A 57,671-nucleotide genomic window follows, 5' to 3' on the forward strand; every position below is an offset into this window, starting at 1 on the left:
GATGTGTCGGCGGTGCGCTCACCGGATGATCGCCGTTCCCAACACCTGATCCGCCAGATGGTGGTGCAGAGCGCCCGGGAAATCGAACAGGCGTTTTTCATGAGCAGCGCCCAGGGCTACTGGGTGTTGCGGGCTCATCACAACGCCGGCTATGTCGACAGCCAGCCCGATTTCCTGTTCGCCTGGGACGACGACGGTTGCCTGCAGGCCCTCAACCCCGCCGCCCGCCAGTATCTGCTGCAACACTACGGCCAACTGCCGCAGAACATCAGCCAGGTCTTCGATCAGCAGCAATTGCACCGCGCCCGTGACGAAAGCCTTTACCCACTCGATCATGCCCTGCATGGCCGCCTGAGTGCGCCCCGCCATCGGGCGGTTCCGCGACCCAGGGTGGCGATGGCTCCTTCCGAGCTGGATCCGCGCCTGGCCGACAGCCTGCGCCTGGCGGTGCGCGTCAAGGATCGCAACCTGCCGGTGTTGATCCAGGGTGAAACCGGTTCCGGCAAGGAGGTCTTCGCCCGTCAGTTGCACCAGGCCAGCCAGCGCCGAGAGCGCCCCTTCGTGGCATTGAACTGCGCGGCGATCCCTGAAAGCCTGATCGAAAGCGAACTGTTCGGGTATGTCGCCGGGGCGTTCACCGGCGCCTCGGCCAAGGGCATGCAGGGCCTGCTGGAACAGGCCGATGGCGGCACGCTGTTCCTTGACGAAATCGGTGACATGCCCCTGGCCTTGCAGACCCGCATGCTGCGGGTGCTGGCCGAAGGTGAAGTGGCGCCCCTGGGGGCCTCGCGGCGCAGGGCCGTGGACATCCAGGTGATCTGCGCCACCCACCGCGACCTGGAAACCCTGGTGGCTGCCGGCGAGTTTCGCGAAGACTTGTATTTCCGCCTGGGAGGCGCCCGCTTCCAGCTTCCGCCGTTACGCGAACGCACCGACCGGCTGGCGCTGATCAATCGCATTCTCGAAGAAGAATCGATGCGCTGCTCAGGCTTGCTGCAGCAGTTGAGCGGCCCGGTCCTGGAATGCCTGCTCGGCTATCACTGGCCGGGCAACATCCGCCAGTTGCGCCATGTGCTGCGCTACGCCTGCGCGGTATGCGAGGCCAGCGTGATTTTGCTCAGCCACCTGCCCGAGTCGTTGCAGGGCCCGGGCGCTAGGGTCGATACGCCGGAACCGGTGGCCTGTGCGCAGCGCCAGGCCTTGCTCGACGCGCTGGTGCGTCATCGCTGGAAGCCCACCGCCGCGGCCCGTGCCCTGGGCATTTCCCGGGCCACCCTCTATCGACGGGTGCACCAGCATGGCATCGAGATGCCCGGCAGAAGCCCGGCATGAATTCATTCGCGACACCGCCTAGCGTTGCGCCAGTTCATGGCGCACGCATTGCTCGTAATAGGTCTGCTTGACCGCGGCCGGCTTGAGGCGCGAAGCGCTGTTGTAGGTCTGCTCGGTAATGCCCAGGGCCGTCATGCGCATCCACGGCCGGGGAAACTTGCGCACCTGCAGTTTTTTCCGGGCGCCGTAAAGGGTGATCCCGGACAGCTTCGAGGCCTGGGCCCCGGCCGCGATATCCGAACCCCAGCGGCACACCGACAGCTGGTTTTTCGTCAACGCCCTGGCCTGGGCTTCGAGCGAGACGATCGCCAGGAGAAATGTCGCCACGACCCACATATAAATGCGCATAGATTTGTCGCCCAACGTTCTGAAATAGAAGAAGTTTGACGACCTTGCCATGAGCAAGGGGCCAGTATTCGGCCGAAGCGGTTCATGATGACTGCACGCCTGCGGGGCTGCCAAACCAGCCGTTTCTGCTGCCTGGCGCCTGAGCGCGACACATCACCCAAACAACTGTAGATTAGATCTATAACTTATTGAAAATAATGGAAATTTATTAAAAAAGACGACCCTCTCAGAGGCCGTCTTTTTTCTATAAATAACTTTATGTTTTAAAAACAAGATATTGAAATATAACGACTTTACATAGAAAGGCCTCAAGCCTGACGCCCCATGGCAAGGGAGCACGCTCCCTCGCCACGGCTCACTGGCCTGCCTTCGCCTCTTGCAACAGTTGCTGGATCACCTGCTCCTGCTCACCATAACGCCCTTCGCCAAAATGGCTGTAACGCACCTGGCCCTTGGCATCGATGAAATAGTGGGCGGGCCAGTACTGGTTGTTGAAGGCGCGCCAGATCGCATACTGGTTGTCGATAGCCACCGGGTACTGGATATCCAGCTTGCGCACCTGCTGGCGCACGTTGTCGATGATTTTCTCGTAACCATATTCCGGTGTGTGGACGCCGATCACCACCAATCCGTCCTTCTCATACTTTTTCGCCCAGCCGTTCACATAAGGCAGCGTGTGCTGACAGTTGATGCAGTCATAGGTCCAGAAATCCACCAGCACTACCTTGCCGCGCAAGGACTCGCTGCTCAGCGCAGGCGAGTTCAGCCACTGCACCGCGCCGTCCAGCGAAGGCATGGCCCCCTGGGATTGAAGGTTCGGCATGGGTGCGGCGTTGGCCTTGCTGACCACGTAGTCGATCGCCTTGGGCACGTTCTCCAAAAGGCCTTTCTCCAGAGTGGCCGCGCCCTGGGAGGACGTATTGGCCAGCAGACGATCATCGACACCCGTGCCAATCGCCACGGCAGCCAGCAACACCACGGCTCCGGTGCCGCGGCGCAACCAGGTCGTCACCGGGAGGGAGAGCTTGAGGCGTCCCACCAGCCCGCGTCCGGCGAGGATCAGCACACCCAGGGACAAGGCGCTGCCCAGGCCGTAAGCCAGCAATAACAGGCTGGTCTGCGCATTGGCGCCTTGCAGCATGGCCCCGGTCAGGATCACGCCGAGTACCGGACCGGCGCACGGCGCCCAGAGCAATCCGGTGGCCACCCCGATGAACACGGACGCCAGCGGCCCGGCCACCTGCCCGGCACCGGCATCGATGCGATTGCCCAGGTTCACCAACGGCCGCGCCAACCAGGTGCCGACCCGGCTGAACATCAGCGACAAGGCGAACAGCACCATCACCCCGAGGGCCACTTGGCGGCCGACGCTGCTGGCGCGCAGTACCCACTCACTGCTGACCACCGCCAGGCTCGACACCAAGGCGAAGGTCAACACCATGCCGCCCAGGGTCAGCAATACCGAACTGCGGGACCGGTCGGCACGGGCGAACAGAAACGGGACGACCGGAAGAATACAGGGGCTGAGGATCGTCAGGATCCCGCCAAGAAAAGCGATCAGAAGCATGGCATCACCTAATAATGGATGAATGGATAAGCAGCCAGGTCGGATCAATCAACCGGACATGATGTGGCTTGCGGGGCTGCGCAACAGCCCTGGAGAGGCCTGAAACAGCGTTGCGCAGCACCATGGCCCGTGGCGATCCAGTGACATGAATCCAGTTGCAACAAACGGTTGGAGAGCATTCCTGATCTTTTTCATCAGTTTTCGTTATTGCAGTTTTCGGAAATTTTGCGGTAGTCCAATGCCTGCTTGTGGCCCGCTGAGTCCAGGTAGGTCATCCGGGCGTTCACCACACCGCAGGTCGGGTTGGCGTCTTCGGTGAGCGACAGCACCTTCTGGATATCCAGGTGGGAGCCGTAGGCGTAGGTTTGCGCCGGAACATTGCTTTCGGCTCGGGCCGACAAGGTGCAGATGTTCAGTGCGGCGAAAAGACAGGCGGCGTAGATGGCTTTGGTGTTCATGGTGCATTCCTCGATTCGTTCAATGGGCTGACTTGTGTCGAGGCTCGTGGTGTCGCCTCGTTGGAAGCCATTGAATGCCACCGAGGTATCGCGCCTGTATCGAGCCAGGCGGCTTTTTGCATCGCTGTGTATCCGTCGCGCGCCAGATACACTGCAATACAAACCGTCGCGAGCCAGGCCGGTCGGTGTCTGTAGACTGACCACCAACGAAACGCCATAAGGGGCTGTACACCATGGATCATGTCGACCATGTGTTGATCGTGGATGACGATCGCGAGATCAGAGAGCTGGTGGGCAACTACCTGAAGAAGAACGGCCTGCGTACCACCGTTGTCGCCGACGGCCGGCAGATGCGCACCTTTCTGGAAACCACCCCGGTGGACCTGATCGTGCTGGATATCATGATGCCGGGCGACGACGGGCTGGTGCTGTGCCGGGAGCTGCGTGCCGGCAAGCACAAGGCCACGCCGGTGCTGATGCTCACCGCGCGCAACGACGAGACCGACCGCATCATCGGCCTGGAAATGGGGGCCGACGATTACCTGGTCAAACCCTTCGCCGCCCGGGAGTTGCTGGCCCGCATCAACGCGGTGCTGCGCCGCACCCGCATGCTGCCCCCCAACCTGGTGGTGACCGAAAGCGGGCGCCTGCTGGCGTTCGGTCGTTGGCGCCTGGACACCACGGCCCGCCATCTGCTCGATACCGACGGCACCATGGTCGCCCTGAGCGGCGCCGAATACCGGTTGTTGCGGGTGTTCCTCGACCATCCGCAGCGAGTGCTCAACCGTGACCAGTTGCTCAACCTGACCCAGGGCCGGGATGCCGACCTGTTCGATCGCTCCATCGACCTGCTGGTCAGCCGGCTGCGCCAGCGCCTGCTGGACGATGCCCGCGAGCCGGCCTACATCAAGACCGTGCGCAGCGAAGGCTATGTGTTTTCGCTGCCGGTCGAGATCCTCGAGGTTTCGGCATGAACCTGTCATTGCGCTGGCCGCGGACCCTCGCGTCGAGGCTGTCGCTGATCTTCCTGATCGGCCTGATCCTGGCCCAGGGCCTGTCTTTCGGTGTCCAGTACTACGAACGCTACCAGAGCGCCAAGACCACCATGCTCGGCAACCTGGAAACCGACGTTTCGACCTCGGTCGCCATCCTCGATCGCCTGCCCGCTTCCGAGCGTCCGGCCTGGCTGCCCCGCCTCACCCGGCGCAACTACAACTACCTGCTCGATGAAGGCCTGCCCGGCCAGCCCATGGTCCCGGAAGACGCGCCGATATCGGTCAGCTCGATCCAGGACGCCATCGGCCAGGCCTATGCGCTGACCTTCACCGACATTCCCGGCCCGCAAAAGCACTACCAGGCCCATCTGCGCCTGGGCGACGGCAGCCCGCTGACCATCGACGTCCGCCCGGCCATGACGCCCCTGTCTCCCTGGCTGCCGGTGGTGTTGCTGGGGCAGCTGGCATTGTTGATCGGCTGCACCTGGCTGGCCGTGCGCATTGCCGTCAGGCCCTTGACCCGCCTGTCCCAGGCCGTGGAAACCCTTGACCCCAACGCCCACGGCGCGCGCCTGGACGAAAAAGGCCCGACCGAAGTGGTCCATGCCGCCAAGGCGTTCAATGCCATGCAGGAGCGCATCGCCGCTTACCTGAAAGAGCGCATGCAACTGCTGGCGGCGATTTCCCACGACTTGCAGACGCCCATCACCCGCATGAAGCTGCGCGCGGAGTTCATGGACGATGGCATCGAAAAGGACAAGCTGTGGAGCGACCTGGGCGAAATGGAACACCTGGTGCGCGAAGGCGTCGCCTACGCCCGCAGCATCCATGGCGCTACAGAAGCCAGTTGCCGCATCAACCTGGATGCGTTCCTCGACAGCCTGGTGTTCGACTACCAGGACACCGGCAAGGACGTTCAATTGTCGGGCAAGAACGCCGCCGTCATCGACACCCGCCCCCACGCCCTGCGCCGGGTGTTGGTCAACCTGGTGGACAACGCACTGAAATTCGGCGGCTCGGCGCAGATCCACGTGCAATTGACCGGCAATGGCCAACTGGCGATCCAGGTCCTGGACCGTGGCCCCGGCATCAGCGAGCACGAACTGACCGAGGTGCTCAAGCCGTTCTACCGCGTGGAAAGCTCGCGCAACCGGGAAACCGGCGGAACGGGCCTGGGATTGGCCATTGCCCAGCAACTGGCGATCGCCATGGGCGGTTCGCTGACCTTGAGCAATCGCGAGGGCGGCGGCTTGTGCGCCGAGCTGCGCTTGAGCCGCGAAACCGCTCCTGCCAGCTGAACGTCCACAAGGCCTGGCATCCGGGTTTGTATGCCAATGTGTCTGCCGTCGCCGGGCACACACGAACTTGCAATCCCCCGCGTTCCCGACACACCCCGCTTACACCCGCTTGAAAGACTCCCCGAGCCCCGGCCACTGAAAGGGTCGGGAACCACACCTCAAGGAGTCTTGCCATGCCTGCCACCACCACGCCATCCACCCTGCGTTTCCAGGGTCGCTTCCCGATCTTTGCCTGCTCTGACTTCAAGGGCGTCCCCACGAGCGACGGGTACGTACTGCCGTTTGGCCTGACCTGCGCCACCACCATCATCCGCCTGGTCGGCACGCCGGGCCGGGCCAACACGCGTGCCCAACCTCTGCAACACGCAGCGTAATCGGGGAGATCGTCATGTATCCAAGCATCCTTAAAGCCCTGCCCACTCGTCTCGATCACGCCGGAGCATGGCTTGCGCCACTGGGCCTGCGCCTGTTCCTGGCTTGGGAGTTCTTCGAATCCGGCCTGGAAAAATGGAACGGTACGAACTGGTTCAGCGAAATCCAGTCCGCCTTCCCATTTCCCTTCGACCAGTTGCCCGCCAGCTGGAACTGGGAGCTGTCGATGTGGGCCGAACTGCTCTGCGCCATCGCCCTGCTGATCGGCCTGGGCACCCGTCTATCGGCGCTGGTACTGATTATCGTCACCGTGGTGGCCACCGCCGCCGTGCATTGGCCCGCAGACTGGTCAAGCCTCAGCGAGCTGGCCCAGGGCTATGCGATCACCAATAAAGGCCATGGCAACTTCAAGCTCCCATTGATCTACCTGGTGGCGTTGATGCCGCTGCTGTTGCAGGGGGCGGGGAAACTGAGCGTGGATGCGCTGCTACAGACTGCCCTGAACCGTCGAAACGACGCCTGAAAACAAACCTTGTGGGAACGAGCTTGCTCGCGATGGCGGCGTATCGGTCACGGTTGATGGCGACCCGCTGGCATCGCGAGCAAGCTCACTTCTTACAGGGTTTGCGTTTCAATCGGCGGCGAGTGTCTTGCGCCCACCACACCTTCCTCTCGCATGCGCTTGAGCAGCGCCAAGGCGCTGTCCATGAATTCGAAGGCATTCGCCCCCGCTTCTTCGGCCAATCCCAGCAATTGCGCCCGTGCCTTCAGTTCCGGAAATTGCTCGATACGCTGCAACAACCGCCAGGCCAAGGGGCTGAGTTCAGAAAAGCGCACGTCGAGCCCAGGGGTACGCCTGACCAACAGCAAGGTTGGCTGGGATGGCGGTGTCGACGGCTGGTAATCCGGCGCCAGGCGATGCACCGGCCATTCATACGCCAACGGCCAGGCCAGGGGCGAAAGCTGCAAGGGCCGGTCGAGGCACAACGTTTCGTCATCGTTGGGCAAGGCTTGGGCCGGCGATTGCAACAGTGCCATTTCGACCCACTCGTAATGCGCCAGGTCAGCCATGAACGGCGGCTCCTCGGACACCGGCCGGGCCGACAGATAGTCCACGAACTCCCTGGCGATCTCTGCGAACCTGGGCGTGACGCAGCGATGCTCGCGCAGGAAGCGGCGTACACAGGCACGCCAGCGGTCCTGCCCCAGCACGCTTACCAGCACCGCAAAGGTGCCACTGAGTAACGAGCGCATGTTCTCGAAGATCAGGTCGCGATAGACCTGGGCCCGCTCCACGTCCATGCCGGACGGGACCGGACACCGCTCCGGATCGCGCAGGTAGCCGGTCAATGCCTGCTGCTGTTGGTGCAGGGTCTGCCGGAGTTCAGCCATGGATCACCGCCTGCCGGTCGGCGGTTTGCCGCTGCAACTGGCGGATGATCTGCAATTCGGCTACCAGCGCGGCGTAGGGTGGGAAGTTGAAATCCCGTTCCAGCAAGGTCGGCTGGATGCCGAAACGCGCATAGGCCCTGGCCAGCAGCGTCCAGACCACCGGCTTGACCGGCGCGCCGTGGCTGTCGATTTTCAGTGTGTCGGATTCGTCGTAATGCCCGGCCACATGCATCGCCACCACCCGCCCGGGATCCAGGCCGTCCAGGAATGCGCAGGGGTCGAAACCGTGATTGACCGAATTGACATAGACGTTGTTGACGTCGAGCAACAGGTAGCAATCCGCCTCGTGCAGCACTGCCTGGGTGAATTCCAGCTCGCTCATGTCCTGGTGGGGGGCGGCGTAGTAAGACACGTTTTCCACCGCCAGGCGTCTCCCCAGGACATCCTGGGCCTGTCTTATGCGGGCCGCGACGTGATGCACCGCCTCCTCGGTGAAGGGCAGCGGCAGCAGGTCATACAGATGCCCGTCATCGCCGCAGTAGCTCAGGTGCTCGCTGTACAGCGGCACATCGAAGCGCTCCAGGAAACCGCGCACCTGGGCGAGAAACGCCAGGTCCAGCGGAGCCGGCCCGCCCAGGGACAGCGACAGGCCATGGCAGGACAGTGGAAAACGCTCGGCCAACCCATGCAAAGCGGCGCCATGGGCGCCGCCGATGCCGATCCAGTTTTCCGGCGCGACCTCCAGGAAGTCGAAATCACCGGCAGGCGCCTCGCGCAGTTCATCGAGCAAGGCCCGGCGCAAGCCCAGGCCGACAGAGGTCTGGGGGAATGAAGCACCAGCGGCAGGACGGTTGAAGCTATGGCAAAACTCTTGGGACATGGCACATCTCCTTGACAAACAAGAGAGGGAGAGCCACGACGGATGGGGGCACGTCGCCACCGACCTGTGGCGAGGAGCGTCAACCCCTCGCCACACAAACACGCCTGCCCCATTCATGTACCAGTCGGGGCTCCCCAAAGGCGGAGGATCAGGACTCGATTGCCGCCCCGCACTTGCCCTCGCCGCATTTGCCTTCGGCGGTCTTGGCCTGGGCCGACAGGTATTGCTTGGCTTCCGGCAGGGATATGCCGCCGTCGTGGTTGGCGTCGATCTTGTCGAACTCGGCCGCACGCTCCGGTGCGGCGGCGATGAACTCGTCCCGCGAGACCTTGCCATCGTGGTTGGTATCGGTCTTGGCGAACTTGTCTTCGCCGCACTTGCCTTCGGCAGGTTTCTTCACCGTATCGGCCGCTGCCAGGGTATAGCCCTGGGCCAGGTCGTTCATGGTCAGAGCAGAAGCCGCCGAGGACAGGCCAAGGCCACCGACCAGGGCCAGGCCGAGTGCCAGGGACGAATTGCGCGAGAAGTTGAGCATGGGGTATTTCCTCCAGGGATTCGATCGCCAGTCACCGGCACCGCGTATGGGTCCCGGCTGGCTGGCGTAGTTAATCGTCGGTGTGTATCCGGCCTGTGTCCCGGACCCGCCCCTTCGTCAAGCAGATGTATCCGCCCTGCCCCGGTACACACTGAGATACACGCCCGGCCCTGGCACCCGCCCCGGAAAAAATCTAAACCTTGCGCGGCCTGTGTCGGTCAAGTCTGTAAGCACGCCAACCGCTGCACGCCGCTCCAAGCGGCTCGCGGCCTGAAACGAGGGACAGACATGAGCATGACCGTCGGTGATTTTCTGGTGGAACGTCTTTACGAATGGGGGGTTCGCCGGATCTACGGCTATCCGGGCGATGGCATCAACGGCGTCTTTGGCGCGTTGAACCGCGCCAACGGGAAAATCCGTTTCATCCAGGCCCGACACGAAGAAATGGCAGCCTTCATGGCCTGTGCCCACGCCAAGTTCACCGGCGAGCTGGGGGTATGCATCGCCACCTCGGGGCCTGGCGCGTCCCACCTGGTGACCGGACTCTACGACGCCCGAATGGATCACATGCCGGTGCTCGCCATTTGCGGCCAGCAGGCCCGCGCCGCCCTGGGCGGGCATTACCAGCAGGAACTGGACCTGGTCAGCCTGTTCAAGGATGTCGCCGGGGCGTTCGTGCAGCAAGCCAGCGCACCCGCCCAGGTCCGCCATCTGGTGGACCGCGCCGTGCGCACGGCCGTGGGCGAGCGCCGGGTCACGGCGTTGATCCTGCCCAACGACCTCCAGGAGATGCCCTACGCGGCGCCAGCCCACAAGCATGGCACCGTGCATTCCGGCGTCGGCTATCGCAAACCCAGGGTCGTGCCCTACGAAGAAGACCTGCGCAAGGCCGCCGATGTGCTGAACGCCGGCAAGAAAGTCGCCATCCTGGTGGGCGCCGGAGCGCTGCAGGCCACCGATGAAGTGATCGCCATCGCCGAGAAACTCGGTGCCGGGGTGGCCAAGGCCCTGCTGGGCAAGGCGGCGGTGCCGGACGACCTGCCCTGGGTCACCGGCTCCATCGGCCTGCTCGGGACCGAGCCCAGCGACAACCTGATGGCCGGTTGCGACACATTGCTGATGATCGGCTCCGGCTTTCCCTACGCCGAGTTCCTGCCGCCCGAGGGCCAGGCCCGGGGCGTGCAGATCGACATTCAGGCGGACATGCTCAGCCTGCGCTACCCCATGGAAGTCAACCTGCACGGCGACAGCGCCGATACCCTGCGGGCCCTGCTGCCACTGATCGAAGAGAAGACCGACCGCAGCTGGCGCGAGAAAATCGAGCACTGGCGCCAGCGCTGGGACCAGACCCTGGAGAAGCGCGCCCTGGTCAGCGCCAAGCCGATCAATCCGCAGCGGGTCACATTCGAACTGTCGCCCCGGCTGCCGGATCGCGCCATTGTCACCTGCGACTCAGGCTCCTGCGCCAACTGGTATGCCCGGGACCTCCATATCCGTCGCGACATGATGTGCTCGTTGTCCGGCGGCCTGGCGTCCATGGGCGCCGCCGTGCCTTATGCCATCGCCGCGAAATTCTGCCATCCGGACCGACCGGTGATCGCCCTGGTGGGAGACGGCGCGATGCAGATGAACAACATGGCGGAACTGATCACCGTGGCCAAGTACTGGCGGACCTGGGGCAATGGCGCCTGGGTCTGTGCGGTGTTCAACAACCGGGACCTGAACCAGGTGACCTGGGAACAGCGGGTCATGGAGGGCGACCCCAAGTTCGAAGCCTCCCAGGACATTCCCGACGTGCCCTACCACCTGTTCGCCGAATCCATTGGCCTCAAAGGCATCCTGGTACTGCATGAGGATGATGTGGCCGGCGCCTGGGAAGCCGCACTGGCGGCGGATCGCCCGGTACTGATCGAATTTCGCACCGACCCCGACGTCCCGCCGCTGCCTCCCCATATCAAGCTGGAACAGGCGAAGAAATTCGCCAGCACCCTGCTCCAGGGCGATCCGAACGAGGCAGGCATCCTGGCGCAGACGGCCAAGCAGGTGCTGAGCGGGCTCCTGCCGGGGCACCGCAAGGACAAGCAATAGCGCCAAGCGCTCGCGCAGCGCGCAATCCGCAGCTGTACATCGGCTGTCGGGCAATTAAGTTAATTGTCCGACAGCCGATACAAAGTCGTGCGGGATATTTCGCGTTTTGCCGATGGCTTGTTTATGACTGAAGATGCTGGTGACCATTCCACCGACCTGTCCCCGGGGCTGCCGACCCGTAGCTTCACCCGACGCACCTTCCCGGCCATCATGCTCCTGCTGTTTGTCATGTCCGCCCTGGCGATCGGCGTGCTGCTCAACATCACTCAGAACCAGGATGAGCGCGCCCGGGAACAGAGCCTTTTCTTCGCCCAGCGGGCCATCGAGGGGATCCGCACCGCAATTGCACGTGACTTGAGTGACTACTCCAAGTGGAGCGACGCCTACCGGCACCTGCATGTGACGGTGGATAAGGAGTGGGCCTACGACCAGGAGAACGTTGGTAGCAGCGTTTATTCGCTTTACGGCTACCAGGCGGTATTCGTCGTGTCCGCGAGCGGGAAAACCGTGTATTCGGTGATCGACGGGAAAATGGACGAGGTCGATGCCGATACCTGGCTGGCCGGTGACCTGCGAGGGCTCGCGAAACTTGCCAGGGCCCCGGAAAACCACGATGAGGTCGTGGTCAAGTTGTTGCATCACAACAATGCGCCGGCATTCGTCGCCGCCTCGGCCATCACCATCGGCACCGACAACAGCGTGCCCGAAATACCAGGGCCGCCCAGCCTGCTGTTATTCGTGAAAGTCCTGGACGCTGCTTCCCTACAGGCCCTGGCCCGGGATTTTGCCTTGCCCGATGCATTCATCACCGCAACCCAGGGGCCGCAGGGCACCGCCCAGCTAGCCCTTGATGACCAGGCCCTTGACGGCCAAGGCCAGGAAGCCCTCGCCTGGCGACCGGCCACTCCCGGACACGACCTGCGCAAGGTCTTGCTGCCGCTGCTGATCGTGGCGTTGCTGATCCTGGGGATCCTGGCGCTCGCCGTGTTGCGGCATGCGCTGATGATGCTCCGTGCCCAGCAGCGCCAGTACGACAGCCTGCTGGCCCACCGCAAGGCCCTGGAGCGCAGCGAAGAACGCTTCCGGGACATTGCCGAAGTGTCGTCCGACTGGCTATGGGAGGTAGACGCCAAAGGGACATTGACCTACCTCTCGGAACGCTTCGAACAGGTGACCGGTTTCAGTCCCGGCGAATGGCTGGGTAAACCCTTGCACAGGCTGCTGCATCCACACGGCGGCAGCATTTCCATCGCCCAATGGTTACTGGGCGGCGCCAGCAGTGGTTCGTCCTCCCCGCTGCTGTGCGAGTACACCGCGCGCAACCAGCGCATGCGTACCTGCAAGCTCTCGGTGCGGGCCATCGAAGCCGGCGCCCTGGGATTTCGCGGCACCGCCACCGATATCACCGATGAGCTGCGGGCACTGGCCCAGATCAAGCATCTGTCGCTGCACGACCCGCTGACCGGGCTCGCCAACCGCAACCGGTTGTTCGACTGCCTCAACGAACACCTGGATCCGGCCAGCGGCGTCCCGCTGGCCGTGTTGAACCTGGACATGGACCGATTCAAGCCGGTCAACGACTCCCTGGGGCATGCCGTGGGCGACAAGGTGCTCAGGGAAGTGGCGCATCTGCTTGTGCAAAACGTGCGCGGCACCGACCTGGTGGCTCGCCTGGGGGGCGATGAATTTGTCATCGTCATGCCTGAGCCGGGCGATTCGCAGGACCTGGAGCAACTGTGCGCGCGCCTGATCGACTGCATGCAGCGCCCCATGCACCTGGACGGCAATACCCTGTACCTGGGGGTGAGCATCGGCGTTGCCTGGGCACAACCCGGTGAAACCCGCGCCGACGAGCTGCTGCGACAGGCCGACATCGCCCTGTATGCGGCCAAGGCTGCCGGCCGCAACACCTGGCGCGTGTACGTGGAAGCGATGGGCAACGTGGCCCGGGACCGCCGCCGCTATGAGCAGCAATTGCGCGATGCCATGCACCACGGCCAGCTGGAGTTGCGCTACCTGCCCCGCTTCGATGTGAATGCCGAGCAGTTGCATGGGTTCGAAGCCCAGATGTTCTGGCACCATCCCGAAAAAGGTGAACTGAGCGGCAGCGACTTCATACCCGTCGCCGAAACGTCAGGCCAGTTGGAAGAGCTGGGGACGTGGATGCTGACCAATCTCTGTGAGGAAGCGGCAAGCTGGCCGACGCCGGTCAACGTGTCGCTGGCGGTTTCGCCCAAATGGTTCAGCAGCGGTTTCCTGCTCAACCAGGTGCAAACGGCCCTGGATGCAAGCGGCCTGGCACCCCATCGCCTGACCCTGGAAGTGGCCGAAGGCATCCTGCTGGTGGACCACAAGACTGTCGCCACGACCTTGCATGCCCTCAAGGATGTCGGTGTGCTGATCAACATCGACAAGTTCGGCACCAACATCGCCTCCCTGCGCGAAGTGCTGAACCAGCCGTTCGATGGCATCCGTTTCGATCGCAACATCCTCGCCCAGCTGGGCCTGGAGCACGACGAGGCCGGAGTCCTGGCGATGATCCGCCTCAGTCGCAGCGTCGGCCTGATGGTCACTGCCGAAGGCATCGAAAATGCCCGGCAATTCAGGCAACTATGCAGTGTGGCCTGCGACCACGTCCAAGGCCCCTATTTCGGCTCCGCCCTGGCTCGCTCGGAAATGGCCTCGTTCTTCACCACACCGCGCTGGCTGTAACCCTCCCACCGCTATCGCGAGCCAGCTCGCTCCCACAATGGGCACTGTGGTGCATGCAAAAGCCCCCCCGGTTCCCTGTGGGAGCGAGCTTGCCCGCAATGACGCCAGCACAGCCCACCTCACTGCAAGCTCAGCCCCCTACAAACTCAACCGCCCCCGCTCTTCCTCGGTCAGACGCTGCCTTGACTGCTCGTCCAGGGGGCCGGCGCCCAGTACCTGCACCGGGCTGGCCGGGTCGTAGGCCCTTGGGGTTTCGCGGCTGGCGCCGTCCCGGGACGGCGCCAGTTGTTCGTTACCGAAGCTCACCACCTGCACGGTGAACACCGATGCCTGGTTCTGCCGCGCCGCATTCTGTTGCTGGCGGGCCACATCTTCAGCCGCCTGGGTGGCCGAGGACGCCGCCGAGCTGGCCGAGGTGATCGCCCCGGTGTTCACCGAGGCCGCCAGCGGCACCCCGGTGGACTTGCCCTGGGTCTGGATGTTGGCCGCGTTCACTACGGTCAGCGCCGCGATGTTGACGTTGCCCGATACCCGGATTCCGGCCTCGCCCGCATCGATGGTGCCCAGCGGCGCGATCAGGTCGATATCCCCCGGCGCCACCTCGGGAATCGGGTTGAGGGTGGCGATACCGGCACCCGTGCTCGGCACTGACGGCGACAAGGACACATTGCCCCAGGTGTCGTACAAGCGCTTGGGCGGCGTATAGACCACGGTGGTTTTCGAACCCCGGCCGGCGTTGATGTCGCCCTGGGCCGACCAACCGAGGATCGAGCCGCCGAAGGTCGTCATGATCCGGCTCTGGCCCAGCAGGATGCTGTTGCGGGCGTACAACTGGATATCCCCCTCACCCTGGGTGATGACCCCGGCGGTGGACGGCGGTGCGTTGCCCTCGATGCCGAATGTCTGCCCGCCACCCGGTGTGAGCATCTGGATACTGCCACCGAAGTCGGTGTGCACGCCTGCCCCGCCGAACAGGGTGATGTCGCCCTTGTAGGTGATCGGATTGCCCGCCACGTCCTTGGTCGGGAACAGCCATTCGATCGCTTCCCGTCCCCGCAGGTAGCTGCCTTGGCGCACACCGCCGGCTTCGTTGTACTCACGGCCTGCGGCCTTGAGCTCGGCGAAGTACACATTGCGGGCAAACACCCGCTGCTGCTCGGCTGGCAGCGCCGCAAAATAGGCGCGGGCCTGCTCGCTGTCGCCGCTGAAGCCGAAGCGCTGCTCCAGCCAATCCACCAATTCAGCTTCATAGGTCTTGGCGACCTTGCCGTCCTGGTTCGCCAGGGGCACGCCGGCCAGGGCCTGGTTTGCCGGGTCCAGGTACGCCTTGAAGAAGCGCTGGTAGTCCGCCCCGTCGAGACCCGTGCCGGCTTGCAGCACCAGGCTCGCCCCAGGGCGCGAATCACCCGGTACCACGGCGCCGAGGCTGGTGATGCTGACCTTGTCTTCCATCAGGATATTGCGCCCGGCGGTGATCTCCAGCAGGCCGGGGCCGGCGACGTTGAAGTTGCTGTAGAGGATGTCGCGCCCGGCCGAGACGATGGAGATGTCGGTGGGGTTGTTGTGGATCAACAGATTGCCGGTACTGGTGTAGTTCCCCAGGAAGAAGTCGCTGTTCAGCGAGCCGCCCAGCGGTATACCACTGCTTACAATGTCTCGTCCGGCCCTCATCCAGACAGCCCCCATGCCTTCATAGGCAATCTGCCCGAATCGGCTATCGTTCTCGGAGGTGTACCTCATCGTTCGTCCGCTCGCGACGGCCAGCAAATCGCCGGTGAGTGCATAGAAGCGAGCAGGATCCGTGTTGCCGGCCCACTCGCTGGAAGCGCTGCTGGTATCGAACGCAAGCAACGGCAGGATATTCGCGCTGGGACGCGCACGATTGGCATCGGCGGAGAGATTGCTGAGCGCCACACTACCATTGACGAGCCCGGCAAAAGCCGGTCGCAACGGTGTGGCCAGGGCCTCGGAGGCAGCACCGGAACGACTGACCGACATGTCGCCACCGTAGATGGAATCGCCGGCCATGAACTGCAGCTCACTGTTGATGCCGGGAGCGAGCAGCAGCGCTGGGCGGTCGTTGCCGTTGTAGCCATTATCATAGAGCGCTGAGGACTTCCCGTAATAAAGGCTGCCGCTGGCTGCCACAGCCCTCAGGATGGACGGATATACCACCGCCAGGTCGGTTGCGATGCTGGATGTCAAAGGTGTCAGGTTGCCTCCCGACGACCACAAATCGACCGCAGTATTGGCCGTCCACAACGTGAACCAGCTCAGGCCTGATCCGTCAGTCGCAGCGTTTTTGAAGGGCGACCCACTCATCATCGGCGCCCGGCCCGGATCGGCGACGTCCATCACGACAAGGTCGCCCGAAGTTGCCAGATCAAAGGTAGCGTCCCCCGGCATGAGGGTCAGTCCACCGGTGGCAAAGCCTCGTGTGGATTTGAAGGAGTCGTAGGCTCGGGTTTCTCCAGGTGACTGTGCCGAGACGGCGTCGCCGTATTGAAGGTCGATTCGACCGATGGCGCCGCTGTCGACCTGCACGTGGCCCCGCAGGTTGATCACCGCACCGTTCAGATGCCCGTTGGCGATCAGGCTCTCGGGGTTCAAAGCCCCCCCCACGCGCAGATTGAGATCGCCACCGCCTGTCAGTTGCAGCCTGCCATCGGCGCCTACACGCCCGGTACTGCCCACGGCAAGGACCAGCCCTTGACTGCGGCTGTTGCTGCGCGGTTCGAGAAGACTCCCCGTCAGTCGATCGAGTATCCCGGCATCGCCTGCCACTTGAACATTCAGGTCGCCGCCGCCAAGCGTACCGAAACCGGTAAAACCGACCATCAGATCGGCCATGCTGGGGTCCTGCGCAGCGGTGTAGCTGCCAAAATTGATCCACCAGGCGGACGGTTGTGCCCCGGCACCCGTGGCAACTGAGCCGTTGCCTTGGCGCCACAGCCAGTTACCAACGTTGACCGTGTCGTAACCGGTATCGAATGAGTTGGGCCGCCCATAACTGCTGCTGGAAACATCCATGGCGTTGCCGGTCATGTCACCACCGACCTTCAGGGTCAGGTTACCGCCAGAGTCAGGGTACCAGGCGCGATAGACACTGTTGACGCCGCCGTCCACGAATTGCTCGTTTTCGCCTGTCTCGTCATTGAGCACCGTACCTCCTGCCCCCAACGCCTTGGGCTGGTTGTACGGATCGCCGGCGTAGGTTGCGCTGGCCGAGCTGCCGGCGGTGTAGACCCCGTAAAGAGAATCCATCCTCAAGTCACCTGCCGACAGCAACTCAAGGTCTGCCGTGCCGGTGCGAATGACGCTCCAGCGCTGACTGCCCGGCTTATACCCCGGAGGACCTCCCACTTCACAGCGAGACGGATCGTCGATGCACAGGTTCGGATCGCCGAACCCTGCGAAGTCCACGGGTTGCCCCACCATGCTGGTGTCACCAAAAAACTCCAGCGATCCTGCTTCGGTCCACACCATATTCGGCACGCCAAACACGCCGTAATGACTGTCGGCCAGATGCAGATCGCCTCTGGCCGACACGGGCTTCACGACCCGACTGTCAGCCGCCTGTGTATCGGCCCCCGCCACGAGGCGCAACGACCAGGATTGCGAACCCTCGGCCAGCATCGGGGCGATGGCCCAGTTGCTCCCCGCCACTTCCGGACGCAACTGCACCGACTCCACACCGGCCGGCAGCTTGATGTCGGTACCTGAAGGGATTTTCGAGCCCACGCTCAGTGCCAGGGCGCCATTGAGACGCTGCACATTGGTCAAACTGTTGCTCGCGTCCGCAATGCCTGGCAATGCAACGCCTTTAGGCCAGATCAGGCTGCCTATGGTTGCGCTGGTGCCCAGCAGGCTGCCAGCCCCCAGGACTGTTCCTGCCTCGAGGGTCTGAGCCGAAGCCAACAAGGTGCCGGCTGCGAACAACAGGTTACCCGAGGCGTCATGCACCGCCGCGGCCAGCACCGTACCGGCCGGCAGCTCCAGTGGTTGATCAAGCGTCGCGGCGACCGGCAGGCGTGTTCCCGCCGCCAGGGTGGCACCCTTGAGTGGCACGTCGAAGTTGAGCACCGAGCCTGCCGGAAACGCCGTGTCGTCCGCCAAGGTCACACCGGTACCGGGCACGACGATATCGCCCGCGGCGAAATCGATGCCCGGCAACAGCACCCAGCCCTTGTCATCGTTGGTGGCGGGCGGCCGGGCGAAACCGTCGGTGATGCTGCCATAGATGTTCAGGTCCCCCCCGGCGCGCAGGGTCAGTGCACCCGACTCACCGGAGCCGTACACGGCGGTTTTACGAGCGCGCGGATTCACACTGGCGTAGCGATAACCGGACAGGTCCAGGTCACCCCGCACCACCAGGTCACCGTCGGCCGTCGCGCTGACGATCTCCACACCGGGCCGCAGGTGGAACGCATCGGCATATCGAGCGTTGTTCAGACCGGCGAGCTTGCGTTGCATCAAATCGCCGTTGGCCAGGGCCGCGTTGATGAAAGCGATACTGTCCTGGTGCTTGCCATCCAGGTACGCCTGGTCGATGACCTGATAAGGCCGACCGCTGGCCGCCGGATCGCTGCCGTAGGCTGCGTCGTTGTACTGCCAGGTACCGTTGACGGCAATCGAACGAGCGCCCTGGATATCCAGGCCATCGCGGGCGTCAATGGCGATGTCGCCCTGGGTCGGAGCCGAGCCGGCACGTCGCGCATTGAGTTCCAGCGTGCCACGGGCACGGCCGTCGTGCTGCCCGGCGGGCGCCGCAGTGCCATGCCGCAGATCGATACGTGCACCCTCGGCCAGGGTCAGCACACCGCCGCGGGAAGTCAGGTCGACGATGGCACGGTTCGGTGAATCGATGATCTTGCCGTAGCTGTCCACCCGCAGACGGGCGCCGTGGGCATCGAGCAACGCGTTGCTGCCCAGGGTCAGGGAACGCCCGGCCGCGAGCCGGATGCTGCCGACCCGCTCGCCACTGGCGTCGACCTTGCCGTTGACCAGCAGGCTGCCATTATCCAGCGACACGCTGATGGCCGAGGCCCTGAGTTCGTTGCCGATCACCAGGTCGCCTTGCTTGAGCTGGAAACCACGGGAACCGAATACCTGTCCTTCGTTCAACCGTTGGTTCAACGCAGCGAACTGCTCACTCAGGCTACCGCCCCCGCCCAGGCGCTGGGCCTGGATTTCCACACCGCCGGCCAGGTACGGCATGGCGATGCCTGCAGCGTCATATTCGCCTGTGCTGCCACCCAGAATCCGCCCCTGCAAATCAACGATCCCGGCGGCCTCGTCCAGGGCCACCGCGCTGAGCCGGCCAGCCTGGTTGTTGCGAGCCGAGAAATCGATGCTGGCCCCATCAGCCTGGCGGATATTGCCGTTCTGGCTTTGCAGGATCACCTCGCCACCAGCGCTGTAGCGTGTCACGTCGTTGAAAGTGACTGCGCGACCAGCCACGTCGATCAGCGACTTATCGGCCAGGGTCAGGTCATCCGTCGCGCTGAGGGTAAGCTTGCCGCCAGGCAGCACCACGGCACTGGCCAAATTGAGGCTCGCGCCTTTGATGGACAACTCGCCCCCAAGCCCGGAGACAGTGCCCGGCCTGGCGGTCGTGCCGGTCACGTTGACCGCCCCGCCCGCCGTGATGCGGTTGACCGAACCGGCTTCACCGGTGAGCAACGGGGTGAGGATATTCAAATTGCCGCCGCTATAGGCGTAGCCTGTTTTGGCGTCATAACTTCCCTGGCTTCGATACACCGCCAGGCTGCCCTTGTGGTTGGCGGTCAGACGCTCGCTGGCGCTGAGGTTGACGTTGGCGAATCCCAGCGCCAGGCGATCCAGGGTAGTGACCGAGCTGGGCTGGGCAAAGTCGCCGTAGCCCAATTCGATGCGCTGGGCCTGGATGTCCAGGCGACCGGCACCGGTACCGGCCCCACCGGCGATCACCGAACCCGGCGCGCCGACAGCACCGTTCCAGATCAGGTTCGCGGTGCGGATGGTCGCCACGTCGTCGACACTGCCGGCGCCATAGATGGCCGGGGTGCTGAGCATCAGGTTGCTCAGGCGTGACTTGCCGGTTGTCAGGTCATAGGTATCCAGGCTGACGGTGCCGTAGAAATTCAGCGCCTGACTGGCCGACAGTTCGAGGGTTTCCAGGGACGGAGCGCCATACTGGGTGTCGCCACGCAACAGGCGATCGAGCACCGTCTGGCTCAGGGTCAGGCCGGCAGGCAATACGTTGCGTCCCGCCGCATCGCTCAATGCCTGGGCGGTGCCGACATTGATGTTACTCAGGGCCAGGGTCAGGTGACGGGTGCCGTAACGCACCTGGTCGTCCAGTTCCAGGCTGCTGCCGGAGGCTGCAACGATGCTGCCTTCGGAGTGAATCCGGGTCACGCCGCTGCACGGTGTCAGGCTGCACCCGCCGATGTTGACCGAGCCCATGGAGCCTGACTGCGGAGCCAACACGTTGAGCAAGCCGTTGGAGGCCGCCAGCATGTTGTAATTCTGGTTCCTCACATTGAGGTTATAGATAAAGCCATCACGGGCATCGTATGCCGCCTTGCCCTGCCCGATAGTGTTGATGGCGGCGCCTTGCTCCACCAACAGGTCGCCGCCGTCGGCCAACAGGAAAACCTCGGGCGCTGCCAGCGTCGCACCTTCACGCAAGGTCACGCTGCGCGATACCCGCTGTGGCGTGATGTAATTGCCACCTTGGCCATATAGTACTGAAAACTGGCCGCCAATCACCTGCCGTGACGCATCCAGCGCATTGAGACTCTCGGCTTCGAGGGTCACACCCTCGAAGCCGGTCGTGGCCCCCCGCCCTTCGGCGACCACCTCCAGTGCGGTACCGTTGCTGGCAACCACCGCGACGGTGCCGCCGAATCCCCCGGCCTGAGGCGCGAACCTGCCGACGCCCTTGAAGGTGAAGGCCTGGTCTCCAGCGCCCGTCGCCAGGTTCAACTTCAAGGTCTTGGCATCGACCGGCAACAGGGCCCTGGGGACGCCCAAGCGCGTGGCGTCGGCCACGGCAAACTGGGCGTAGCTGGTTTCGTTGTATTGCGAGTAGCGACGCAGCACATCGCCCGACGTCAGGATGAGCTGGCTGGACAGACTGTCACGCTGCCCGGTATTGGCCACCGATAACACACCAGCGGTAGTCCAGGAGCCGTTGCGCATCTGCTGCGCGCCCATTGTGACGCCTTGCCCCGCCAAGCCATTGACCTCGACCCGGAACGCCCCCGGCAGCAAGGCATAGGTGGACGGCATCAGGGTATACGTACCCGCCGGCAACCCAGGAACGCCGGCGCCGATGGTGATCTGCTGCCCTACCCTCGGATCCACGGCGCCGCCCTCCGGAGCGACCGGCGCGTACTGGCTCTGGTTGCCTGGCACGATGGCGTAGACCGGGTTGCTGGACAGGCCAGGCAAGGTGAATCCGCCGTTGGCACCCATTTGCACCAGCGGATTGAAACGCGCATCGGTCGAGCCACCGCGGCCGGAAATGAAACCGGCGCCAAGCAAATCACCTCCACCCGAAAGATCCAGTTCCGAGCCCGCCTCGGCCGCCACCGACCTGCCACCGAGAATCACGCCGATTTCGAGATCACCGTTGGCGGAAGGAACCCCTCCTTGCCCCAGCAACACGACTTTCTTGCCGGCGTACTGGTAATTTTGACCATCGACGGTGCCACCATACGGCAGCACCAATCCCTTGCCACTGACCGACGTCAGGCTGCCTGGCAACAACTCCACCCGATCGGATACCCCTTCCGAGCTGTTCGTGCCGATTTCCAGCAACCCCAGAGGTGCCCGGACGACACCACCTTGTTCGATCTTCGCACTGCCCAATTGCAAGCGGCCAAATACCGAATAAGGCACTTGGGGTGCGATCCGGGTCGTACGGCCGATGACCAGGCTGCGCGCCGGATCATAGAGTTTGGTGCCACTTCCGGACTCAGCGCCCCAGCCATATCCCGCCAACACCCGTGCGCCAACCCCGGTCGCCGGATACAGTTGCGCGGCCCGCAGGATCATGTCCGAGGGGGTCAATAACTGAGTGGTGAAGCCCTGAGGCAAATCGTCGCCGGAGAACCCGGCCAGCAACCGCATATCGCCCCGACTGTTCAACTGCACCCGGTCAAAACCGCCGCGCTCCATCTCGACGGAGCTGCCATCGGCCTGCAGCACAGTGCCTTTGCTGCTGAACATCACGTTGCCCTGCACATCCAGCAGGTCGGCATTGACTGCAAAGACCGATTTGTTCGCCAACAGCGATACACCGCCCTCGATCACCGGTCGGCTGTAGTTGTCCTTGTTCGGTTGACGTCCCGCCAGACCCGATAGCAGCACGTGCGAGGCGTTGAGCCGGACTTGGCTATGGGTTGGTGCAGTTGCACCCAACCCGAAGCTGCGGGCATACAGACTCAGGCTCTGCCCCAGAGACAGCGAAACGTCACCGTCGACACTCAACAGCCCATTGCTCAGCAGGGCCAGGCTGTCGAAACCGCCCGACCGGACCTGGTCCACACCCAACCGCCCATGACCATAGACCAATGAATCCGCCACGGTCTGGGCACTGCCACCCGGCAAACTTGCCTGAGCGGACTGCCCCAGCACCAACTCACGCACCTTCAGCACTCGATCATTGACGGCATTCTTCACGTAGTAGGGCGTTTCCAGCGCCACCGACAGTTTGCCACCCGCCGCCCCCGCCCCACCCGAACGGGCGCTGAAGGCGCCATCCAGGTACAACCCGTTGGCCGATGCCAGGGAAATACTGCCGCCATTGCTCGCCACCGTCGTGCGGCCCTGGCCGGGAATATCCAGCACGGCCTGGCTGCCATCCGCCTGCAGGCGCGCGCCCTCGCGCACCACCACGAACAATTCGGACGCCGAGGCCGATCCTTTCGCGACATCGATCTGGCCACCGATGACAATCTGCCCGCCATCGCGTACCAGGCCGTAGGTCTGGCCACGCATATCGCGGGCGGTCACGGCCCGACTGGAGACGTCGATGAGCGCCTGCTCGCCAAGCCAGATGGAACGGCCATGCCCCTGGGCATTGACCGGGTCGCTGACCGTTTCATTGACGCCCAACCCGGTAAGGCTGACCCGCCCACCCCAGGCATTGAGCGTGCCATTGGCGGTCAATTGCCCGATGCTTCGCACATCGATGCCCTGGCCGGGATCGACGCTGATCACGCTGCCTGTGCCAAGGTTCAATACGGTATCGGCCATGTCGGCGGCACTGGCATTCGCGGTACCGGCATTGAGGCTCAGGCTCGCGCCGCGACGCTGGGTCAGCACCCCCTTGATCGCGTCTTCCTGGTACAACTCAGGCGTCCAGCGCTGCAAGGCACCGGCCGGGTCTGCACCGCTGCCGGTGCTCAACGCCTGCTCGTCAAAACGGTACACTGGCATCGTCACATCGACCCGGGTCCCGTCTGCCACGGTCAGGCCCTGGTTGCCGGTGATGTCATAGGCTGAAAAGCCCTTATCGAAGAAATCGCCGTCCAGTTGCAAAGTGCCGGGTTCAAGGGACGAACCGCTGTTGCCGATCAGCACCTTGTTGGCCGCCAGTTTCAAGGTCCCGCCACCGCTCACCCCGGTGCCACGCAACTCACCGTCCAGGTTCAGATCGCCGTTGCCGGACGACGCCCCCGTAGCCGCCATCAGGGTCAAGTCACCGCCCTTGCCGCCCCGGGTCTTGCCATCGGCCATGATCGCAGCGCCGGAACTGACGTCGATCAGGCTGCCCCGGCGCACATCGATATCACCACTGCTACGCACGGACACGCTGCCGCCGTTAATGAACGGCAGGCCTTGGCGGTCGTGGCCGTCGAGCAGCAGATTGCTCCAGCGTCCGGCGGTGTCCAGCTTGACGCCTTCGCCCAATGTGACCGTCGCCCGCTGTCCTGTAACGGGTGAAAGCGTGACGTTTCCCATCTGGAAGTTGTCGGTCCTGACCTGCTTGAGGATGTTACCCAATACAATGCGACCACTGCGGGCCGTCAGGTCGGCGTTCACTTCCACCTGCGGCGCATAAAGCGTGATATCCCCGCCGTCGGCTACCTTGAGTGCGCCGTCGATCTTGATGCCTTCAGCCGCCGCTACCTTGACTGCGCCGAGCTGGAAGCCATTGAGCAGTGCGTTATCCAGCATCAACTTGCCTTGCCGGTCGCTGCCGACCGCCGAGGTCAGGTCCAAGCCTGCGGCAATCTTGTCGGTCACCTTGCCGACGGTGACCTGATCGAAGGTGGGGTTCAAGCCACTGTTGATCACGCCACTGGCCTTGTCATAGATCGGCATGTAGCTGCCCACCCACAACTGGGCCCGACGGGCCACGGCGTTTTGCGATTGCTGGTAGCCGTCGAGGTTGAGGTTCGGCGCCTGGGTCTGGCGCTCGCCCTGGTAGACCTCGCCGACGATCTGGCCTTCCAGCACCGCGTTGCGGGTCGACACCACCAGCTTGCCGGCGTCGCGGCCGACGGTGTAACCGGCCTCGAAGCGCTCGCGGGGGGCGATCAGCGGGTTGTAGTAGTAATCGGTCTGGCCCCAGCGTTGACTGTGGTCTTCGTAGCCCTTGTAGATGCCGGTGTAGAGGATGTCACCCGGCGCCCTGGACAACTCATACAAACGCCCGTCAGCGCCCTTGAGCCAGGACTGGCGCAGGTAGCCGCTCTGTACGTCCAGGGTACCGCCGGACAGGTTCAACTGGGCCGCCTGCTGGGTCACGACATCGTTGCCGGTAAACGTCAGGGTACCGCCCTGGGCCGCCCATTCGCCGACACTGTGCCCTCGGGTGCCCAGGTAGCCGCCGACTTCCAACAGACCACCCGCTGTGTACCAGCGGTCAGTGGCGTAACCGTTGGTGCCCGCCGGCACGTAGACCAGGTCACGCACGTCGACCCAGACATCGTTGTTGGTCAACTTGCCGCCGTCGCGGTTCACCGGTGCGTCGCGCTGCTCGTTGCCCTGTACATTGACCTTGATGGAATTGGACTCCATCGCCACCTTGACGCCGATGGCACCGGACACGTCGATCACCGCACCATCGCGCACCAGGCTGCGCCCGGCGGCGCTGACGGCCACCTGGCCGCCGGTGGCCAGGGTGATGGAGCCGTTCTGGAAGTCGACACTGGCGCCACTGACGATCTCGACCCGGGACTGGTCGCTGCGGTCCACTACGCTGCTGAGGTTGTTGAATTGACCGGTGATCAGGTTGTTCGGCGTGCCATCGAGGCCTGCCGGTCCGGCATTGCGCTGGCTGTCCAGGGCGCTGCCGCCCGCAGCATCGAGCAGCACCGCCGTGGCGCTGCCCTGCCCCAGCGTCACGCTGCCGGTGCTGTCGTTGAAGGCGTTGAGCAAGTGCACGGTGCCGCGGGTGTCCATCGAACTCGTCGCGATGGCCACGCCGTTCTGCTCAACCCGGTGTCCGGTGAGGGTGATATCGCCAGTACTGGCCTGGATCAGTCCGCTGTTGATCACCGTGCCGGCGCTGCTGCCGGGCTTGAGGGACGTCGCCACCTCGTTGCCACGGGTAGTGGAACGCAGGTTGCCGCTGGTGCCCTGGCCCCGGCGGATATAAAAACTGTCGCCCGCCGCCAGGGTGGTCTGGCCCTTGGCGGTGATGATGGAACCGGCGTTTTCCACCTCGGAGCCCAGCAACAAGGCATAACCACCACCGGCCGTGGAGGTAGCGGCGCGGTGGGTTTCGATCAGCGCGCCCTGCTGCACTTCGACCTTGCCCGCCGCGTCGGTGAAGGTCGGTTGGCTGCCGGTGGCATCGACGTACAACCCACGCTTGCTGAATTGCTCATCGCTGATATTGGCCGCCACGGCCGCCAGGTTGCGCACGTTGACCTGGCTGCTGCCGCTGAAAATGATGCCGTTGCGGTTGACCAGCATCACCGTGCCGTCGCCCTTGATCTGGCCCTGGATCTGGCTGGGTCGCGCTTGAGGGTCGTTGACCCGGTTGAGCACGGCCCAGTCCGCATGCTGCTGGAAATCCACCGTGGTGTTGCGCCCGACGTTGAAGGTTTCCCAGTTGAGAATCGCCTTGTCGGCGGTCTGCTCGATCGTCACCGTGGTCTTGCCGCCGGCCTGGGTCTGCTTGGGCCCCTTGGCGTTGAGCCAGCCCTGGGTCAGGCTGTTATCGACCTTGAGGCCGCCCTCGCCCAATCCATCCGGCACAGTCTGCACCTGCCCGAACGCCGCTTGCCGCCCCGCCGCTTGCGCCGCCTGCTGGGCCGCGATGGCGGCCACGGTGTTGTTGAGGTTGGTCAACGAACGCTGCAACTGCGCATTGGCCCGTTGCTGTTGCGCCAAAGGCGGCGGCATGCCTGGCTGCGCCGTAGCGGGCCGCCCCGCGCCACCGGCCTGGGAGGCGCCCTTGGCGGCAAACCAGGCCGAACTGAACGCCGTCGCCGCCTGGGCATTGCCGGCCACCATCAGCAGCGCAATGGCCTGGGCCAGCGGCTTGAGTCGCAACATCGACAATTCGCCATCGCGACGTGGAGCCTTCAGGTTCGTCTGGGGTTTGCAGCGCAGCATCCTACTCATCCTTTCGGGTTCGCTCTAAGGGGTCGCAAGGCATTGCCATCAAGCTGCCAGCGTTGGTTATAGGGGTTAGGCGGTTACAGCCGCTCGGGACCGAACGGTTGTCATGAAAATTTCATGTGGCTGTGTTGGTCGGGGCCTGACGCAAAAGATCAGCAACGGCTTGCGCCGTTGCTGATCGTGTTGCATGGAGCTAGCGCGATTCGTTACAGCGGACGACCGATGCCGTTGCAGACGTTCGCATTGCCGATGCTCAGGGCATTGGTTGCGGTTACGAAGCTGCTGCGAATGGCGGTTTTCCAAGTCGCTGGAAGCGGTACAAAGCGATTGGCGGTGATGGCGGCGTCGTTGCTGCTGGCTGCCGTGGCGTTGTAGTGACGGGTGAAGAAATCACGCACCTGGGTGGTCTGGGTTGCATCGGCGTAGCACTGACTGAAGATCAGGTTGGTGAAGCCCAGGATCGGATAGCCGGAGGATGGGTAAGCCACTACGCTTGGGTCGTTCGGGTTGGTGGTTGCGGCGAACACGGGCACCCAGGCGTTCGGATTGGCGCGGTTGGCAGCGGCAGGAACTGAAACAGCAGCGATGGCAGTCGAAACGTTGGCTGGGGCTGGGGACACACCGGCAACGCGAGCGACCTTGGTGGCGTCATCCAGACCGGCCAGGGAGGTAGCGGCGTAATCCGGGCTCATGTAAGTGATGCGACCTTGGGCAGCGTTCAACGCAGTCATCACAGCCTGGCTGCCGGTGGCAGACACGGCGCCGGTTGGCAGACCGCCGCTGTAGCTGGAAGCGAAGTTGGTGGTGACGGCGAAGGTGCCGGTTTCAGCGCACTTGGCGTTCAGGAAGCGGGTGAACAGCTCGGTGGTGCCGCTGCTCTCGGCACGGTAGACCACGGTGATCGCACCGGTACGACCCGAGCCGGTGATCTGGCTCCAGTCGGTCAGGCGGCCGGAGAACACGCCGCACAGCTGGTTGACGCTCAGGTTGACGTTGGCGGTGCCGGTCTTGTTGAACGGAATGGCGACCGAGGTAGCCACCGAAGGCACCTGGATCAATGGACCCCAGGCGGCGCCGTGGGCAGTGACGTAGTTGCTCAGCTCAGTGGTGCTGAGCTTGGAGTCGCTGCCAGCCCAGTGCACGTTCTTGCTGGTGTTGCCCGCTACGAACTTGGTGTAGTCGTTGTTCAGGAAAGCAGCCTTGCCAGCACCGCTGCCCACGCCGATGTAGGGAGCGAAACCAGCGGTCAGTACGCCGGAAGTCTGGTACAGGGGCTGAGGCAAGGTCGCACCACCGCCGTTGACATCAGCCATGGCGGCCTGGGCGGCGCAGAGGCCGGCGAGGGTCAGGGATACCGCGAGAACGTTGCGCTTAAACATGAAGAATCTCCTTTCATCGTGTTCGTACGTAGGTTGATTGACGCGTGCTTGCCGTCATGGCGCTCGGTCCTGTGCCAGTGGCGATGGGGTGAGGCCATGGGTTAGAAATTCGCAGTTTCCGGTGACAGATAAAGGAAAAAACCTCGGGAGCCGAGGGCTGTTTTTCGAGTTTTTTCCTCGGGTGTTCGGGGGCTCTGCGCCGTGGGTTCTGGCGGTTTTTCCAGGGGGGACGGCAAGGGTTGGCCGTGGAGTGGCGGCGAATGGTTGCCGAACGGCGGAAGATGACAGAACGAGGAACCCGAGTTTGGCGAAAGCGAGGCTCGGGAGGTGTCGACGGCGTCTGTGTCTATTTTGCTCGGTGTGCTTTTCTGGCGAGGGGATTTATCTCCCCGTTGGGGTGCGAAGCGCCCTTCACAACTGCGCCCGGGTGTGTCAGGCGGATTGGCGCGGTGACATGGGGCTGCTGCGCAGCCCTGCGGTGAAAGATCCCCGGAGCAGCGGTGCTTGCCACAAGGTCTGTGTCAACCAGACGAGGACGGTTTATTGAACCAGTTGGTTGATCTCGATAATCGGCAGCAGCACCGCCATGACGATCACCAGCACCACCCCGCCCATGACCACGATCATCAGGGGCTCCAGCAACGCGGTCATGCCCATGGCCCGACGTTCGATGTCCCGGGACAGGGTCTGCGCGGCGCGTTCGAGCATCGGGGGCAGGCAACCGGTCTTTTCGCCGCTGGCGATCAGGTGGATCAGCAACGGCGGAAAGACCTTTTCCACCCGCAGGGCGGCCGCCAGGTTGACCCCTTCGCGGACCTTCGCCGTGGCATCGCTGACACTCAGGCTCAGGCGGTCGTTGGACAGTGTCTGTCGCGCCGCTTCCAGCGCCCGCAGCAGCGGCACCCCGGCGGCGCCGAGAATCGCCAGGGTGGAGGCGAAACGTGCCGTATTGAGCCCCAGCACGAAACGCCCGATCAACGGCAGGCGCAACACACGCGCGTGCCAGTTCAATCGTGCCCGAGGGTTGCGCAGGTATATCCGCCAGCTCCAGAACCCGCCCGCCAGCACACCGAAACACAGCCACCCCCAGGCGCGGATGAAGTCGCTTGCGGTGAGCATGGCCAGGGTCAGGCCGGGCAGGTCCTGGCGCGCCTGGGAAAACGCGCTGACCACCTGGGGCACCACATAGCTGAGGAGGAAGATCACGATGCCGATGGACACCAGCCCCACCACCCCCGGGTAGATGAACGCCGTCAGGATCTTGCCCCGCAGGTTGTTGCGCTCCTCGATGTAGTCGGCCAGCCGCTCCATGACCTGGGCCAGGTCACCGGACTCCTCGCCGGCGGCGATCAGTGCCCGATAGATGTCCGGAAAGTCCTTGGGACGCGCCGCCAGGGCTTCGGCCAGGCGCATGCCGCTGCGTACATCGGCCCGGACTCCACTCAGGGTCTGGGCGATGTGCTTGCGCTCGGCCTGTTCCACCGTGGCACTCAACGCAGCTTCCAAAGGCAGGCTCGCCCCCAGCAGGCTCGCCAGTTGCCGGGTGGCCCAGGCCAGGTCGTTGTCCGAGAGCCGGGCCGCGAATAACCCGCCACCGTGGGCTTGAGGTGTGTTGCGTTCCAACTGCACCTGCAATGCGGTCAATCCACGACTGCGCAGCAGGCTGAAAACAGCACCCTGGCTGTCCGCTTCCAGGTGTCCGGTCTCGATCTTGCCCTGGGCGTCGGCCGCCTCGAAACGATAGCGATTCATCAGGCGTCCCGTGTCACGCGCAGGATTTCTTCAGGAGCGGTCACGCCGCCACGAACCCAACGCTCGCCATCCTCGCGCATGCTGAACATGCCGGCCTGGCGAGCGGCGGCGCGCAAGGCCTGCTCCCCTGCCCCCTGGTGGATCAGCGTGCGGATGTCATCGTCGATGCAGAACAGTTCATGGATCCCGGTGCGCCCGCTGTAGCCGGTCTGGCTGCAGGCGGCGCATCCTACCGGGCGCCAGGTGCCGGGTGCCGCCGGGTCGGGTTGTTTGCACTGCGGGCATAGCCTGCGCACCAGTCGCTGGGCCAGCACCCCGAGCATCGACGAGGCCAGCAGGAACGGTTCGACTCCCATGTCGATCAGACGGTTGATGGCCGACACGGCGTCGTTGGTGTGCAGCGTGGCCAGCACCAGGTGACCGGTCAGGGAGGCCTGCACCGCGATCTGCGCGGTCTCCAGGTCGCGGATCTCGCCGATCATGATGATGTCCGGGTCCTGGCGCAGGATCGCCCGCAGGGCCAGGGCGAAGGTCATGTCGATCTTGGCGTTGACCTGGATCTGGCTGATGCCCGGCAGGTCGTATTCCACCGGGTCTTCCACCGTCAAGATGTTATGAACGCTGGCGTCCAACCGGGCCAGGGCGGCATACAGGCTGGTGGTCTTGCCGCTGCCGGTGGGGCCGGTGACCAGGACGATTCCGTGGGGCTGACGGATCAGGTGATCGAGCTTGCCCAGTACATCCGAGTCCATGCCCAGGGTCTCCAGTTGCAGGCGCCCGGCCTGCTTGTCCAGCAGCCGCATCACCACCCGTTCACCATGGCCCGTGGGCACGGTGGAAACCCGGATATCGATAGGCCTGCCGGCCACCCGCAAGGCAATGCGGCCGTCCTGGGGCAGGCGTTTTTCGGCGATATCGAGCTGGGCCATGATCTTGATTCGCGACACCAGCGCACCGTGCAGGGCCTTGCGCGGCGAAACCACGTCCCGCAGGGTACCGTCGACCCGGTAGCGCACCACCGAATGGCTCTCGTAGGGCTCGATGTGAATATCGCTGGCCTCATCCCGGGCCGCCTGGGTCAGCAAGGCGTTGATCATGCGGATCACCGGCGCGCCGTCCTGGGTATCGAGCAGGTCGGTGATCTCGGGAATGTCCTGCATCAAGCGGTCGAGGTCCACCTCGTTTTCCGCCGCGCCCACCACGGCGGCAGCGCTGCCGGTGTCGGCGTAGGCGCTGTTGAGCAGGCCTTCGATGTCGTCTTCGCGCACCCGCTCCAGCCGCACCTCGCCGAACTGACGACGGACTTCGCTGATGGACCAGCCCGGCGTGGAAGGACACACCATCAGCACGGCCCCCTCTTCGCCCTGGCGCAGCACCAGGCGTTGGGCCTTGGCCCAGGCGTATGGGAGAGTGTTCATGCCGACACCTCGACCCCAAGAAACACACATGCCGCCTGTGGGAGCGAGCTGGCTCGCGGTAGCGGCGGTACGGTTGCAATGAGGTTGAGTGAACTGCCGTCATCGCGAGCAGGCTCGCTCCCACAGACTCTTGGGCTGGCTTCAGCCTTGCGCATGCCGCGAACACTCAGAGGGCTGATGCTCATTGACGAGAATCTCCCTCGACCGGCACCGCCTTGATCGCCGCCCTCGGGGTTTGCAGCCCGACCGGCGCCGCGCCGGGGATCGCCTTGGCCGAGGCCGGCAGTTGCGGCGCCTGCATGTCCGGCATGGCCCAACTGCGCTCCGGTTGCAGCAGGCCCTGGGCGCGGCGCATGAAGTCGTAGCGATTGAGGGTGATGCCGCGCCCCGCCGCCGTGTCACGGATAATGTAGGGCCGCAGGAACACCATCAGGTTGGTCTTGGTGATCTGCCGCCGTTCATTGCGAAACAGCGCACCGATGCCAGGGAGGGTCGACAGCCATGGCACCGCGTCGTTGCTCTGGCTGTAGCCATCCTGAAGCAGCCCGCCCAGGACCATGATCTGCCCGTCGTCCAGCAGGATGCTGGTGTCGATGGCGCGCTTGTTGGTGACAATCCCGGTGGTGCCGGAGGCGCGGTTATCGACGCTGCTGACCTCCTGATAGATATCGAGCTTGACCGTGCCGCCCTCGGAAATCTGCGGCCGCACGTTGAGCTTCAGGCCCACTTCCTCGCGGGTCACGGTCTGGAACGGGTTGTTGCTGGTGCCGCCGCCCCCGGTGACATAGCTGCCACTGACGAAGGGGATGGTCTGGCCGACGAAGATACTCGCGGCTTCGTTGTCCAGGGTCAGCAGGTTCGGCGTCGACAGCACGTTGGTGCCGCCCTTGCTTTTCAAGGCCCTGGCCAGGACTTTCAGGTCGAGGATCTTGCCAATGCCGGGAATGTCCACGGTGCCGTTGACCACCCCCAGGTTCAGGCCCGGGGGCAGTACGTCGATGCTGGTCTTGCCGTTGAGGTTGAGCCCCGTGCCGCCGAGATTGACGCCTCCGATCACGCCGCTGCCACCGAGATCGCCGGTCTGCCATTGCACGCCGAATTCGCTGGCGTCGTCCTCGCCGACCTCCACGATCAGGCTTTCGATCACCACCTGGGCCCGGCGCTGGTCCAGCAGGTCGATGACTTCCCGCAGGTTGCGGTAGAGCGGATCCGGCGCCGAGATCAGCAAGGTGTTGGTGGTGGCATCGGCCTGGATGGTCACACCGCCGGCGCTGAACGCGGTGCTCTGCTCGTTCTGTGTCGAGGCTGAAGCCTGCCCGCTGCTGCCCTGGCCGTATCCGCCGCTGGTGGGGGCGACCGCGCCGCTGTTCCCGCTGCTGCCATCACCGCTGCTGCCCTGGCTGCCCTGGCCGTTGGTGCTGGCGCCCATGCCGCTGAGCACCGAGCGCGAGTTGTCGTGGCCCTCGGTTTCGCTCTCCCCGGTCAGCAGGCCGCGCAGGGCCTGGGCCAGTTTGCCGGCCTGGGCGTTGCGCAGGTACACCACGTGCAGGTTGCTCGGATTGTTCTGGGCATTGTCGAGCTTGTAGATCAGGTTGCGCGCCAGCTCGGTGCGCTCGGGGCTGCCAGCGCGAATGATGATGGCGTTGGAGCGCGGGTCGCCGATCACGTTGATCTTCTGGGTCTGGTCACCGCCCTGGGTTTCCAGCAGGTCGGAGACCATCTGCGCGATGTCCACGGCAATGCCGTTCTGGATGGGCACCACGTCGGTGTCGATGGCGCTGGGGGTGTCGATGCCTTCAATGAGCTGCGCCACCCGCGTCAGGTTCTCGGCGTAGTCGGTGACGACGATGGTGTTGTTGCCGGGGTACGCGTTGATCGGGTTGTTGGGCGAAACGATGGGCCGCAACACCGGGATCAGGTTCACCGCGTTCTCGTATTGCAGGCGAAAGGTGCGGGTCAGCATGCCGTTGCCGGCCGGTTTGTCGGCACTGTAGATCGGCCCGCCCAGCAGCTTGGCATCGGCTTCGGGCACCACTTGGGCCACGCCGCCCACGTCCACCACACTGAAGCCCTGCATGCGCAGCGCCGCCAGCAGCATGTCGTAGGCCTGATGGGCGGGCACTTGGCCCTCGGATACCAGGGTCAGGTTGCCCTTGACCCTGGGGTCCACCAGGAACTGCTGCCCGGTCGAGCGGGACAAGGCTCGCACCACGGCCTGGATATCGGCCTCGACGAAGTTCAGCGTGACAGGTTGATCCCCCAGCGGATTGCGCCCAGGCGTGCTGGCGCGGGCTTCGCGACTGCGGGACGTGAGATCGACCGGATGCCTCGCCGCAGGTTTCTGTTCCCGCGAGGCCTGGGCCCGCTGCCGGTCCAGCAACGCGTCGCCCGTGCGCTGGGTATTGCCCAGCGGCATGCCCAGCTCACTGTCCACCAGCAAGGGTGGCTGCGAGGCTGGCGGCGTGCTGTTGCAGGCGCTCAACGCGAGCAACAGCAACGGCGCGGCCTTGTGCCAATGACGTGGATATCTGGCCCCCTTCATGAAGCTTCCTTAGCGCCTTGCGCCTGATCCATGCGAACGGTTCCGGACAATGTGCCGGCGGTGTCGGTGTCGTCGGAACTGGCCGGGCCCGTGCGTTGCAAGCGGGCCTCGATCACTTCCAGGGAAGATCGTCCGGGATAGCTCAGCAACCAGTCGATCGCGCCATCGGCCGGAGCGTCCTGGAGGGTCAGTTGCCAGGCGTTGTTACCCGGGTCGGCAGCCTGCAGCTGATAATGTTCGCCCAGTCCGCTGGCCTCCAGGGTCTGACGCAATGCCGACTCGACCGGCTGCCCCTGGGCAGGCCCGCCGACATCCCGCAGCAGCACCTCCAGCGCTTCGGTCTGCGAACGCAGCTTGGGGGTTTCGGCCTGCCAATAGGCGATGGTCTTGAGCGGCGGCTGGATCAGGACCAGCCAGACCAGGCAGCTGCCCAACACCAGCGCCGCCAGGGACACGGCGCGCCGCTCTCTCAACGCCAGGCCCTGCCAGGCGCCCTTGAGACGCGAACGCAGGGTCTGCCAGCGAACCTTCAGTCGGGTCAGGGAGGGGTTACTCATCGTCGGCTTCCGAGGTGTCGTCGGGGGTGTCCGCGGCACCCGTACCGTTCGAGGCCGTACGCAACAACCAGCCCTGCTCGATGGCGACGACGTCGATGCCGGCCTGGGCCAGGGGCATTTTCCAATCGTCCGCGGCGGTGGCTTTCTGCGCATCGGCGACGACGGTCAGGCGTAGCTCACCGTTATCGAAGACCAGGGTTTGCACGTTGCCGCCCATGAAGGGCATGGCGCTGCCGGCCTGTCGCACAAGGGCAGCGAAGCGCCGGGCCGGATCGGTGGCCGAGCCCTCGCGACGGGCAGCGATCTGCTGACGCGCCTGTTGCAATGGGTTGAGGACCACCGGCAACTGCGGAAACGCCTGCTTCACCCGCTGGGTCATCTGCGCCTTGAGCCGTTGCCCCTGGGCTGCCTGGCGGGCAGCGTAGAGATTCAGGCCAACGACCCAGACCACCAGGGCCAGCGCGCAGATCGCCGCCGCCCGGCCCCAGCCCCCACGTCCGGTCGTTCGCTGGTTCAGCCCCCCATGCAAGCCCCAGCCCGGCACGGCACCCGCCAGGCGCTGGCTTGCCGGCAAGGTCGCGATGGAAGGCTGCGGCGGCGACTCTCCCACCCAGTGCAAACCCGGCCCGGCGTCCATCAGCCATAGGTCCGCGGTCTCCCCGACCAGCGGCTGTACCTCGGCATGCTGCGGGCCATGGCGCACCAGCAGATGCCCGTCTTCGATACAGGCCACCGGTCCGGCCAAGGCCGGCAAGGCGTAGGCCGCCGGGTAAAGGCCGCGCAACCTCAGGCCGACCTGTTGCAGGAGGCGGCCGAGCAGGTTGAGCGACTCGCGGTCCAGCCAGGCAATCGACACCTGTCCATCGGGGTCCCGAGGGCCGTGGGCGACCTGCATCCGCTCGCAGGCCCCGAGCATCAGGGCCTGGGCCGCGCAGGTCACCGCCGCACTGATTTTCGCCGCCGGTAGCGAAGGCAGTTCCAACCGGGTCAGCAAACTGTCCCGGGGATGAAGGAAGCATTCTACCGACAGGTGTTTGGCGCCCTGCCCCAAGGCCCGGAGGCTGCTGCGCCCGTGTTCGCTCACCCGCCCCTGGCGGTCCAGCCAGGCAAACGCCAATGGCGTGTCGAGGTCCAGGCTCTCCAGCGGCGCCAGCGCTACCCGCAGCCGCTTCATACACCCACCCGTGACCAGATCACCTGGGGCAGCCGATCCGGGCTGCGCTGCAGCAACGCGTCCAGTTCGACCCGACGCTGACCGCTGTGGGCCTGGCCGCGCAAGCGGAACCAGTCGCTGGTGATGCCGACCTTGACGGCGGTGGTTTCCAACTGCGGCATGCGCAGGCGATTGACGAAATCGCCGCGATTGATGAACCAGTGGCCACCGTCGCGCTCGGCCACCAATGCCTGGGCCTGTTGCAGCGACAGTCCGGGTACGTAGGCAGCCAGCACCTGGGCACTGGCGGTATTGCCGTTGAGCCAGGTGTTGGCCGGCAGCACGGTGACATGGGGCGCCAGGGTCTCCAGTATCTTGGTCGTGACCCCCTTGAGGCCGTGCAGATCCTGCAACGTGCGTATCATCGGCCGCGTGGGCGCCAGCGGCGTGCCGTCGGCGTGGGGCGAGGTGTCGCGACCGCTGTCGAAGGTGTGAGCCGTCGTCGTGGCATTCGTGCGCTCGGTGTCCGGCAATCTCGGGTACCCCGCGATGACGCGTTCGACGATGCGCCCGCGTACCGCCGCGGCAACACCCAGTTGCTCGCACAGCCGTTCGAAGGCCCGTAGTTGCTCCGGGTCCACCCGCTCGTTGGCGACGAGGTTGCGCAGGTTGAACTTGCCTTGCTCGTCTTCCAGGTGTCCTTCGAACGGCGTTTCGACCGCGCTCGAACCCGGTATCACGATGGGTTTCGCCCAAGGCTGGCCGAAACGCGTCAAGGGATCACGCTGGCGGGCCTCCCACAGCAGTTGGCGGCTCCATTGCAGGCCGCCTTGCAAGCGTGCCGTTCCCTGGATACGTAGCTGTTCGGCCTCCACGCTACGGGTGAAGAGGGTCTGGCGGGCCAGCATGCCGCCAGCGATGACTGCCACCACCGCGGCGATCAACAACGCGCTGATGACGGCCATGCCACGCTGCTTCGCGCCGTTGGGCGAATCCGTGCGCATCACGTTCCTTACAGCTGCCAGGAACCGATGTCGGCGTTGACCCCGTCGCCGTCGGGCTGGCCGTCGGCACCCAGGGAAAACACATCGACTTCACCATTGGCACCGGGGTTGAGGTAGTTATAGGGACGACCCCACGGATCGTTGGGCAGGCGCTCCAGATAGGAACGCCAGGTGCTGTTCTTGACATCGGCCGGCCGCTCGACCAGGACCTTGAGGCCCTGGTTCATGCTCGGGTAGCTGCCGTGGTCCAGACGATAGAGCTTCAAGGCCTGCATCAGGCCGCCAATGTCCTGTTTGGCCGCCGTCGCCCGCGCCTGGTCAGGCCGGTCGAGCACCTTCGGCACCACCATCGCCGCCAGGATGCCGAGGATGACCACCACGACCATGATTTCTATAAGGGTGAAGCCGCGCTGCCCGCTGGGGCCTTGGGGACGGGCAGTGTAACGGGCGATCTGCATCTCGACGGTCCTTCGCTGGATTCGATTCGAGGCGCAGTGTTGCAAGAAAATATGTCAGTGATATTGAAATTGGTCAGGAGCTTGCGTCTTCAATCGGTCACGAACCCCGGCTAGCCTTGCAGGCTTGCCTTCACCGATCGAGTCCTAGCCATGTGCCGCCCCGCTCCACAAGCCGGCTTCACCCTGATCGAAGTGCTGGTGGCCCTGGCGATCATTGCCGTGGCCATGTCGGCCGCGGTGCGCGTGGCCGCAGTGATGACCCAAGGCAATGGCCTGTTGCGCGACAAATCCATCGCCCTGCTGGCCGCCCGTACCCAACTGGCGCAGTTGCGTCTGCAAGGCCGCTTCACCCCGGGCACCCGGGTATCGGACTGCGACCAGGGGCGACTGCTGCTGCGCTGTGAACAGACCCTGCGCCCGGCGGAGAACGGGCGGATGCTGCGGGTCGAACTGAGCGTGTCCGACCGCAGCCGCGAGGCGCCGCCACTGGCCCGGCTGGAGACGCTGGTCGGTCGGGAAAAATGAGCGCCGGACCTGCGTCCGCTCGCTGTTCAACGACGTATCAGGGAAGGCAGGCTCACCGAATCCGGCAGTCGGGCCAGGGGTAGCCGGGTCTGCTGGTTGCCGCGTTCGATCACCACCGCTTGCGCCTCGATCGACACCAGGCGTATGCCGGGGGCCACTCTCTCGCCCACCAGGAAACCGCGGGGTGGCCCGTCGTTGAGGCTGAGGATCGCCACAGCCGCGCGGGCACCGGCCATGACGCCGCTGACCTTGATGTCCACTGATGCCGGCTGGCTGGAAAACCACTGCAACGCCGGGTTATCGGAACGCTCGGCCATGCGTTGCGGCGTCACGTCCGGTGTGCGGGATTCGGCGGATGTCGTCAATAACGAAGACCAGGTCGCCACCCCGGCCAGCGCCGCCAACAGGCCTAGCGCCTGGACGATCTGCGCCGGCGACACACGCTCTATGAGGGACATGACCTGACTCTCCTTGTATTGATTCCGACATTCAGCGTACGCGTCAATTCTCTCCGTTTTATTTCACATGCTTATCATCTTCGCCGTGCAGGATGACGCTCAACGCAAAGGAGCGCGCCATGGGCCGGGACAGGCTGCGGGGATTCACCCTGATCGAATTGATGGTGGTGCTGGTGATCGTCGGAATCGCCAGCGCCGCCGTGAGCCTGAGTATCCGGCCCGATCCGTTGAAGTTGCTGCGCCAGGACGCCGAACGTCTGGCGCAATTGCTGCAACTGGCCCAGACCGAAGCCCGCGTCGACGGGCGCCCTATCACCTGGCGCGCAGATGCCAAGGGGTTCGGCTTCAGCCGTCGTGCCGACCAGGGGACCGGCCTGGACCGCTTCAAGGACGATCCGCAGCTGCGCCCGCGTCGCTGGCAGAGTTCCTCCCTGCAAGTCGATATCGAACCGGGGCCACGTGTCGTCCTGAGCGCCGAATGGATTTCCGAGCCCCTGCAGATTCGCCTGTCGGATGGCCTCAACAGCCTCACCGTGCAACGCAGTGACGCCGGACGGATACAGGTCCGATGAACAACCGGGAGACAGGTTTCACCTTGCTGGAAGTCATGGTGGCGATCCTGCTGATGGCGGTGGTCAGTCTGATCGCCTGGCGCGGGCTGGACAGCGTGACCCGGGCCGACAGCCACCTGCAGGCCAGCACCGAACAGACTGAAGCGCTGCTACGGGTGCTGAACCAGCTGGAGCGCGACGTGGCCCTGCGCGCCAGTACCGAGTTGAGCGAACCGATGAAGCCCGGCGTCGACGACGAACCCTCCACCGCCCCACCCGCCCTGACCGTGCGCAGCACCGAGGGTCGGGGGTTTCGTCTGGATGTCATCCGTGTCTCCGCGACCCAGGAAGGCCAGCTGCAACGGGTGCGCTGGTGGCTCAAGGGCGACACGCTTTACCGCGCCCAGGGCCCGGCCCGCAGCCACTACCCACTGCCCGCCCCCGGACCGGGGGTGGCCGTGCTCAGCGAAGTCAGCGATGCCGCATTGCGGTATTGGGACGTGGAAAAAGGCTGGCGCAAGCTCAGCGGCAACCGCCGGGACAACCCGACGGGCATCGAAATCAGCCTGACCCGCCGGACCACCCAGGGCCTGGAGAAATACCGGCAGGTGCTGGGGCCTTTGGAATAAGCCCCTTGCCATCGCCTGGACGCTCGATTTCGCGGGCGCGCGCCCATAGAGATAGAGATGGCGCCGAGATCTTCACCCGGATTTCCGTGGCAGCGAGCCTGCTGGCGATAGCGGTAGGTCAGTCAACCTCTTCGCCCACTGAACCACCTTCCCGGGCAGGCTCGCACACGGTCCTCCTCACAGATCAGCTGATGGCGCCATCCACGAGGGCTTGCGCCTCGCTCACCAGTTGCTTGAGGTGTTCATCGCCAATGAAGCTTTCGGCGTAGATCTTGTAGATGTCCTCGGTACCGGACGGACGCGCCGCGAACCAGCCATTTTCGGTCATGACCTTCAGGCCGCCGATGGCCTGGTCGTTGCCCGGGGCATGGCTGAGGATGCTCTGGATCGGCTCACCGGCCAGTTCGGTGGAAGCGACCTGCTCTGGCGAAAGCTTGCTCAACAAGGCCTTCTGCTGCGGGCTGGCCTTGGCGTCGACGCGCACCGAGAACGGTTCGCCCAGCTCATCCGTCAGGGCGCGGCAGGCCTGGCTTGGATCACGACCGGTACGGGCGGTCATTTCCGCCGCCAGCAGCGCCGGGATCAGGCCGTCCTTGTCGGTGCTCCAGACACCGCCGTCCTTGCGCAGGAACGAAGCCCCGGCGCTCTCTTCGCCACCGAACCCCAGGGAACCGTCGAACAGGCCATCGGCGAACCACTTGAAGCCCACCGGCACCTCATAGAGACGACGACCCAGGCGCCGGGCGACGCGGTCGATCAGCCCGCTGCTGACCACCGTCTTGCCTACCGCCGCATCGGCGCGCCATTGCGGGCGGTTCTGGAACAGGTAGTCGATGGCGACGGCCAGGTAGTTGTTTGGAGCCAGCAGTCCACCGGACGGCGTCACGATGCCATGGCGATCATGGTCCGGATCACAGGCGAAGGCCACGTCGAACCGCTCCTTCAGGCCGATCAGCCCCTGCATGGCATGACTGGAAGACGGGTCCATGCGGATCTGCCCATCCCAGTCGACGGTCATGAAGCGGAACGTCGAATCCACCTGGGTGTTCACCACCTCAAGGTCCAGGCGGTAATGCTCGGCAATGGCCGGCCAGTAGCGCACCCCCGCTCCGCCCAGCGGATCGACGCCCAGGCGCAAGCCGGCGGCGCGGATGGCGTCGAAATCGATGACGTTGACCAGGTCGGCCACGTAGGTGTTGAGGAAATCATGGCGGTGAGTGGTTGGGGCTTTCAGCGCCTGCTCGTAGCTGATGCGCTTGACGCCGGCCAACTGGTTGGCCAGCAATTCATTGGCCTTGGCTTCGATCCACTTGGTGATGTGGGTATCGGCCGGACCGCCGTTGGTAGGGTTGTACTTGTAGCCACCGCTTTGCGGCGGGTTGTGGGACGGCGTGATGACGATGCCGTCCGCCAGGCCGCTGGTGCGCCCGCGGTTGTAGCAGAGGATGGCATGGGACACCGCGGGCGTCGGGGTGTATTCGTCGCCTTCGGCGATCATGACGGTCACGCCGTTGGCCGCCAGCACTTCCAGGGCGCTGGCACCCGCCGGGGTAGACAGCGCATGGGTGTCGATACCGACGAACAGCGGCCCGTCGATCCCGTGGGCTTCTCGGTACAGGCAGATCGCCTGACTGATCGCCAGCACGTGCCACTCGTTGAATCCCAGGTCGAATGAGCTGCCACGGTGACCGGAGGTGCCGAAAGCCACACGCTGGGTGGCAACCGAGGCATCGGGCCGGCCGGTGTAGTAGGCCGTCACCAGTCGCGGGATATCGATCAACAACTCTGCCGGCGCCGGCTTGCCCGCAAATGGACTGACTGTCATGCAAAACCTCTGAATGGAGTGGCTTGGGAAATGGAATGCAGTTTACTGACAGTTCGACCGTGGCGCGATGGGTTCGATCCATCGCCCTGCATTACGATTGCTCGAGCCTCAAGGCCTCGGCCAGCGCCCAGAGCGCGACGTCCATCTCATCCGATCCGCCCAGGGCATGGGTCAGGCGCAGATGCTGGGCATACAGGCCCTGGAGGCTGAACAGCTCCCCCGGGGCAATGACGATCCGCTGGGCAAGCAGGCGCTGGAACACCCGCCGCGGATCCACCCGTCGCAACGAGCGCACCCAGATCGTCGCACCTCCCTGGGGCTGCACCCATTGCACGCTGTCCCCCAGCCGCTCGCCCAGCAGCTGCGTCGTAGCGCCCGCGCTGTCGCGCAACAGACGCCGCAGGACCAGCACGTGCTGATCGATCCGACCATTGCTGTACAGCCGGGCGATGGCTTTCTGGCGAATCGGCGACAGACGAAACGCGCGCAGCAGGAAATGCCGTTGCAGCGGCAGGGTCAGCTGACGCGACAGCACATAACCGTACGGCGCTTCAGGGCCCACGGTCTTTTCGAAGGTGGAATAGACGATCAGCCGATCCGGGTCCAGCAGGTCACGAAAAGGCGTGGCACCCGTTTCGAATGCCAGGTCCGTGTAGCTGTCGTTTTCCAGCACCCAGGTGCCATGCATCTCCAGCAAGCGAGCCACGGCGCGACGATTGCCTTCGGACGCGAGCGTGCCCATGGGCATGTTCAGCACAGAGGAGAGCACCACCAGGCGCACCGACTCGTTGGCCAGCAATTGTTCCAGTAGCTCCAGGCTGATTTCGCCATCCCCCAGCAAGGGCAACTCCACCACCCGGACCTCAGCCGCTTGCAACAGGCGAAGGAGGGTCCAGTCGCAGGGCGATTCCACCAGGACCGTCGCGCCCCGCAGTTCCAGGACCGCAATGAGGATTTCCAGCACGCCCCTCGGATCGGCACCGATGTAGACATCATCGGCATTCCAGCAGCGGGCCGGCGAAGAGGTATAGCGGGCCGCCAGGGCGGTACGCAATTCCTGTTCACCCCAGGGTTGCGAAGGCATCTGGGAGGAGCGTGGATACTGGCGCAACAATTCGCGCTCAAGCAGTAGCAGCGGACTGTCCAGGGGCTGCAGCGCGGCAGGCTCGTCGGCGCTGAGTACTCGCATGCCCGGTCGCCGTGCATTGACATACAGCGTCTCGAGCAAATCGTCGCCCCCCTCCAGGGTCGCGACGCAGGGCACCGGCGAGGCGTAATACCCGGACTTGGCGATGGAATAGACCCGCCCTTCCTTCTCCAGCAGCGAATAGGCGTACTGGATGGTGGAGATCGACACGCTCAGGCGGTCGGCCAGTTGCCGCAACGACGGCAGGCGCACCCGGGCATCGGCGCCCAGTTCGTTGATCAACGTCGTCAGGTAGCGATAGACCGCCTGGTAGGCGAAATCCGTTTCCCGCCCTCCTTTCATGACTTCAGGCTCGCCATTGATGCGAGCACCGAACCGGCCGGGCAGTCGTTGAATAAATCCGTCAAGCCGCGCCCCTCAATGCCTGGCCGAGCGTTCGCGCAAGCCATCGGCGTCCAGTCCCGGCGCGTCATCGTCGGTGTCGTCCAGGCCCTGTTGCGGATCGACTCCGGACGCGTTTTCCTGGTCCGGCGCCGCGATGCTCGCCCCATAGAGCCTGCCGAGCATGTCGATGGACAGGCCGCTGACATCCACCATCCACTGCGCCACCTGGTCGGCGATGGGCGCGCCCTGCATGGCCTTGTGCAAGTCCGGCATCGCCACCAGCATGCCGGGATGGCAGCAGCGCAGGAAATGCTCGAGGCCTGCGCCTTTTTCGACAAAGGGCGCGAACAGCATGCACACCAGTTGCGCTTCGTTGAGCCCCAGCGTCTTCTGCGCTTCGAGGGCGGCCAGGGCACGCCGCTCGGCAATGGCCGAGGGCGGACCGAACAGCTCGTTGGCCTGCGCGCAGGCATGCTCCGGCAGTTGCTTGCGGTGCATGATCATGACAGCCCGTTGGACATAGTCGCCATAGCCCGTCTCGTAGCTGCGCCCCTGCAGGTAGCAAGCCTGCAGGCCATGCAGATGAGCCGACAGCAGCGGGCTGAGGTATTCGTTCTCGGGGGAAGACGCGATGAAGTCGTCGGTCCGCACCCGCAGGAATTCGCTGAACAGCGGCCAGTTGGTTTCCTCGGAGCGCTCGACGATCAGGTCGTCGATACCGATATGCCCGACGCGACGGCAGGCCTGGAAACAGCCCTCGGGTTTCCACGCCCCGACCCGGTGCGCCCCATAGAAATGCTGGAAGAGATCGCCGCCAAGACCATCGAGCTGCGCGAACAGACTGTCAAAGGTGCCGGTTGGCTCGGTGACCAGGCCGATCTTGCGGGTCGCCCGTCGAAGGCCCGCCATGAACTGCTTCTGCTGGCGTGGCGTATCGCTGCTCACCAGGGAATCGACCCCCGCCTCCCAGCGCGCCATGTGCTGATAGAACTCCGCCATGGCCAGATAGCCATCGTCGCCGATCTCCAGGGGGCTATCGGGGGAGCGAAGGTGTCCCAGGACCAGCATGTCCATGCGATTGGATTCGTGCCCGGCCACCGACAATGGCTGGCGGTGATTGAACGGCACCACTTCGCGGTTATCGCTCATCAGCAGTTCGACCCGGGGATCATCGTAGACGAACAGCGCGCTATAGCAGCGGTGGATGTTTTCCAGGGTCGACTGGGTGGTCTCGCCCAACCGCGGCGTGGCGACACGCAGGTCGAAGGTGACCGGATGCCGGCCGGCAATGCTCAATTGCGCCGCCCTCAGGGCCGTCAGGACATAGAAACTGTCCCGGCTTCCGTTCTGGACCGTCAGCACCCGGTAATCACCGATCCGCTCGATGCCGCCGGCGGCGACAATCAGGCGTTGTATCAAAAGCTGCAACGCCGTGCGCTCGGCACGGGAATAGAAACTTAACAGTCGCTGCAATATCTGTTGATACACGTGAACCATTGCCTGCTCATGAATTGCACTCATAACCATTTACCTGGAAATTCGAATATCGGCCTCGCACCCACTGATGTGACCGCGCGACATGTTGGGCTGGAGGATCTGTTCTACTACTGCGAAGAGTATTGTTAATACGCTTGAACTTTGCTTGCCGTAATTATTTGACACATACATTGAGCGCCAACCCACTTGCGTCCAGGGTCCGGCTCAAACCCGCACAATCATTGGCTTTCAACAAGCCACGGGCGCGTCCTAGGAGATTTCCGACAACGTCCCACAGATAATGAGTACAAAAAACAAAGAACATGCTGAACTTTAGTGAACAGCCTGCCCCACGCTGTTCTTCTGACAATCGATAGAATAACCCGGACCCAATAACGGCCAAAGCATCTTGAACAGGTATTGAAGGACGAAGACCTTCCGAAAACGTGTATTGCACCACGACTTCTTCCTTGAGCTGAAAACCAGCGTTCAATTATCAGGACTTCATTAATGATTAGAAGATACAGATTAAAGGCAAAAACCAGCTCAGTTGTCCGGGCACAAACGAAGTGGGTTCGAACGAAAGGCAGGCGCAAGCAACCGTGTCAGCACGGATTCACTGGCCTACGATGATGGCGGGGATGACCGGGTCGGGTCGGAGGATGCGCAAGAGCCCGTTGCGACGACTCTTGCGCGGGACGGACGTCAGGCGGGATCGACCACCTGGAGGGCAACACGCTCGCGGCAAGGGCATTCGTCCATGTAGCGGTGCGCCTCGACAAACTCGGCGAACGGGAAGACACGGGTCTTGAGGGGCAACAGGACGCGATCGGCCGTCAATTGATTGATATCGCGCAGAGCCCGTTGCAACGCTACGTGGTCCTGGACGATACCCAGTTCCGGCTTGCCCGTGAAATTGCCAATGCAATGCACGAAGAACTGGATGTTCTTCTGGAACGCCGCACAGGCCGGGAATGGCGTCTGATTGCCACCTTGCAGGCCGTACAACACCAGGCTGCCCCGTGGCGCCAGCACGTCGCCCAGCAAGGACATCTGCGGTCCGCCAAGGCCGTCGAACACCACGTCGACACCGCGATTGTCGGTAAGCTTGTTGATTTGCATGAGCAAGTCCTGCTCTTCCGTGACGATGACCTTCTCGGCCCCCAGGGACAGCAGGTACTCACGCTCATCGGAGGTCTTGGTGGCCGCGATCACCCGCACCCCCAGCGCCTTGCCCAACTGGACAAAGGACGGACCGGCGCAATGGCTGGCATCCGTCACCAGGGCGAACTGCCCGGGCTTGACCCGCGCCAGGTCGACATAGGCGAAATAGGCGATCAGCAGCGGCGTGTAGTGCACGGCGGCTTCGATCGGGCTCAGGACGTCGGGATACCGGGTCAGCGCGGTGCGCGGCAGCACGATGAGCTCGCCGTACACCGGATAGTCGTTCGGGCTTTCGGCGGGGAAGCTGGCGACCTTGTCGCCTACGGCCAGATCGTCGACACCGTCGCCCACGGCGGTGACCACCCCAGCCATTTCATGGCCCAGGCCAGAAGGCAGGCGAGCCTGGGACGACGCCAGGTTCTGGCGCCAAAGGGTGTCATACCAGCTGATACCGATCGCTTCTACGCGGACCTGCACTTCTCCTGGCGCAGGAAGAGCCGTCGTCTGCTCTTCGCATTTGAGCACCTCGGCACCACCAAACTTGTGAAAACGGATCGTGCGGGACATCGCAAACCTCGTCAAAGTAACCTCTAATGCCCTGAACTCTATCCGGGCTTTGTGCCCAAGACCATCAGTGGCTATTAATAGTCGACATGCCTGTCATTGATTCCGCCATCAGAAAACCACCAGCCCTGCAGGCCCGCCCCTAGGCTAAACGCCTTGGGACCAAGCTCAGGCAAGGCGAACACAGCCGGGCAAGCGCAGCGTACCGGGGTACATGAGCCTTGCGAGGCCGTTTTCAACGCAGCATGAACGAGTATCAGGGCTTTCCCTACAGAGCCTAGGAAAATTCAATTAGCCGGTGCAGAGTACCAGCCTTTACCCGTAAGATTCATGCCGGCCATTGTTCCCATATGGCCGCCCACGTCAAGCTTGCCGAATCTGCCAGGACCCCAGATGAATCGTAATGACCTGCGTCGTGTCGACCTGAACCTGTTGATCGTGTTCGAAACACTGATGCATGAACGCAGCGTAACCCGCGCCGCCGAGAAACTGTTCCTCGGCCAGCCGGCCATCAGCGCCGCGCTGTCGCGGCTGCGCAGCCTGTTCGATGACCCGCTGTTCGTGCGCACCGGCCGCAGCATGGAACCTTCGGCACGGGCCATCGAGATCTTCGCCCTGCTCTCCCCGGCCCTGGACTCGATTTCCACGGCAGTCAGCCGGGCGGCGGAATTCGACCCGGCCACCAGCACCTCGGTGTTTCGCATCGGCCTTTCGGACGATGCCGAATTCGCCCTGCTGCCGATGCTGCTCAAGCGCCTGCGCGCCGAGGCGCCGGGCATCGTGCTGGTGGTGCGCCGGGTCAACTACCTCCTGATGCCGAGCCTGCTGACGTCCGGCGAAATCTCCATTGGTGTCAGCTATACCGACGACCTGCCGGCCAACGCCAAGCGCAAGGTACTGCGGCGCAGCTCGCCCAAGGTGCTGCGGGCCGATACCGCGCCCGGGCAATTGACCCTGGACGAATTCTGCGCCCGCCCCCATGCCCTGGTGTCCTTCGCCGGTGACCTGAGCGGCTTCATCGACGAAGAACTGGAAAAGCTCGGCCGCAAGCGCCACGTCGTACTGGCCGTCCCGCAGTTCAACGGCTTGAGTACGCTGCTGTCGGGCACCGACATCATCGCCACCGTGCCCGACTACACCGCCGAGGCCCTGACCTCCGCCGGTGGCGTACGCGCCGAAGACCCGCCCATCCCGGTACGCAGCTTCGAGCTGCACATGGCCTGGCGCGGCTCCCAGGACAACGATCCGGGCGAGCGCTGGTTGCGTTCGCGGATTCAGATGTTTTTCGGCGACCCTGAGAGTCTATAGGCGTCGTCAGGAAGGCTGTTAATCCTGATCATTTCTGCCTTTTGATAGACCATGGAGATCCATCCACCTCCAGTGGATTGCTACATTAGGGGCAATTAGGGCTTGCGCTGATAGGCATGGCTGCACTGGTTGGGATGCTAGGGATGAGCGTTGGCCATTTTTGGCTTGCACTGGTATTGCTTGGCGTTGGCTGCAACTTCGGTTTTCTCGGGGCCTCTGCCTTGGTGCTGACCTGTCACACCTCAGAAGACGGGCCGCGCGTACAAGCGATCAACGACTTCGTTGTATTCGGCACTATGGTTTTCGGTTCATTTCTATCTGGCGGACTGCTCGACGCCTATGGCTGGACGACCGCCTCCGGTCTAATTCTGGTTCCAATGCTGCTGGCTATGTTCGGGCTCCTTTGGCTACAGCGTCGCCCATCTAACGTAGGCGTCCAACCTCAAACCTTACAGGTCGGCTCGGCACTGGCCTGCTTGCAGCCAGAAGGTCAATGCCATGTGGTTCAGCCTGTTAGGTAGTAAAGCACTTCGGGGCGAGCGCCGTCCTCAAGCGGCTAACTATTGGTAGCCGCTCCGAATGTCAGTTCCTTTACTTCGACGCTGCCTCCTCGAATAGCCAGTCTCGAAAAGCGGACAGTTTTGGCAAACTCGAGCACTCTGCTCGATACACGACGTAATAAGCCAATGGCGAAATGCACGATATCTCGGGGAACAAACGTATTAAACGTCCCGTCGCGAGATCATCGGCTGCCATCACGCTTCGAGCGAGAGCGATACCGTGACCGTCGATGGCAGCCTGTAGAACCGCCGCTGAATTGTTGATTTGCATTCCGCGTGTCGCAACGTTGGGGACGCCAGCCGTCTGCAACCACATGTCCCAAGATAGAAACCCCGTAGGCCTATCCATCGACAAATCATGAATCAAGGTCTCGCTTGCCAGATCGCTTGGCTTTTGCAAACGCCAATGTTCGCTAAGCAGTTTTGGCGAACATACAGGGTAGACCTCTTCCCCCATTAGCTTTTCTGCCACCAGGCCTGGCCAACTACCTGCGCCGTATCGCACCCCGATATCAATACGCTGAGCGACGAAGTCCACAGGCTTTAGGTTGGTATCAAGTCTCACATCAGTATCAGGTCGAGCGTTGTGAAAGTGCTCAATCCTTGGCAGCAGCCACTTGGCAGCAAATGCAGGACTTATCGCCACGGTGAGTACGCCTGAAGGAGATGCCTCCTGGAGTCTCTCCATGCCGAGAACCAACCTGTCGAAGCCGGCCCGAATATCCGGCAGTGCACGCTCAGCAGTTTCAGTAGGTATTAACCGCACCCGTCCACTGCTACTGCGCAGAAACAGTGGTGCGCCCAGCCAATCCTCCAAGGTGCGTACGAGCTGTCCGACTGCGGCGGGTGTGACGTTCAACTCCGCCGCTGCCGCTGAAAAGCTTTGATGGCGGGCGCTGGCTTCAAACGCGCGTAGAGCATTCAGATGAACGGGCGTTTTCATGTCGGTAAAGATTTTCTTTTAAAAAGGAACACTTTATCTCGTTTGTCGGCGTATGCAAATCAGCGAAGAATCCATCCCATATCGAAGCCGGAGCAAAGTCCCTGCTCAGGAAACTCGAAGTCTGACGTAATGATTCTGTCAGAAAAAGCGCATCCATCGATGAAGCGGTAAATGGACGCCACGAGGCTACATGCAGTTTAGCGTAAGGGCATGAGCTGGATGCTCCGAGATATTTTTTCTTTTACTGAGTCCTGTCGTCGACAGGCGTAAATCGAGGTTTTCAAAATGAGCATTGAATTCAAAGGCAAAAAGCTGTTGGTCGTCGGTGGCACCAGCGGTATGGGTTTGGAATCGGCACGCATGGTGCTGGCTGGCGGTGGTAGCGCTGTAATTGTAGGCAACCGCCCGGATAAGACCGAAGCGGCGCGTCAGGAGCTGGCGAAATTGGGCCAGGTATGGGCAGTGACCGCTGACCTATCCAGCAGCGAGGGTTTGAACGCATTGCTCAAAGCCATTGATGAGCAGCATGCAGATGTCGATCTGCTGGTGAACGCGGCTGGCGTTTTCTTCCCTAAACCATTTCTGGAACACGAGGGTGCAGATTACGACCAGTACATGAAGCTGAACAAAGCGTTCTTCTTCATCACTCAGAAAGTAGCCGCCAACCTGGTCGCCAAGAGCAAGCCTGGTGCGATCGTCAACATCGGTTCGATGTGGGCCAAACAAGCCATTGCAGCCACTCCATCGTCGGCCTACTCGATGGCCAAGGCCGGTCTGCATTCGCTGACCCAACATCTGGCGATGGAATTGGCCCCCAAGCAAATTCGCGTCAATGCGGTCTCCCCTGCGGTGGTACAAACCCCGATCTACGAAGGCTTTATTCCTAAAGCTGAAGTTCATAGCGCACTGCAAGGTTTCAACAGTTTCCACCCAATCGGTCGTGTCGGCACTCCACAGGACGTGGCCGAAGTCGTCTCGTTCCTGCTTTCGGATAAAGCAGGCTGGGTCACTGGCGCGATTTGGGATGTCGACGGCGGCGTGATGGCTGGCCGCAACTGATCACCTCGGGCAGGCGCTCGCGCCTGCCGACATTGCTGCACCACTGGTAAGGAGAAACGCATATGGTCTATCTGCAAATCAACCTCAAGATTGCCGCTGCCAAACGTGCTGAAGCCGCCGGCATCTACCAGACGTACAAGGCGCCCTTCCTCGAAACCATCAAGGGTGCGCAGTCCAAAGAGCTGCTTGTACGCGATGAGGATGTGCAAGTGCTGCACGGCTTTGACACCACAGAAAACGCACGCGCATACCTGCAAAGCGAGCTGTTCACAGCGGACGTCGTCGAAGCTCTGAAACCATTACTCGATGCTGCACCCGATGTGCGCATCTACCTAGCCGCTTAAGCCGCGTTACAAGCGCAGCACGGCGACGCATGCCCAAATTTTCAAGAGGAATACCGTCATGATGCAAGACTGGAACGCTTACCGTGAAACCCTTCTGGAACGCGTAGGCGATTACGCAAAACAGAGCCCCGACGTTATGCGCGGCCTGATGACTATCGACAACGCTGCCGCCAGGACTGGTCATTTGGAAGCCAAGTTTCATGAAATGATCGCCCTCGCTGTGGCCGTTACCACGCGCTGCGACGGCTGCATTTCAGTGCACACCAAAAAGGCTGTCGATGCTGGTGCCACTCTCGAAGAAATCTCCGAAGCCTTGGGCGTCGCTATTGCTCTCAATGCTGGTGCAGCGCTGACCTATTCGGCGCGTGTCATCGAGACCTACCAACAGCTTCCAAAGGACTAAGCCGCAGCGACAGGTGCCCGCGTTCCTAGGGGGCACCTGTCAGCGCGTTATTTGGAGAATCCCCATGCTGATCAATTCAGATTTCTCGCGCCGCGCGTTCGTGGCACCCCACAAGTATGAATGGGTCTCCTCCCCTCAAAACGGTGTCGAGCGTGTGATGCTGGATCGCGTGGGGGCAGAGAAAGCTCGTGCAACCAGCATAGTGCGGTATGCACCCGATTCGTACTTCCCACACCACATGCACCCAGGCGGTGAGGAAATCCTGGTGTTGGCCGGTACTTTTTCTGAGGACGACGAACATTATCCTGCTGGCTGGTATCTGCGTAACCCACCTGGCTCTGGACACCGCCCCTCCAGCAGTGAGGGCGCGACTATCTTCGTCAAACTTCAGCAAATGCGCGACGACGAAGCCCAACACGTGCGGATTGATACCAGTGACCCAAACAATTGGCTTCGTCACGGTAATCGAGAGATATGCCCCTTATTCTCAGATCAATCTGAGGAAGTATGCCTAACTCGACTGCCAGCATCTGAAGCACTCCTCTCCACGCCCGTACAAGGCGCGGAGTTGTTGGTGCTGGAAGGTGAAGTGGTTGTGAGTGAGCGCTCTTTTACCTCCGGTAGCTGGGTGCGCACACCCGCTGGAGAAATCCCCCCGATCACCGCTGGTGAACAGGGTGCCACCGTCTATCTCAAAACAGGTCATCTGGCCGATCTGACGGCAGGAATTTAAATGCCAAACGTACGCACTGTCATCGTCGGAGCAGGTTTGAGTGGCCTGTATGCCGCTTATCTGCTCGAACGTCAGGGTCGCCAGGATTACATCCTTCTGGAGGCGCGTGATGTGCTCGGAGGCCGAATCGCATCAGTCAGAGCGCCCCACGACCGGGCGTCGACACATACCTCTGATCGATTTGATTTAGGGCCCACTTGGTTCTGGCCCGACTTCCAAATTGAATTGCATCAACTGATTGTGCAGCTAGGCCTGGAATACTTCGAGCAGTTCGACACTGGCGACATGATGGTGGAACGCGCGTCGAGTGAATCGCCGGCACGCACGCGCGGCTATGCCAGCTCACCGGCCTCTATTCGCTTGAAAGGTGGCATGTCGGCACTCATCGACGCACTGAGCAGATCGCTGGACTCAAAACAAACGCTTACCGATCAGACCGTCCTCTCGATTCGCGCCACACCGGCCAATGTAGAAATTGATAGCACAGACTCTGCCGGAAACCTCACGACCTGGTGCGCAGAGCAGGTCTTGCTGGCGATGCCTCCGCGTCTGGTAGAGCGAAACATCAAGTTTGAGCCAGCATTGCCAACCGAGTTGGCTCGACAGTGGCGAGACACTGCCACTTGGATGGCGCCTCATGCCAAATACCTTGCGATCTACGACAGACCATTCTGGCGTGAGCAGGGGCTGTCCGGTGCCGCGCGGAGTGCGCGTGGCCCATTGGGCGAGATACACGATGCTTCCATGCCTGATGGCAGCGCGGCGCTATTTGGCTTCTTCGGTGTACCTGCGTACGTCCGTAAAGCGGTTCCCGAGGATGTGCTGCGCGAACACAGCCGTGCACAACTCGTACGTCTCTTTGGATCACAGGCAGCGGAACCACGCGCTGACTTCATCAAGGACTGGGCGCAGGATCCTTTGACCGCTACCGAAGCTGATCTTGGCTCGGCTGGCCACCCCACAAGCACTCCCCAAGCTGCGGCGAGCTCAGGGATTTGGAAGGGGCGACTCACCGGCATCGCCAGTGAATGGTCACCACAGTTCCCTGGATACGTTGCCGGTGCCATTGAGGCCACGTCGCTGGCAATTCGGGCCTTATCGCCATTGCCGGACTAAACGAATACTTCCCCATTCGTTGAGGATGAGAACATGCCAGATCAACGTTTTGACTTTCACGGAGCACTTGGAGCAGTGCTGTCTGGACGAATTGAGCGTCCACAGACCACACCTCGTGGGTGGGCTATTTTTGCCCATTGTTTCACTTGTGGAAAGGAAAGCCTCGCGGCAGCGCGAATTGCACGAGCCCTTGCACTGAACGGGATTGGTGTACTGCGTTTTGACTTCGCAGGACTCGGGGGTAGCGAAGGAGAATTCGCTCACTCAACTTTCGCCGCTGATGTGGGTGATCTCATCGCCGCAGGCCGCGCCATGACTGAAGCAGGCCATCCTCCTTCATTACTGATTGGCCACAGTTTGGGTGGGGCGGCAGCGTTGAGTGCCGCCGCCGAAATGCCCTCCGTGCAAGCAGTGGCAACCATCGGTGCTCCTGCCGATGTGAAACATATCCTTCATCAGTTCGACAATGACGCTCTCGCGCAGATCGAGACAGAGGGCGAAGCGCAACTTCTACTGGGTGGTCGCCCTTTCACAGTACGCAAATCATTCGTAGACGACGCTCGACAGCAGAATCTGGAAGAGCGCATTGCCCAGATGGGCAAGCCGTTGTTGGTCTTGCATGCTCCTGGCGACAATGTGGTCGGAATCAACAACGCTTCAAGGATCTTCCTCGCGGCGCGCCACCCGAAGAGTTTTGTTTCGCTGGACGATGCCAACCATCTATTAACACGCCGGGCTGACTCGGACTATGCAGCATCAGTAATCGCTGCTTGGGCCGCCCGCTACCTGCCCAAATGGGTCGATGACATCGCCGATATCTCTACGGGCGAAGGTGTAACTGCAGAGGAGGCAGGAGCGGGATTGTTCCAGCTCAGATTGAGCACCGGCGCTCACCATTTGCTCGCGGATGAACCGAAATCCGTGGGAGGGCTCGCAAGCGGACTGTCACCCTATGAGCTCGTTTCTGCAGGTTTGGCGGCATGTACGGTTATGACCATGCGCATGTATGCCCGCCGCAAAGGAATTCCGCTCCAACGTGCCAGTGCCCACGTCACGCACGCCAAGCGAAACGACCAGTCACCTGCGGATCTTTTCACCCGTTCGATCACTTTGAACGGGCCTCTCGACGATGAGCAGCGCCGAAAGCTTCTGGCCATCGCCGATAGATGCCCCGTCGATATGACGCTGGTTCGCGGTTCAGACGTCAGCACTTCTCTAGTTGAGAGCGACGCTTTAGTGGATGACGAAGAACCCCTCATTAAGCCGATCTCCTGAGGAACTGAACATGAGACTACGAGGCAAAACTGCTTTGATCACTGGCGCAACCAGTGGCATTGGTCTGGCGACTGCACAGCTGTTTGTCGAAGAAGGAGCCCGGGTGGTCATTACTGGCCGAGACGCAGAACGTCTTAAACGGGTTGGAGCAGAACTGGGCGGCGCAGTGACAACGATTCAGGCCGATGTACGCAGCCTCAATGATATGCAACGCATGGCTCGAAAGGTTGCCGAGACGTTTGGTGAAGGTGGTTTGGACATTTTCTTCGGCAATGCTGGCGTGGCGTTCTCCACCCCCCTGCTCACTACCGAAGAGGCTCGCTTTGACGAGCTTATGGCCGTCAACGTCAAAGGTCTGTTCTTCTCCATGCAAGCCATTACACCTGTGCTGCGTGACGGCGCCTCCGTTGTACTCAACTCGGCCTGGCTAAATGCGGTCGGCATGGGTGGTTTCTCTGCCTTGGCCGCGACCAAGTCAGCCGTACGGTCATTTGCTCGTTCGTGGTCATGCGAATTAATGGATCGAAAAATTCGCGTCAACGCCGTAAGCCCTGGTGCAGTAGACACGCCAATCTTCGAATTGGAAGGTGCCACGCCTGAACAATTGGCCGAGACAAAGCGGCAAATGGCGCTTCGAATTCCTGCTCGCCGCTTAGGGGATCCACACGAGATTGCCCAAGCCGTCCTGTTTCTTGCCAGTGATGAGTCGCGCTACATGTTGGGTGCGGAGATTGTTGTTGACGGGGGCTTCGCCCAGCTTTGAATCGATGAAGCGCTGAACCCACTCACGTCAAATCTGACCTACCCATAGGACACAAGACCATGAAAAATACTTACCAAGCAATGCAAGTGACCCGGCCTGGAGTCCTCGAAATGGTGGATCGCCCGATACCTACTCCATGTACCGGAGAGGTATTGATTGAAGTCGAAGCGTGCGGCATCTGTGGTGCCGACATAAGCGACATCGAAGGTGCAGATCCAACGCTGCAAGCACCACGGGTACCAGGTCATGAGGTGGTTGGCCGTATAAAGGCGCTCGGCGCTCACACCTCTTCCATCTGGAAGATTGGCCAACGCGTAGGGGTGGGCCGACTCGGCGGACACTGTAACGAGTGCGCCCAATGCCGTCAGGGCAACTTTCAACTTTGCCCTAACCAACATTTCGTTGGTGCTACCTGTGACGGTGGCTATGCCGAGCTGATGATCGCTCGCAGCAGCGGACTGGTGTCGATCCCCGACGAGCTCGACGCCGTGGAGGCCGCCCCGCTCCTCTGCGCAGGTATAGCGACCTTCAATGCCCTAAAAAAATGTGGTGCCAACGCGGGTGACACCGTGGCCATTCTTGGTATAGGAGGCCTCGGACACATGGCGCTCCAGTATGCGCGCCGCATGGGGTTTAGAGTCATCGCCGTGGGCCGAGGTCAAGACATTGCAGATGATGCGCTGGCATTGGGGGCGCATCTTTATATCGATACCAATAACGAAGATGCTGCAGCAACGCTCAACAGCTTGGGCGGTGCTCAGGCCATCGTCAGCACCGTCGGTCATCCCGACGCGGTGTCTGCGGTGGTGGGCGGATTGGCACCTCAAGGAAGGTTGATTCTGCTTGGAGCACACAAGTCACCCCTGCCCGTTTCGTCTGGACAGTTAGTCGTCGGCGAACGCAGTGTGTGCGGATCCCTCACAGGCACACCCTACGAAAATGAGCGCACCTTGGATTTCAGCGTGCTCACGGATGTACGTCCGAGAATCGAGGTCATGCCACTCGAACAAGCCAATGAGGCCTTTCAGAAGTTGAAGTCTGGTGAAGCCAAATTCCGGATTGTGTTGACTGTCGCAGGTGAAAGTGTGGCACAGAAAGGTTTGCCCTAAGCGTCATCGCTCTCGTGCGCTAACACCTAGCGCACATTGTCGCACTTGCGATTGCATTGAAATCGGTGATGGAGATTCAGAATGACGTTCAAGAGCTCAGGCCAGAGCACTGACACAGCGGCTAGCAACGCATCAGTCGCGCCTTTTATCGTTCTGATGACGAGCCTTGCAATGATTGCGTTCGCAGCCAACTCATTGCTCACCAGGGCAGCTTTTCAAACGACCGACATCGATGCGGCTTCATTCAGTGGCATCCGAGTGATATCGGGCGCACTGACATTACTGATAATTTTCCTGGCTCAGGGCGGAAAAATTAAACAGCTCAAAGCGCAGTGGTGGGCCGCAATCTTCCTGTTCACATATGTCGCCGCCTTTTCCTTCGCCTACCGTGACATCAGTACCGGCGCAGGCGCATTGATACTCTTTGCATCTGCACAAGTCCTTATGATTTCTTATGGGCTCCGGAGGGGGGAACGCACAAGCATCTTCGGGCTGTTCGTTGCTCTCGGCGGAATGATCGCTTTTCTCGCCCCATCCGCATCGGCACCACCTGCGTATGCTGCCGCGTTGATGGCGGTTGCAGGAATCGCGTGGGGCGCTTTCTCAGTGGCGGGAAAGGCTAACGAGTCTCCACTCGTCAAGACTGCGAGCAGTTTTCTTGGGGCAATTCCCTTTGCTGTTGTGCTCGTGCTTTACCAACATGATCATCTGCGTGTCGATACTACCGGGGCGTGGTATGCAGTGATTGCTGGAGGTTTAACGTCAGCCGTTGGATACGCGATTTGGTATTGGGCACGGGTTCGAATGACCACTATTACTGCCGGGGCCGTTCAGCTTTCAGTTCCCATCTTGAGCATGGTACTTGGCGTTCTCATCCTCAGCGAGGACATCACAATGCTCAGCGGCATTTCGGCCTTAGTGACATTGAGCGGTGTCGCGTGGGTCTCATTGACCACCAAGCAAAAGAAACTCTGACGACGCACCGATACGGGTGTTCCCCCCCTTCTTTCAAAAGTTGGTGACGGTGATTAGGCATGCCCAGCCACCGGAGGTAGCTGGACACCGTTCATCAGCGAAGATTGATCAAGCCGTCAATACAGGTAACGGCTTCGCCTCCGACCTTGATGACCTCATCGCTCACTTCGAGATTGATGAAACCCGCGCGGCCCAAAATTTGACCCTGACTGGCTCGGAATTGACTGCCAAATGCTTCGGCCTGCCCGGTATGTCGGATAAAAGCCGCCATGGCTCCGTTTCCACTGCCGCAAACGGGATCTTCGCTAACACCGCAAGCTGGAGCAAAAGCGCGTATTTCTACATCTGCAGTGCCGTCAACCGGGTACTTGCCGAACACAATTACCCCAGTTGCTCTATCGCGTAGATTGCTTACCTTCATACTCTGCAAATCAGGCTTATTCGCAATCACCTGCTGAGCACTGGCGAGCTGGACGACAACCCAACGTGCACCGACGTCAACAAGAACAGGTGGATACTCACGTGATATGGATGTGCCCAAACAGGCCTCCAATTCATCAATACGTTGAGCATCAAATGGCTCGAATTTCGGATGGGGGAGCTCAAACGAGATTAACTGCTTTCCGGCCTCGTCAATGGTGACATCAAGCCGCACCAACCCAGCACCGCATTCTTGAACGACGACGCCGTCGGTGGGAACGATGGCGCCGGCCTCTATAAGAGCGTGTGCGGTGCCGATAGTGGGATGGCCCGCGAACGGGAGCTCTGATCCAGGCGTGAAAATGCGAACGCGATAATCGGCCTGCTCTTGAGTTTTCGGTAATACGAAAGTGGTTTCGGAAAGGTTCGTCCAATTGGCAATCTGTTGCATCTCGGCGTCCGACAGCCCCTTCGCATCGAGAACGACTGCCACAGGGTTACCTTTGTATCGCTCGAAAGTGAACACATCAACTTGCTTAAAACTGACGCTGTGCATGATTGGTCGTCCAATAGGGTTGAGAGTCACTGAATTTTAGTTTCCTACCCTTTTTGGATACAGCTACAGTCAGCACATTGATTTATGAGTACAAATTCAAAGCCCCTCATGTGCATATCTTTTAAATATCCTGCTAGGTACAGCAAATAGCACCGAAGAGTCGAATTATTCTATCTGAGCGAAGTAATTTGCCCAGAGCCCCCGTCATGTCTGTCAGTTCAAAGCCCGATTTATTTAGCTCGTTCAACACATAGAGGATCTCTTAGGGAACCCACGACCTCATCGTACAGCGTATCCACGGCACGAGATCCCTTTGAATCCCGGCTCCGCATCAGCACGACTTCAATTACCGGAAGCTCGGGTAAACCTTGCCGCGCATCGAGCATCTTTAGAGTGGGAGGAAGGCTGCACCGCGTAAGCACAGCAACTGCCATTCCGCTTTGAGCAGCAGCTATTTGCCCGCTGACATTAGGACTGTTGTAGACAACTCGATACTCACGTTGCTGAGCCTCAAGCGCTGCCAGTATCTCGGTACGCAACCGTCCGCCTAATTCATGCACTGCAATCGGTAGCGGGC

General features: G+C 62.4%; 44 protein-coding genes (2 of these 44 running past the window's edge). 21 read left to right on the top strand and 23 right to left on the bottom strand.

Annotated features, from left to right (window positions below):
* Positions 1–1,332, top strand: partial view of a sigma-54-dependent Fis family transcriptional regulator gene (locus tag BW992_RS21460; RefSeq protein ID WP_076407071.1) — the 3' portion only. 537 nt of this gene lie to the left of the window's left edge; 1,332 of the gene's 1,869 nt are visible here — the last part of the coding sequence; the start codon falls outside the window, past its left edge; its stop codon occupies positions 1,330–1,332.
* Between the two features lie 18 nt (positions 1,333–1,350).
* On the opposite strand, the gene BW992_RS21465 is transcribed toward BW992_RS21460, so the two are convergent.
* The 3 genes from BW992_RS21465 to BW992_RS21475 form a co-directional block, all read right to left on the bottom strand.
* Positions 1,351–1,680: a hypothetical protein gene (locus BW992_RS21465; protein ID WP_076407072.1), complete on the bottom strand. Its 330-nt coding sequence runs from the start codon at positions 1,678–1,680 to the stop codon at positions 1,351–1,353.
* A gap of 355 nt (positions 1,681–2,035) precedes the next feature.
* Positions 2,036–3,247 (bottom strand): cytochrome c biogenesis protein DipZ, encoded by a 1,212-nt coding sequence (locus BW992_RS21470; RefSeq protein ID WP_072391314.1) that lies wholly within the window; start codon positions 3,245–3,247, stop codon positions 2,036–2,038.
* A gap of 194 nt (positions 3,248–3,441) precedes the next feature.
* On the bottom strand, positions 3,442–3,705 hold the full coding sequence (locus tag BW992_RS21475) for a DUF2790 domain-containing protein (protein WP_072431057.1): 264 nt from the start codon (positions 3,703–3,705) through the stop codon (positions 3,442–3,444).
* A gap of 233 nt (positions 3,706–3,938) precedes the next feature.
* Here BW992_RS21475 and BW992_RS21480 point away from each other — a divergent pair, with 233 nt between their 5' ends.
* The 4 genes from BW992_RS21480 to BW992_RS21495 all read left to right on the top strand — a co-directional run bounded on the left by BW992_RS21480 (position 3,939) and on the right by BW992_RS21495 (position 6,893).
* Positions 3,939–4,679 carry a response regulator gene (locus tag BW992_RS21480; protein WP_072391308.1) on the top strand — a complete coding sequence of 247 codons (741 nt, stop codon included), beginning with the start codon at positions 3,939–3,941 and terminating at the stop codon, positions 4,677–4,679.
* Complete coding sequence (locus BW992_RS21485; protein ID WP_076407073.1) at positions 4,676–5,998, top strand: ATP-binding protein; 1,323 nt, start codon at positions 4,676–4,678, stop codon at positions 5,996–5,998. The genes BW992_RS21480 and BW992_RS21485 overlap by 4 nt, the downstream gene beginning before the upstream one ends.
* Before the next feature lie 173 nt (positions 5,999–6,171).
* Positions 6,172–6,372 carry a hypothetical protein gene (locus BW992_RS21490; RefSeq protein WP_072431059.1) on the top strand — a complete coding sequence of 67 codons (201 nt, stop codon included), beginning with the start codon at positions 6,172–6,174 and terminating at the stop codon, positions 6,370–6,372.
* Between the two features lie 14 nt (positions 6,373–6,386).
* The gene (locus tag BW992_RS21495; RefSeq protein ID WP_072391300.1) at positions 6,387–6,893 is read left to right on the top strand and encodes an HvfX family Cu-binding RiPP maturation protein; all 507 of its coding nucleotides are present in this window, start codon (positions 6,387–6,389) and stop codon (positions 6,891–6,893) included.
* A gap of 92 nt (positions 6,894–6,985) precedes the next feature.
* Here BW992_RS21495 and BW992_RS21500 read toward each other — a convergent pair whose 3' ends face one another.
* From BW992_RS21500 to BW992_RS21510, 3 genes are all read right to left on the bottom strand, one after another.
* The gene (locus BW992_RS21500; RefSeq protein WP_072391297.1) at positions 6,986–7,762 is read right to left on the bottom strand and encodes an HvfC family RiPP maturation protein; all 777 of its coding nucleotides are present in this window, start codon (positions 7,760–7,762) and stop codon (positions 6,986–6,988) included.
* Positions 7,755–8,642 (bottom strand): HvfB family MNIO-type RiPP peptide maturase, encoded by an 888-nt coding sequence (locus tag BW992_RS21505; RefSeq protein WP_072458816.1) that lies wholly within the window; start codon positions 8,640–8,642, stop codon positions 7,755–7,757. The genes BW992_RS21500 and BW992_RS21505 overlap by 8 nt, the downstream gene beginning before the upstream one ends.
* Positions 8,643–8,790: 148 nt before the next feature.
* Positions 8,791–9,177, bottom strand: coding sequence for an EF-hand domain-containing protein (locus BW992_RS21510; protein ID WP_072391282.1), 387 nt, complete (start codon positions 9,175–9,177; stop codon positions 8,791–8,793).
* Positions 9,178–9,465: 288 nt separating this feature from the next.
* Between BW992_RS21510 and BW992_RS21515 the strand changes: the two genes are divergently transcribed.
* Together BW992_RS21515 and BW992_RS21520 are read left to right on the top strand one after the other, a co-directional pair.
* On the top strand, positions 9,466–11,265 hold the full coding sequence (locus BW992_RS21515) for a thiamine pyrophosphate-requiring protein (RefSeq protein ID WP_072458817.1): 1,800 nt from the start codon (positions 9,466–9,468) through the stop codon (positions 11,263–11,265).
* A 123-nt stretch (positions 11,266–11,388) separates the two neighbouring features.
* The gene (locus BW992_RS21520) at positions 11,389–13,977 is read left to right on the top strand and encodes a bifunctional diguanylate cyclase/phosphodiesterase (protein WP_076407074.1); all 2,589 of its coding nucleotides are present in this window, start codon (positions 11,389–11,391) and stop codon (positions 13,975–13,977) included.
* Positions 13,978–14,115: 138 nt separating this feature from the next.
* Here BW992_RS21520 and BW992_RS21525 read toward each other — a convergent pair whose 3' ends face one another.
* The 9 genes from BW992_RS21525 to gspG form a co-directional block, all read right to left on the bottom strand.
* Positions 14,116–26,538: a filamentous hemagglutinin family protein gene (locus tag BW992_RS21525; RefSeq protein ID WP_076407075.1), complete on the bottom strand. Its 12,423-nt coding sequence runs from the start codon at positions 26,536–26,538 to the stop codon at positions 14,116–14,118.
* A 212-nt stretch (positions 26,539–26,750) separates the two neighbouring features.
* Positions 26,751–27,923 (bottom strand): substrate-binding domain-containing protein, encoded by a 1,173-nt coding sequence (locus BW992_RS21530; RefSeq protein ID WP_076407076.1) that lies wholly within the window; start codon positions 27,921–27,923, stop codon positions 26,751–26,753.
* A gap of 540 nt (positions 27,924–28,463) precedes the next feature.
* On the bottom strand, positions 28,464–29,675 hold the full coding sequence (gspF, locus tag BW992_RS21535; protein WP_072431067.1) for a type II secretion system inner membrane protein GspF: 1,212 nt from the start codon (positions 29,673–29,675) through the stop codon (positions 28,464–28,466).
* On the bottom strand, positions 29,675–31,093 hold the full coding sequence (gene gspE / locus BW992_RS21540; RefSeq protein ID WP_076407077.1) for a type II secretion system ATPase GspE: 1,419 nt from the start codon (positions 31,091–31,093) through the stop codon (positions 29,675–29,677). Before gspE ends, gspF begins: the two co-directional genes overlap by 1 nt.
* A 181-nt stretch (positions 31,094–31,274) precedes the next feature.
* Positions 31,275–33,635, bottom strand: a complete 2,361-nt coding sequence (gene gspD, locus BW992_RS21545) for a type II secretion system secretin GspD (protein ID WP_072391261.1) — start codon at positions 33,633–33,635, stop codon at positions 31,275–31,277.
* Positions 33,632–34,192: a type II secretion system protein GspM gene (gene gspM, locus BW992_RS21550; protein WP_076407078.1), complete on the bottom strand. Its 561-nt coding sequence runs from the start codon at positions 34,190–34,192 to the stop codon at positions 33,632–33,634. The genes gspD and gspM overlap by 4 nt, the downstream gene beginning before the upstream one ends.
* Positions 34,185–35,366, bottom strand: coding sequence for a type II secretion system protein GspL (gene gspL / locus BW992_RS21555; protein ID WP_076407079.1), 1,182 nt, complete (start codon positions 35,364–35,366; stop codon positions 34,185–34,187). The genes gspM and gspL overlap by 8 nt, the downstream gene beginning before the upstream one ends.
* Positions 35,363–36,349, bottom strand: a complete 987-nt coding sequence (gene gspK / locus BW992_RS21560) for a type II secretion system minor pseudopilin GspK (protein WP_076407080.1) — start codon at positions 36,347–36,349, stop codon at positions 35,363–35,365. Before gspK ends, gspL begins: the two co-directional genes overlap by 4 nt.
* Positions 36,350–36,357: 8 nt before the next feature.
* Positions 36,358–36,807 carry a type II secretion system major pseudopilin GspG gene (gspG, locus tag BW992_RS21565; protein WP_076407081.1) on the bottom strand — a complete coding sequence of 150 codons (450 nt, stop codon included), beginning with the start codon at positions 36,805–36,807 and terminating at the stop codon, positions 36,358–36,360.
* A gap of 150 nt (positions 36,808–36,957) precedes the next feature.
* On the opposite strand from gspG, the gene gspI reads away from it, so the two are divergent.
* The gene (gene gspI / locus BW992_RS21570) at positions 36,958–37,332 is read left to right on the top strand and encodes a type II secretion system minor pseudopilin GspI (RefSeq protein WP_076407082.1); all 375 of its coding nucleotides are present in this window, start codon (positions 36,958–36,960) and stop codon (positions 37,330–37,332) included.
* A gap of 26 nt (positions 37,333–37,358) precedes the next feature.
* On the opposite strand, the gene BW992_RS21575 is transcribed toward gspI, so the two are convergent.
* Complete coding sequence (locus BW992_RS21575; RefSeq protein WP_072458826.1) at positions 37,359–37,790, bottom strand: general secretion pathway protein GspC; 432 nt, start codon at positions 37,788–37,790, stop codon at positions 37,359–37,361.
* Positions 37,791–37,909: 119 nt separating this feature from the next.
* On the opposite strand from BW992_RS21575, the gene gspH reads away from it, so the two are divergent.
* Positions 37,910–38,362 (top strand): type II secretion system minor pseudopilin GspH, encoded by a 453-nt coding sequence (gene gspH, locus BW992_RS21580; protein ID WP_072458827.1) that lies wholly within the window; start codon positions 37,910–37,912, stop codon positions 38,360–38,362.
* On the top strand, positions 38,359–38,970 hold the full coding sequence (locus BW992_RS21585; protein WP_076407083.1) for a type II secretion system protein GspJ: 612 nt from the start codon (positions 38,359–38,361) through the stop codon (positions 38,968–38,970). The genes gspH and BW992_RS21585 overlap by 4 nt, the downstream gene beginning before the upstream one ends.
* A 184-nt stretch (positions 38,971–39,154) precedes the next feature.
* Here BW992_RS21585 and pgm read toward each other — a convergent pair whose 3' ends face one another.
* The 4 genes from pgm to BW992_RS21605 form a co-directional block, all read right to left on the bottom strand.
* Positions 39,155–40,795, bottom strand: coding sequence for a phosphoglucomutase (alpha-D-glucose-1,6-bisphosphate-dependent) (pgm, locus tag BW992_RS21590; RefSeq protein ID WP_076407084.1), 1,641 nt, complete (start codon positions 40,793–40,795; stop codon positions 39,155–39,157).
* A gap of 91 nt (positions 40,796–40,886) precedes the next feature.
* On the bottom strand, positions 40,887–42,284 hold the full coding sequence (locus BW992_RS21595; RefSeq protein ID WP_072458829.1) for an aminotransferase-like domain-containing protein: 1,398 nt from the start codon (positions 42,282–42,284) through the stop codon (positions 40,887–40,889).
* Between the two features lie 75 nt (positions 42,285–42,359).
* Positions 42,360–43,847, bottom strand: coding sequence for a hypothetical protein (locus tag BW992_RS21600; RefSeq protein ID WP_076407085.1), 1,488 nt, complete (start codon positions 43,845–43,847; stop codon positions 42,360–42,362).
* A 660-nt stretch (positions 43,848–44,507) separates the two neighbouring features.
* The gene (locus tag BW992_RS21605) at positions 44,508–45,533 is read right to left on the bottom strand and encodes a zinc-dependent alcohol dehydrogenase family protein (RefSeq protein WP_072391226.1); all 1,026 of its coding nucleotides are present in this window, start codon (positions 45,531–45,533) and stop codon (positions 44,508–44,510) included.
* A 390-nt stretch (positions 45,534–45,923) separates the two neighbouring features.
* Here BW992_RS21605 and BW992_RS21610 point away from each other — a divergent pair, with 390 nt between their 5' ends.
* Together BW992_RS21610 and BW992_RS21615 are read left to right on the top strand one after the other, a co-directional pair.
* A complete protein-coding gene (locus tag BW992_RS21610; RefSeq protein ID WP_072431080.1) occupies positions 45,924–46,838 on the top strand; it encodes a LysR family transcriptional regulator in 915 nt (304 codons plus the stop codon).
* Positions 46,839–46,981: 143 nt separating this feature from the next.
* Positions 46,982–47,359, top strand: coding sequence for an MFS transporter (locus BW992_RS21615; RefSeq protein ID WP_143007957.1), 378 nt, complete (start codon positions 46,982–46,984; stop codon positions 47,357–47,359).
* A gap of 70 nt (positions 47,360–47,429) precedes the next feature.
* Here BW992_RS21615 and gcvA read toward each other — a convergent pair whose 3' ends face one another.
* Positions 47,430–48,341: a transcriptional regulator GcvA gene (gene gcvA, locus BW992_RS21620; protein WP_072431082.1), complete on the bottom strand. Its 912-nt coding sequence runs from the start codon at positions 48,339–48,341 to the stop codon at positions 47,430–47,432.
* A 285-nt stretch (positions 48,342–48,626) separates the two neighbouring features.
* Here gcvA and BW992_RS21625 point away from each other — a divergent pair, with 285 nt between their 5' ends.
* From BW992_RS21625 to BW992_RS21665, 9 genes are all read left to right on the top strand, one after another.
* Entirely contained in the window at positions 48,627–49,400 is a 774-nt protein-coding gene (locus tag BW992_RS21625; RefSeq protein ID WP_034138527.1) for an SDR family NAD(P)-dependent oxidoreductase, read from the top strand.
* 62 nt (positions 49,401–49,462) lie between these two features.
* Positions 49,463–49,744, top strand: coding sequence for a hypothetical protein (locus tag BW992_RS21630; RefSeq protein WP_072431083.1), 282 nt, complete (start codon positions 49,463–49,465; stop codon positions 49,742–49,744).
* 61 nt (positions 49,745–49,805) lie between these two features.
* Entirely contained in the window at positions 49,806–50,147 is a 342-nt protein-coding gene (locus BW992_RS21635) for a carboxymuconolactone decarboxylase family protein (RefSeq protein ID WP_218124375.1), read from the top strand.
* A 64-nt stretch (positions 50,148–50,211) separates the two neighbouring features.
* Entirely contained in the window at positions 50,212–50,880 is a 669-nt protein-coding gene (locus BW992_RS21640) for a cupin domain-containing protein (protein WP_072431085.1), read from the top strand.
* On the top strand, positions 50,881–51,996 hold the full coding sequence (locus BW992_RS21645; RefSeq protein ID WP_072431086.1) for a flavin monoamine oxidase family protein: 1,116 nt from the start codon (positions 50,881–50,883) through the stop codon (positions 51,994–51,996).
* 33 nt (positions 51,997–52,029) lie between these two features.
* Positions 52,030–53,271 (top strand): bifunctional alpha/beta hydrolase/OsmC family protein, encoded by a 1,242-nt coding sequence (locus BW992_RS21650; RefSeq protein ID WP_076407086.1) that lies wholly within the window; start codon positions 52,030–52,032, stop codon positions 53,269–53,271.
* A gap of 10 nt (positions 53,272–53,281) precedes the next feature.
* The gene (locus BW992_RS21655) at positions 53,282–54,034 is read left to right on the top strand and encodes an SDR family oxidoreductase (RefSeq protein ID WP_072431088.1); all 753 of its coding nucleotides are present in this window, start codon (positions 53,282–53,284) and stop codon (positions 54,032–54,034) included.
* A 59-nt stretch (positions 54,035–54,093) separates the two neighbouring features.
* The gene (locus BW992_RS21660) at positions 54,094–55,143 is read left to right on the top strand and encodes an alcohol dehydrogenase (RefSeq protein WP_072431089.1); all 1,050 of its coding nucleotides are present in this window, start codon (positions 54,094–54,096) and stop codon (positions 55,141–55,143) included.
* Between the two features lie 81 nt (positions 55,144–55,224).
* A complete protein-coding gene (locus BW992_RS21665; RefSeq protein ID WP_197432264.1) occupies positions 55,225–56,118 on the top strand; it encodes a DMT family transporter in 894 nt (297 codons plus the stop codon).
* A 94-nt stretch (positions 56,119–56,212) separates the two neighbouring features.
* Here the strand turns inward: BW992_RS21665 and BW992_RS21670 are convergent, their stop codons facing one another.
* Both BW992_RS21670 and BW992_RS21675 read right to left on the bottom strand, forming a co-directional pair.
* Positions 56,213–57,094, bottom strand: a complete 882-nt coding sequence (locus BW992_RS21670; RefSeq protein WP_034138534.1) for a PhzF family phenazine biosynthesis protein — start codon at positions 57,092–57,094, stop codon at positions 56,213–56,215.
* A 230-nt stretch (positions 57,095–57,324) separates the two neighbouring features.
* Positions 57,325–57,671, bottom strand: the final stretch of a protein-coding gene (locus BW992_RS21675) for a LysR family transcriptional regulator (RefSeq protein WP_072458833.1). Its footprint extends 535 nt past the window's final position; the window shows 347 of its 882 coding nt (coding positions 536–882); its start codon lies off the right edge, out of view; the stop codon is at positions 57,325–57,327.

Origin of the sequence: Pseudomonas sp. 7SR1, from assembly GCF_900156465.1 — a bacterium.
Lineage (GTDB): Bacteria > Pseudomonadota > Gammaproteobacteria > Pseudomonadales > Pseudomonadaceae > Aquipseudomonas.

Coding starts and splice junctions, on each gene's coding strand:
- BW992_RS21465 (WP_076407072.1), bottom strand. CDS start 1,680: ATGCGCATTTATATGTGGGTCGTGGCGACATTTCTCCTGGCGATCGTC.
- BW992_RS21585 (WP_076407083.1), top strand. CDS start 38,359: ATGAACAACCGGGAGACAGGTTTCACCTTGCTGGAAGTCATGGTGGCG.
- BW992_RS21505 (WP_072458816.1), bottom strand. CDS start 8,642: ATGTCCCAAGAGTTTTGCCATAGCTTCAACCGTCCTGCCGCTGGTGCT.
- BW992_RS21530 (WP_076407076.1), bottom strand. CDS start 27,923: ATGTTTAAGCGCAACGTTCTCGCGGTATCCCTGACCCTCGCCGGCCTC.
- BW992_RS21655 (WP_072431088.1), top strand. CDS start 53,282: ATGAGACTACGAGGCAAAACTGCTTTGATCACTGGCGCAACCAGTGGC.
- gspL (WP_076407079.1), bottom strand. CDS start 35,366: ATGAAGCGGCTGCGGGTAGCGCTGGCGCCGCTGGAGAGCCTGGACCTC.
- BW992_RS21510 (WP_072391282.1), bottom strand. CDS start 9,177: ATGCTCAACTTCTCGCGCAATTCGTCCCTGGCACTCGGCCTGGCCCTG.
- BW992_RS21635 (WP_218124375.1), top strand. CDS start 49,806: ATGCAAGACTGGAACGCTTACCGTGAAACCCTTCTGGAACGCGTAGGC.
- BW992_RS21610 (WP_072431080.1), top strand. CDS start 45,924: ATGAATCGTAATGACCTGCGTCGTGTCGACCTGAACCTGTTGATCGTG.
- gspK (WP_076407080.1), bottom strand. CDS start 36,349: ATGCGCACGGATTCGCCCAACGGCGCGAAGCAGCGTGGCATGGCCGTC.
- BW992_RS21525 (WP_076407075.1), bottom strand. CDS start 26,538: ATGCTGCGCTGCAAACCCCAGACGAACCTGAAGGCTCCACGTCGCGAT.
- gspE (WP_076407077.1), bottom strand. CDS start 31,093: ATGAACACTCTCCCATACGCCTGGGCCAAGGCCCAACGCCTGGTGCTG.
- BW992_RS21645 (WP_072431086.1), top strand. CDS start 50,881: ATGCCAAACGTACGCACTGTCATCGTCGGAGCAGGTTTGAGTGGCCTG.
- gcvA (WP_072431082.1), bottom strand. CDS start 48,341: ATGAAAACGCCCGTTCATCTGAATGCTCTACGCGCGTTTGAAGCCAGC.
- BW992_RS21630 (WP_072431083.1), top strand. CDS start 49,463: ATGGTCTATCTGCAAATCAACCTCAAGATTGCCGCTGCCAAACGTGCT.
- BW992_RS21640 (WP_072431085.1), top strand. CDS start 50,212: ATGCTGATCAATTCAGATTTCTCGCGCCGCGCGTTCGTGGCACCCCAC.
- gspM (WP_076407078.1), bottom strand. CDS start 34,192: ATGAGTAACCCCTCCCTGACCCGACTGAAGGTTCGCTGGCAGACCCTG.
- BW992_RS21660 (WP_072431089.1), top strand. CDS start 54,094: ATGAAAAATACTTACCAAGCAATGCAAGTGACCCGGCCTGGAGTCCTC.
- BW992_RS21575 (WP_072458826.1), bottom strand. CDS start 37,790: ATGTCCCTCATAGAGCGTGTGTCGCCGGCGCAGATCGTCCAGGCGCTA.
- pgm (WP_076407084.1), bottom strand. CDS start 40,795: ATGACAGTCAGTCCATTTGCGGGCAAGCCGGCGCCGGCAGAGTTGTTG.
- BW992_RS21670 (WP_034138534.1), bottom strand. CDS start 57,094: ATGCACAGCGTCAGTTTTAAGCAAGTTGATGTGTTCACTTTCGAGCGA.
- BW992_RS21495 (WP_072391300.1), top strand. CDS start 6,387: ATGTATCCAAGCATCCTTAAAGCCCTGCCCACTCGTCTCGATCACGCC.
- gspH (WP_072458827.1), top strand. CDS start 37,910: ATGGGCCGGGACAGGCTGCGGGGATTCACCCTGATCGAATTGATGGTG.
- gspF (WP_072431067.1), bottom strand. CDS start 29,675: ATGAATCGCTATCGTTTCGAGGCGGCCGACGCCCAGGGCAAGATCGAG.
- BW992_RS21490 (WP_072431059.1), top strand. CDS start 6,172: ATGCCTGCCACCACCACGCCATCCACCCTGCGTTTCCAGGGTCGCTTC.
- BW992_RS21665 (WP_197432264.1), top strand. CDS start 55,225: ATGACGTTCAAGAGCTCAGGCCAGAGCACTGACACAGCGGCTAGCAAC.
- BW992_RS21600 (WP_076407085.1), bottom strand. CDS start 43,847: ATGAGTGCAATTCATGAGCAGGCAATGGTTCACGTGTATCAACAGATA.
- gspD (WP_072391261.1), bottom strand. CDS start 33,635: ATGAAGGGGGCCAGATATCCACGTCATTGGCACAAGGCCGCGCCGTTG.
- BW992_RS21595 (WP_072458829.1), bottom strand. CDS start 42,284: ATGAAAGGAGGGCGGGAAACGGATTTCGCCTACCAGGCGGTCTATCGC.
- BW992_RS21515 (WP_072458817.1), top strand. CDS start 9,466: ATGAGCATGACCGTCGGTGATTTTCTGGTGGAACGTCTTTACGAATGG.
- BW992_RS21470 (WP_072391314.1), bottom strand. CDS start 3,247: ATGCTTCTGATCGCTTTTCTTGGCGGGATCCTGACGATCCTCAGCCCC.
- BW992_RS21625 (WP_034138527.1), top strand. CDS start 48,627: ATGAGCATTGAATTCAAAGGCAAAAAGCTGTTGGTCGTCGGTGGCACC.
- BW992_RS21475 (WP_072431057.1), bottom strand. CDS start 3,705: ATGAACACCAAAGCCATCTACGCCGCCTGTCTTTTCGCCGCACTGAAC.
- BW992_RS21485 (WP_076407073.1), top strand. CDS start 4,676: ATGAACCTGTCATTGCGCTGGCCGCGGACCCTCGCGTCGAGGCTGTCG.
- BW992_RS21605 (WP_072391226.1), bottom strand. CDS start 45,533: ATGTCCCGCACGATCCGTTTTCACAAGTTTGGTGGTGCCGAGGTGCTC.
- BW992_RS21520 (WP_076407074.1), top strand. CDS start 11,389: ATGACTGAAGATGCTGGTGACCATTCCACCGACCTGTCCCCGGGGCTG.
- gspG (WP_076407081.1), bottom strand. CDS start 36,807: ATGCAGATCGCCCGTTACACTGCCCGTCCCCAAGGCCCCAGCGGGCAG.
- BW992_RS21500 (WP_072391297.1), bottom strand. CDS start 7,762: ATGGCTGAACTCCGGCAGACCCTGCACCAACAGCAGCAGGCATTGACC.
- gspI (WP_076407082.1), top strand. CDS start 36,958: ATGTGCCGCCCCGCTCCACAAGCCGGCTTCACCCTGATCGAAGTGCTG.
- BW992_RS21650 (WP_076407086.1), top strand. CDS start 52,030: ATGCCAGATCAACGTTTTGACTTTCACGGAGCACTTGGAGCAGTGCTG.
- BW992_RS21480 (WP_072391308.1), top strand. CDS start 3,939: ATGGATCATGTCGACCATGTGTTGATCGTGGATGACGATCGCGAGATC.
- BW992_RS21615 (WP_143007957.1), top strand. CDS start 46,982: ATGAGCGTTGGCCATTTTTGGCTTGCACTGGTATTGCTTGGCGTTGGC.